The sequence below is a fragment of the Kribbella sp. NPDC000426 genome, assembly GCF_040300265.1.
Taxonomy (GTDB): domain Bacteria; phylum Actinomycetota; class Actinomycetes; order Propionibacteriales; family Kribbellaceae; genus Kribbella.
This window is the reverse complement of sequence record NZ_JBEPDK010000001.1, coordinates 1,183,981-1,240,495: the sequence shown is the minus strand read 5'-3', so window position 1 is coordinate 1,240,495 and position 56,515 is coordinate 1,183,981. Positions and strand designations below refer to the sequence as shown.

The following is a 56,515-nucleotide window of genomic DNA, read 5'->3' as shown; positions in this document are numbered from 1 at the left end:
CGCGGAAGAGCTACGAGTACAACGAGGGCCTACGGCGCGCTGGATACGAGCGCGCGATCGCATTCCTCAGCGCCAAACACCCACTGCGCGAAGGTCTGTCCAGCACTCGGGCGCGCGACGTTCTACTGGTTGTTCTCGGGCCGCAGCTCTACAGCCAGTTCACCCGGGATCTCGGCTGGACGCCGGAAGAGGTGGCCGGCTGGATGACAAGCGCCGTACTGGAGCAGTTGTTCGGGGTCAGTTCGGGATGATGAGGCCTAGCACGGCGATGGCTGCGGCGGTTAGTAGGAGGAACGTGGTGTCGAACATGCGGCTGCGGACGTGGAGCAGGCCGGCGGCTGTGTCGGTGAGGGCGGCGCGGAGGAGGCCGGCGAGGCCTACGGCGCCGGCGAAGATGAGTACGCCGTTCCGCCAGTCGTAGAACCAGAGCACGACCAGGCCGGTGAGGGCGGCCAGGAGTGACAACGCTAGCGGCCATTGGCTGCGCCGCTGGGCCTCTCCTGCCATCAGCACGTCACTCTCACCTTCAGCACAGGTACTACGGTCACTGGGCCAGACTCGCTTCCGCGGCCTCGACGACGTTGGTGAGGAGCATGGCCCGCGTCATCGGGCCGATACCGCCGGGCATCGGCGCGATCCAGGCGGCCTGTTCGCGGGCGGCGGGCTCGATGTCGCCGACGATCTTGCCCTCGGCGTTGCGGCTGGTGCCGACGTCGAGCAGTACGGCGCCGGGCTTCACCATGTCCGCGGTGATCAGACCGGCGGACCCGGCCGCGGCGATCACGATGTCGCCGGTGCGGACCACCGTGGCGAGGTCCTTGGTGCCGGTGTGGCACTGGGTCACGGTCGCGTTCTCGGACTTCCGCGTGAACAGCAGACCCATCGGCCGGCCCGCGGTCACGCCGCGGCCGACGACGACCACATGGGCGCCGGCGATCGGTACGTCGTACCGGCGCAGGATCTCCACGCAGCCCTTCGGCGTACACGGGAGCGGGCCGTCCTGGCCGAGGACGAGCTTGCCGAGGCTCATCGGGTGCAGGCCGTCGGCGTCCTTCACCGGGTCGATCAGCTCGAGGATCGCGTTGGTGTCGACGTGCTTCGGGAGCGGGAGCTGGACGATGAAGCCGGTGCACTCCGGGTTCTCGTTGAGCTCGCGGACCTTCGCGGCGATCTCGTCCTGGGTCGCGGTGTCGGGCAGCTCGACCTGGATCGAGGAGATCCCGACCGCGGCGCAGTCGCGGTGCTTGCCGGCGACGTACGCGCGGCTGCCCGGGTCGTCACCGACCAGAATCGTGCCGAGCCCGGGCACCACGCCCTGCTCGGCCAGCTTCGCGACCCGGACCTTCAGCTCGTCCTTGATCGCCGCCGCCGTCGCCTTGCCATCCAGAATCTGAGCTGTCACGCCACCAGAGTCTGCCATGCACCCACCGAACCCCGGACCTCCACCACTCCTCAACCCGGTTCCTGGGTGCCGGCGATGAGCGTGAACGCGGCCGAACGCCGGACCTCCACCACTCACCAACCCTGCTCCTGGGTCCGGCGGTTAGCGTGAACGCGGCCGACTGTGGAGGTTCTGGTGGGGTTGGTGAGTGGTGGAGGTGCGGATCGCCAGGCCATCACAATCGGTGCGGGGCCGCGGTGCCGCGTGGGGCTCGGGCGGCGCGGCGGATTGTGATGGCCTGGGTTCCTCAGGTGGTGAGCTTGTACACGGTGGTGCTCCCGACTGTGGTGGCCGTGTAGTTGGAGGTGACCCAGGACTGGATCTCGGAGGCTGCGGACGAGCTGCCGCCACCGCCCTGGCTGCCGGAGATGTAGTAGGCGATCTTTCCCTCGGCCACCCACTGCTTGAACTGCGCGAGAGTCGGGGCGTCGTCGGTCCCGCTGAACCCACCGATCGCGATCACAGCCTTCCCAGTCGCCAGCTCGATCGAAGCCGCCGACTGCGAGCCGCTCACGGCGGCTGCCCACGTGGTCGTCGTCTTCGCCAAGATCGCAGTCAGTTCACTACTAACCTCCCCACCCATCCCACCCCGCTGCCCGCCAGCACCAGAGGAGCCGGCGGCGCCACCCTGCCCGGAGGTGCCGGAGGTGCCGGAGGTGCCTGAGGTGGTGGAGCGGGTGGGTGGGGGTGCGCCTGGGGTGCCGGGGGTGGCGTCTGGCATGCCGGCTCCGCCTGCGCCGCCTAGGGCGGTGCTGGCGGGGCCTGAGGTGGGGATGGAGCCGTTGTGGGGTTGGGAGGCGGTGGAGGCGGCGTACGTTGTGGTGCCGAGGCCGAGTGAGAGTGCGAGGGCGAGGATGACGGCGGGGAGGGCTCGGCGGGTGCGGTGGGTGGCGAGGACTAGGGCGGCGCCGACTAGGCCGGCGGCGAGTACGACGTACTTTGCCCACGGTAGGAAGGTTGGTGTGCGGCCGAGGAGGACGTAGTCCCAGGCGCCTGTCGCCAGGACCATCGCGGCGAGTGTCGACCGCGCCGCGAGTGAGGAGCGCTGCTGCCACGCGACCCGCACGCCCATACCGACCAGGCCGGCGATCGCCGGGGCCAGCGCGACCGCGTAGTACGGATGCACCGTCCCGCTCATGAAGCTGAACACAATCGCGGTCACCAGCAACCACCCGCCCCACAGCACGAACCCGGCCCGAGCCAGGTCCGTCCGCGCCGCGCGCCGCGTCAGCCACAACCCGCCGACCAACGCGATCAATGCCGCAGGCAACAACCACGAGATCTCGGTCCCGAAGGCAGAGCCGAACATCCGGGTCAGACCAGTACTCCCACCAAACCCGGTGTTCCCGCCACCGCCACCACCACCGTTGCCCTGACCACCGAACAACCGCCCGAGCCCGTTGTACCCAAGCGCCAGCTCCAGCAACGAATTGTTGGTCGACCCACCGATATAAGGCCGACTCGACGCAGGCCACAGCTCAACCAGCGCCACATACCACCCAGCACTGACGACGACAGCACCCAACGCCACAACCAGATGCACGAGCCGCCGCCGCAACGACGTAGGCGCCGCGATCAGATACACCAGCCCGAACGCCGGCACCACCAGCAGCGCCTGCCCCATCTTCGTCAGGAACGCGAACCCGATCGCAACCCCGGCCAGCGCCAGCCACCGTGCCGAAGCCTTCTCCAGCGACCGTACGACGAAGTACGCCGCAGCCACCATCAACAGCACAAGCAACGCATCCGGGTTGTTGAACCGGAACATCAGTACGGCGACCGGCGTCAAAGCCAGCGCCGAACCGGCGATCAACCCCGCCCCAGGCCCAGCGAGCCGTCGAACCGTCAGATACAACAGCCCGACCGCAGCGATCCCCATGAACGCCTGCGGCGCCAGCACGGTGAAGCTGTTGAAGCCGAACACCCGCGCAAACGCCGTCGCCACCCACAGCGCGCCCGGCGGCTTGTCGACCGTGATCGCGTTCCCCGCGTCGAGCGACCCGAAGAGCCACGCCTTCCAACTCTGTGTCCCGGCGAGTTCCGCGGCGGCGTAGAAGCTGTTGCCGTAGCCCGAGGCCGTCAGGTTCCACAAGTACAGGAACGCGGTGCCGACGAGCATCGCGAGCGCGGCCGGCCGAACGTACGCCGCCTGCGCCGCCGGCCCGCGCACGATCCGCCGCAACCGGCCGGGCGCTGGTTCGGCGGGGCGTTGTTCCACTACGGGTCGGTCGAGCAGCGTCGTCATGATCGTCTCCAGGTCGCGGATGGGTTCCACTGACGACGGTGCCAACCCCGACTCCGGCCACCCTGGACACCGGCTGGGAGGTTCCTGTGAGCCGGGAATGCCGCCGCGCTTGCCGTGGTTCGGGCAGATAGTTTATTCTTGAACTACCGACCAGCGAGGAGCCACCATGCCCGCCGTGACCGTCAGCGACATCACCGTCCTGCCCCGCATCACCCAGCCGGACCCGGCGATCGCGCACGAGCGCGCGGTGAAGTCGGTGACGTCCGCGCCCAGCGGCTACGAGGGCGAGGGCTTCCCGGTACGGCGTGCGTTCGCCGGCGTGGACCTCCGCGACCTCGACCCGTTCATCCACATGGACCAGATGGGCGAGGTCGAGTACGCGCCGGGGGAGCCGAAGGGCACCCCCTGGCACCCGCACCGCGGCTTCGAGACCGTCACGTACATGCTCGACGGGATCATGGAGCACCAGGACTCCAACGGCGGTGGCGGCGTCATCTCGAACGGCGACACGCAGTGGATGACCGCGGGCTCGGGCCTGCTGCACATCGAGACCCCGCCGGAGCACCTGGTGCTGAGCGGCGGCCTGTTCCACGGCATCCAGCTCTGGGTGAACCTGCCGAAGGTCCAGAAGTGGGCCGCGCCGCGCTACCAGGACATCCGCGGCGGTGACGCTGCGCTGCTGTCCACGCAGGACGGCGGCGCGCTGATCCGCGTGATCGCCGGCTCGGTCGACGGCCACGAAGGGCCCGGCTCGACCCGCACCCCGATCACCCTCGTGCACGCGACCGTCAGCCCGGGCGCCGAGCTGGTCATGCCCTGGCAGCCGGACTACAACGCGCTCGTCTACGTCCTCGCCGGTCAGGGTACGGTCGGCGCCGAACGGCGTCCGTTCCGCAAGGGCCAGCTCGCGGTCTTCGGCCCCGGCGACACGATCCGGACCCAGGCCTCCCAGACCCAGCCGCAGGCCGAGCCGAACCTGGACATCCTCGTGATCGGCGGCCGTCCGATCCGCGAGCCGATCGCGATGGCCGGGCCGTTCGTGATGAACACCCGCGCCGAGGTCATCCAGGCCTTCGAGGACTTCCAGGCCGGCAAGCTCGGCAGCATCCCCGCGGTCCACGGCGCCCCGACCGAACTGCGGAGCACCGACTAACCCTCGGGATAGAACAAGAACAGCGTGCAGCCCTGAGCGGACTGCGGTACGTGCGACGACCCGGCCGGGGCGTGGATGAACGAACCGGCCGGGTAGTCGCGGATCCCGTCGTTGAACACGCCGTCGACGACGAACACCTCCTCCGGTCCCGGGTCGTGGACGTCGATGCCTTCCCAGCGTGATCCCGGATCCATCTGCAGGACAAAGGCTTTCGCGACCTCGCCGGACCAGAGCGGTCGCAGCGTGATGCCGGGGAAGAGCTCCCGGACCGGTGCGTCGTCGACCGACGCCCACTCGTAGTTCTGCATACCTCCGATCCTCCGCATTCCGAGGCCCGAGACCCAGTGTCTGGACAGTCCCGATCAGGTACTTTCTTGCCATGCACCGAGTCGTCGCTCTGGTCAGCCCGCCCCAGGCGAGCTTCGAACTCGGCTGTGCGGCGGCCGTGTTCCGCGAGGCGCCGTACCGCTTCAGCGTGTGCACAGAGCACCCCGGGCCGGTCCGCACGACCGAAGGTTTCGACCTGATGGTCACGTCCGGCCTGCGGGCGTTCGATCGGGCGGACACGATCGTCGTACCGGGTTGGCTGCCGATCAACCGCGAACCCACCCAACGCGTACTGTGGGCGCTCACCCGAGCACATCGGCGGGGAGCCCGCCTGGTCAGCATCTGCTCAGGAGCTTATGTACTGGCGGCGACCGGGCTCCTCGACGGACGCCGGGCGGCAACCCATTGGCGGTACGCCGACGAGCTGCAGCACCGATTCCCCGCGGTACAGGTGGATCCGGACGTGCTCTACATCGACCACGGCGACGTCGCGACCAGCGGCGGATCCGGGACCGGCATCGACCTCTGCCTCCAACTGGTCCGACGCGACCACGGCGCCGCTCACGCCGCGCGGGTCGCACGACGGATGGTCATGCCGCCACATCGCGAAGGCGGCCAGACGCAGTACCGCACCGAGGAGCAAGCGCCGGTGGCGTCGTTGGGTGACCTCCTCGACTGGGCGGCCGATCATCTGGCCGAGCCGCTCACGCTCGAGGACCTTGCCGGGCAGGCGAATGTCTCGCCGCGGACGCTCGCGCGGCGGTTCGCCGACCAGCTCGGGATGGCACCCGGCCAGTGGTTGCTCGCCCAGCGGATCGCCAGAACCCGCGTCCTGCTGGAGGAAACGGACCTCCCGGTCGAGACGATCGCCACCAAGGTCGGCCTGTCGTCGGCGACCAATCTGCGCAGGCGTTTCAAGACCGCGCTGCAGACAACCCCGAGCGCCTACCGCCGGGCGTATCAGGGCATGTAGTCGCCGCTGTCGTCGAGCGTGATGTATTGCTCGATGCGTGGGTCGTCCGGATCCCCGCCGTAGAGCTCGACGAACCGCCGCGCCGCCGGGAGACCCCCGTATTGCGGGTTCAGGCCGCGCAGGCTCTTGAACATCAGCGCGAGGTCCAGGTAGCGGTCGCCGGCGCCGAGACGTCCGAGGTCGAGGATGCCGCAGAAACGCAGGGTCTCTGGGTCGATGAAGACGTTGGGGGCACAGTAGTCCCCGTGCGTGACGGCGTCTCCGGCACCGGGGAACGGTGACGGGAAAGGGCAGCCCGAAAGCTCGTCCAGCGCGCGGAGACCGTCGGCCATCGCCGCGAGGACTGCGGGGCGGTCGGCCGTCGGCCAGTCGTCGGAAGCGTCGCGGCCGGCCAGCTCCGTGGTCAGCATCCAATTGTTGCCGCGGTCAACGAGCTGAGGGCACGGGAAGCCGGTCGAGCCGAGCCACGCGAGCCGGTCCGCCTCGAGATCGGCGCCGGCACCGGCCTTGTAGTAAAGGCGTTCCGACCCACGATCGAGCCGGACGACCGTCGCTCCGGAACAGCCGCCGACGACCGGTTCGGCGCTAGCTGCGCCGAACCGGTTCTGGAGAGTATTCAGATCCACTCAGCGAAGGTTACGGTGCAACGCCGAGATCAGCTCCCCATTTGAATCGCCGTCGAGGGACCAGATCATCGCGCCGCCGAGATCGCGGTGGTCGATGTAGCGCGCCTTGCGGGCCATCTCGACCGGGTCGTCCCAGGTCCAGAACGTCGTACCGTCGAACAGCCAGGCGAACCCGGCCCGGTTGTCGCGGTACACCGTGTAATCCGAAAGGTGAGCCTTGAGCAGGCGGTAGTCCTCGGTGCCTGCCTCGTACGTCGCGGGTGCCGGGCCGGTCGACGGCTGGAACAGGCCGTGGTTCGCGTTCGTCACGCCGGTCCAGCCGTGCGAGTAGAACGGCACGCCCATCACCAGTTGGTCGCGCGGTGCGCCGCGGGACAGGTACGCGTCGATCGTGACCTGCGAGCTGAACTCCGGTGTGGTCGGATCGCCCTTCGGTCCGTCGATCGCGGACTGCTGGTTGGTGAGCGTCTCCCACGGACCGTGGTAGTCGTAGCCCTGCGTCGTACCGAAGGTCAGGTCCTTGAACAGCTTGCGGACCTCGAACCCCTTGTCGATCATCGTCGGGTTCGCGGGCAGGAACGCGGTCAGGTCGTACTTACCGGGCCGGCCGGACAGCTTGTCCAGCTGCTTGCGGTACTCGTGCACCAGCGCGGTGAAGTTCTGCTTGTCCTCGGGCCGGATCACGTTGCCCGGGTTGCCTTCGCTGGCCGGCCACTCCCAGTCGAGGTCGACGCCGTCGAAGATGCCCTTCGCGGCGCCGGCGGGGAGGCCGGGCAGGTTGCCCTTGAGCCACATGTCCAGGCACGACTTCACGTGCGCGGCCCGAGAGGCCTGCGTGAGCGCGGCGTCGGAGAAGTGCGCCGAGCCGGTCCAGCCGCCGAGCGAGATGCTGATCCGGAGCTTCGGGTACTTCTTCTTCAGTTCTCTGAACTGGTTGAGGTTGCCGTTGAGCACCTGTCCGGGCTCGTCGGCCTTGCCGTTCACACTCTGCTCGGCGGTGAACGGTCGCTGGTAGTCGGCCCACGGATCGCTGCTGATGCAGTTCCCCTGGGCGTCGACGAAGCCGAACGCGTAGTTGATCTGGGTCAGCCGGGCCGCGGCCCCGGTCTTCACCAGGTCGCTGACCAGGTAGTTCCGGTCGTACCCGCTCCAGTTGGTGTAGTACCCCACCACTCGCTTGGTGTCACCGTGGGCCTCCGCAGGTACGGCAGCAATCGTTGGAACGACCATCGCCGCGGCCACCAGCAGCCCCACACTCCGACGCTTCATTGCACCCCCATCGGATGAGTTGATGCGCACACAGTAGGACCGCCTCCCGACTTACACAATGTCTCTGCAAAAACTCGTGATGCCCCGCCCGGAGTCGCGAGGTCGAGCGTGAGAGCAAGCTGGCCGATGTCCTGATCAGCGGCCGGACTCCCGGGCCGGAGCGTTCGGTCGGCGCCTTCCTGCTGTCGTTGCCGGTCCTGCTGGTGCCGCTGCCGGGTCTGCTCGGCGGTCTGGCTCTGCTCGTGTTCTACCGGCCGTTCCTCTTCGCCGCGCCGTTCGCGGCGATCCTCTTCGTCATCACCGCGATCTTCCGCCCACGCCTCAACCGCCTCCCTCGCAACGCCCGGGCCGTAACGCGACAACAAGCTCCCCAGCTGTACGACGTCCTCGACCGCCTCGCCGCACAGACCGGTACGCCGAAACTCGAGAGCGTCGTCGTCACCACCGGCACCCGGATCGCGATCGGTCGCATCGGCTGGCGCTACCGCCGCGTGCTGCTCCTCGGCCTCCCGGCCTGGGTCGCGCTCAACCCTCAGGAGCGGTACGCCGTCCTCGCACACGCCACGTACGACGACCAGCGCGGCACTCACGATCGCGTCCTCGGTGCGGCCGAGCACATCCTCGGCGAACTCGCCGCGGCCGTGCAGCCGGGGGCGCTCGACTCGGCCGGGGACGGGAAGCTCAAGTCGTCGGAGGGGGTGGTCGTCCTGGTCGGGCAGGGAAGTGACGACCAGGTCCTGCACAGCCGGCTCGTCCAGATCGCCAACGCGGTTCTCGGCCCGCCGATCCGCGGGTACCGCCGCCTGCTGCGACGGCTCGATCTGTCCGGTCGGCAACGCCGCGAGTACCGGATCGACCGCCGGGTCGCGGAGCTCGTCGGCTCGGAGCCGACTGCGCGTTCGCTGGAGCGCCTGCTGCTCGCCGGCGCCTGCTTCCGCGCGCTGGCACGCGCCGTCCGGTTCGAGCCGGGGTGCGATCCGCTCGACGTACTGCGGCGTACCGCCGCCGAGATCCCCGACCACGAGCTGGTCCGGCTGATCCGGGTGGATCAGGCGCAGAACGGCCGGACCGACGCCGACCACCCGCCGACCTGGCAGCGCACGCGTCTGCTCCGCGCGAACCCGACACCGACGACCAGCGTGTTCGCGCCGTCGAAGGACGACGAGCTCGCCGCGGCTGCCCGGGCGGCCGTCAGGGACTACGACTGACGGGATTCGTCAATCATCGGCCGGGTCGGGGGCGTGCGGCGGATAGGGTCGCGGGTATGACGACTGTGCAGGCGGACCTCGCGCCGACCGGTGTACTGCGGGCCTCCATCAACCTCGGGAACCCGGTGCTGGCGAACGGTACGCCGGACGCACCGGGCGGAGTCACGGTGGATATCGCGCGGGAGCTCGCGAAGCGTCTCGAGCTGCCCTTGGAGCTGGTCTGTTTCGACGCGGCGCGGAAGTCGTTCGAGGCGATGACGACCGGCCAGGCGGACATCTGCTTCCTCGCGATCGACCCGGCCCGGGCAGAGGAGGTCGCCTTCACCGCGCCGTACGTCGTGATCGAGGGCGTGTACGCCGTACCACGGGACTCGCGGCTCGCCACGGTCGCCGACGTCGACGCCGAGGGTGTGCGGATCGGGGTCAAACAAGGCTCGGCGTACGACCTCTACCTGACCAGAACGTTGCAGCAGGCAACGGTTGTGCGCGGTGCGGAAGGTGTCGACGTGTTCCGCGCCGAAGGCCTGGAGGCGGCGGCCGGGATCCGGCAGCCGATCACGGCGTACGTCGCCGAGCACCCGGACCTGCGCGTGATCGACGAGCGGTTCATGCAGATCCAGCAGGCCGTCGGCACCGCCAGGTCGAAGCAGGCAGACACCGTTGCCTACCTCCACGGCGTGATCGAGGACCTCAAGGCCTCCGGTTTCATCGCCGCCTCGCTCGCAGCCTCCGGCCAGGCGGACGCCATGGTCGCGCCGCCTGCCTGATCGACTTGCCCTTACGGGCAGTAGTGAGGCAGGAACCTGCCGTGGCAGGTGATACAGGCAACCTTTCGGTCCAGTCCGGACATCTACCGTTAAGTGGTCGCTCGACTCCGCTCCGTGAGGAGGCGTCGGGCGGCCCGATGTGAGGACAACGATCGGGAGGGACTCATCGTGGTATCCACACCACGATCGAGGCGCCGCGGTGCAGCCGCCGTCGCCTCGATCGCCGCTTTGAGCCTCGGGCTCTCCGCCCCGGGCCATGCATCAGCCGCTGCACCACAACCTCATCCACTGGCCGCGAAGACGGTCAAGCTGAAGGACCAGAGCGTCACCCTCATCACCGGCGACCGGATCACGCTGAAGGGCGGCGACCCGGCCAAGCCCGCCGTGCAACCCGGCGCAGGCCGGACCAAGGTCGCGTTCAGTTCGTACCGGCTGAAGGACCACCTGTACGTCGTACCGTCGGACGTCCGCGAGCAACTGTCGACAGGCAAACTCGATACCCGCCTGTTCGACGTCACCGGACTGATCAAGGCCGGGTACGACGACAAACTGCCGCTGATCGTCACGTACAGCGGGAAGACCCAGAAGCGAGCCGCGATCCCGGGTGCCAAGGTCTCGCGGCAACTGCCCGTCATCAACGGCGCCGCGTTGACAGCCACGAAGCCGGCCGGCGTGCTCAGCGCACCGGGGATCGACAAGATCTGGCTCGACGGCAAGCGCAAGGTCACGCTGGACCAGTCGGTCCCGCAGATCGGCGCGCCGACCGCGTGGCAGGCCGGGTACACCGGCAAGGGCATCCCGGTCGCCGTCCTCGACACCGGCATCGACAAGTCCCACCCGGACCTCGCGACCCAGGTGGTGGGGGAGAAGAACTTCACCGACGCACCGGACGGCGACCACTTCGGTCACGGCACCCACGTCGCCTCCACGATCGCCGGTACGGCGGCCGCGTCGAACGGCAAGTACAAGGGCGTGGCCCCGGACGCGAGGCTGTACGACGGCAAGGTCTGTGACGACTTCGGCAGCTGCCCGGACTCCGCGATCCTGGCCGGCATGGAGTGGGCCGCGACCGAGGTCAAGGCGAAGGTCGTGAACCTCAGCCTGGGCGGCACCGACACCCCGGGGATCGACCCGCTCGAGGAGGCCGTGAACCGGCTGACCGCCGAGACCGGCACGCTGTTCGTGATTGCCGCCGGCAACGACGGCCCGACCGAGCGCACCATTGGCTCGCCGGGCAGTGCGGACGCCGCGCTCACCGTCGGCGCCGTCGACAAGCAGAACGGCCTGGCCGACTTCTCCAGCCGCGGACCGCGTGTCGGCGACGGCGCCGTCAAGCCGGACATCACCGCACCCGGTGTGTCGATCGTCGCCGCCAAGGCGAAGGACTCGATCATCGGCGAGCCGGTCGGCGACGATTACCTGCGCCTCGACGGTACGTCGATGGCGACGCCGCACGTAGCGGGATCGGCCGCGATCCTGGCGCAGGAGCACCCGGACTGGAAGGCCGCCGAGCTCAAGGGCGCGCTGATGGGTTCGGCCAAGCCGTTCGACGACCAGACCGCGTTCGAGCAGGGCGCCGGCCGGGTAGATGTTGCCAAGGGCATCAAGCAGACCGTGATCGCGGAGCCCGGCAACGTCTCGTTCGGTACGGCGGTGTGGCCCCACGACGACGACACCCCGGTCACCAAGACCCTGACGTACCGCAACCTCGGCGACCAGGCGGTCACGCTCGACCTCACCGCGTCGCTCAACGGCCCGGACGGCAACCCCGCGCCGGCCGACGCACTGAAGCTGAGCGCAACCTCCGTCACCGTCCCGGCGGGCGGCACGGCGTCCGTGCAGGCCACCTCGAACACCAAGCACGACGGCCCGGACGGGCTGTACTCGGGCCGGATCACCGCGACCGGCGGCGACGTCAGCGTCACGAGCGCGATCGGCGTGGAGAAGGAGCAGGAAAGCTACACGCTGACCCTGAAGGCGATCGGCCCCGACGGCAAGCCGGCGCCGGTCGAAGGCGTCATCACGGCCCTGGAGCGGAGCTTCTTCCAGTTCCTCGGTGACGGCAACGACACGATCAGCCTACGGCTGCTGAAAGGCGAGTACCTGGTGCAGGCGAACCAGTTCGTCGAGCACCCGGACGGCAGCTTCACCAGCTACAGCCTGGTGCAGCCCTCGATCCAGCTCACCAAGGACACCACGGTGGTGTTCGACGCCCGCGCGACCAAGCAGGTCAAGGTGACCGTTCCGCAGGCCGATGCGAAGGTTGCGCTCGCCGACGTCGGCTTCGACCGGACGTCCGCCGACGGAAACTACGGATTCGGGTACTCCGGTCTGGCGTTCGACTTCGACGGCCTCTACAGCGCCCAACTCGGTCCCGCGTTGCCGCCGGACCAGCTGACCGGCCACGTTGCGTCGCAGTGGGCGAAGCCGGACGCGAACGGTTCGTTCAACGACTCGCCGTACCTCGTGGGTCAGCTGAACGCCTTCCCGGGCGTCTACCCGACCGGTTTCGTCCGGGCGGTCAAGGCGAAGGACCAGGCCGTCGTCAAGCAGGCCACCAACGCCGCGAGCGACCGCGCCGTCGAGCGGATCCTGATGGGCAACGGGCCCGGGATGAACGGCGGCTGGTCGCCGGTTCTCGACTACGGCAAGGCCCCGCTGACCACGACGCTGTACGCCGACGCCAAGCCGGCGACGTGGCAGCTGGAGACCGACGAGATCACCCCGGGCACGGACCCGAACGACCCGTTCCCGCAGACGATCACCCGGCTGGAGTCGCCGGTGAAGTCGTACCGGGCCGGCAAGTCGTACCACGAGCGCTTCAACGCCGCTGCCTTCACCACGGCGCCGGACCTCGCGGCCAGGGCCCAGAACGATCTGGCCATCTACGCGTACGGACTGGCCGACGCGGACGGGAGCAGCGGATTCAGCGCCACCGATGCGCAGTCCAGCAAGCTGATCCGGGACGGGAAGGTCGTCGCCGAATCGCCGTACTTCGGGTACGTCGAGGCGAGCGGTCTGCCCGCGGAGAAGTCGACGTACACGCTGGAATCGACGCAGACGCGGCAGTCGTTCAGCGCGTTCAGCACGCGGATGGATCTGCGGTGGACATTCTCGTCGGCAGCGACCGACGAGCAGCAACCGCTGCCGTTGCTCGGGATCCGCTACCGGCCGACCGTGAACAGCCACAACGTGGCCGAGCGCAAGCCGGTCACCGTGCTGCCTGTCGTGGTCGAGGCGCAGCCGGGTCAGCCGTTGCCCAAGATCCGGAAGCTGACGATCCAGGTCTCCGGTGATGACGGCAAGACGTGGCACGACGCCGCGGTCGCGCCAACCGGGCATGGCGGTTACAAGGCGATCTTCGTGACTCCGAAGACGGCCAAGGGCATCTCGCTCAAGTCCGAGCTGGTCGACGGTGCCCGAAACATTACGGAACTGACCGTTATCGGCGCATATCCGTTGGCCTGACCGTGCAACCCCGGAGACCGGTCGTCACGTTGTGAAGGCGCGCAGACAACCGATTTCTGGGGAGGCCCTGTGAAATTCACGCGCAGAGGAACGCCCGCGATCGCCGCACTGGCGGTCGCGGGCCTGGTCGCCGGTCTGGGCGGAACCGCTCATGCGGTCCCGTCCGGCCCGGCTGCCACCGCCCGTTCCGCGGGGGTGAAGGACGTCAGCGTCACGCTGATCACCGGCGACCGCGTCGTCCTGCCCGGCGGCGACCTGACCAAAGCGGCGATCATGCCGGGTGCGGGCCGGGAGCACGTCGGCTTCACGACGTACCGGACCAAGGACCACTCGTACGTGATCCCGGCCGACGTCACCAAGGCGGTCGGCGACGGGAAGATCGACCGCCGGCTGTTCGATGTGGCCGAGCTGGTCAAGGACAAGTTCGACGACGCGTCGACGAGCACGATCCCGGTGCTGACGACGTACGCCGGTACTGCGAAGCGAGCCGTGCCGGCCGGGACGAGGGTCACCCGCCAGTTGCCGTCGATCGGCGGCGCGGCGATGAAGGTGAACAAGTCGGACGCCAAGACGTTCATGAACTCCGGCGGATTCACCAAGCTGTGGCTGGACGGCAAACGCAAGGTGCTGCTCGACCAGTCGGTGCCGCAGATCGGCGGACCGGTCGCGTGGCAGGCCGGGTACACCGGCAAAGGTGTGTCGGTCGCCGTGCTCGACACCGGCATCGACGCGACCCATCCCGACCTCGCGACGCAGGTCGTGGGGGAGAAGAACTTCACCACCGAGTCCGCCGACGACCTGGTCGGTCACGGCACGCACGTCGCGTCGACGATCGCCGGCACCGGCGCCGCGTCGGACGGCAGGTACAAGGGCGTGGCGCCGGACGCGCGGATCTACGACGGCAAGGTCTGCGAGGTCTGGGGCTGCGACGAGTCCGCGATCCTGGCCGGTATGGACTGGGCCGCGAACGACGTCAAGGCGAAGATCGTGAACCTGAGCCTCGGCGGCACCGACACCCCGGACATCGATCCGCTCGAGGAGGCCGTCAACCGGCTGACCGCGCAGACCGGCACCCTGTTTGTAGTTGCCGCTGGCAACGAAGGGCCGGGCGACCGCACGATCGCCTCGCCGGGCAGTGCGGATGCGGCGCTGACCGTCGGGAACGTCACCAAGCAGGACCAGCTGAATCCGCTGTCGAGCCGCGGCCCGCGGATCGGTGACGGCGCCGTGAAGCCGGACGTCACCGCACCCGGCACGGACATCGTCGCGGCGAAGTCGAAGGACTCCACGATCGGCGAGCCGGTCGGCGACAAGTACCTGCGGCTCTCGGGTACGTCGATGGCGACACCGCACACCGCCGGCGCGGCCGCGATCCTGCTGCAGGAACACCCGTCCTGGACGCCGGCCGAGTTGAAGGCCGCGCTGATGGGTTCGGCGAAGGTCGCCGCAGACCAGACGTCGTTCCAGCAGGGCGCCGGACGGATCGACCTGACCACGGCGATCAAGGCGAGCGTGGTTTCCGAGCCGGGTAGCGTCTCGTTCGGCATAGCGTCGTACCCGCACACCGACGACGAGCCGGTCACCCGTGAGGTGACCTACCGCAACCTCGGCGACGCAGCCGTCACGCTGTCGCTGTCGTCGGCGCTGAACGGCCCCGACGGTACGGCGGCTCCCGCCGGCGCTCTGAAGCTCAGCGCCGACTCGGTGACTGTTCCGGCCGGCGGTACGGCGTCCGTGCAGGCGACGTCGGACACCAGCCTGGGCGGCGCAGACGGCTTGTACAGCGGCCGCATCACCGCGACCGGCGGCGGCCAGACGGTCGTCGTACCGGTGGGTGTGGACAAGGAAGTTCCGACGTACACGCTGACCGTCAAGCTGATCAAGCCGAACGGCGCCCCGGACCCGGACTACCCGGTGTCCGTCACGGGCGTCGACAACGACGAGAACGACACGATCGCGCCGGACGAGACCGGCACGGTGACGCTCCGGCTGGCGCAGGGCGAGTACATGCTCAACCAGTTCCAGGAGTTCGAGCGTGGGACGGACGACTGGATCTTCTTCACGCTGCTCGCGCCGAGCGTGAAGCTGACCAGTGACCAGACGGTCGTCCTCGACGCGCGGAAGGCGAAGCCGGTGACCACCTCGGTGCCGAACGCCGGCGCGGTGCAGGCCAACTCCGACATCGGCTTCGACCGAACGATCAAGGACGGCGTGTACACCTACGCCGCGTCCGGCTTCCGATCGGGTGAGATGTACACCTACAGCACCGGGCCGAAGCTGTCCGCGTCGGAGTTGACCGGGCATGTCATGTCCCAGTGGGGCGTGCCGGGTGCGGACGGGCTGTTCACGAACACGCCATACCTGTACGGGATCGCGAACTTCCAGCCCGGCGAATTCCCGACCGGGTTCGACCGCAAGGTGAAGCAGTCCGACCTTGCGACCGTGGACAGCACGGTCAACAAGACGACCGAGGGTCGCGTCTTCAAGATGCTGGCCGCGGTCGAGCCGAACGGTGACGGCGGGTGGGCGCGAGTCATCCGGCTCGACGTGCCGCGGACGATCCGGTACTACGTGGACCAGACGCCGTACGGCTGGTCCGGCACCACCCAGCAGGACTCCGACGGCTCGGACTTCCCGCTCGGGCAGTGGATGCTCGAAGGCGCCCCGGTGGTCTACAAGGCCGGGCGGTACTACCAGGAGCGGTGGAACGCGGCAGCGTTCGGGCCGTCGTTGTTCGCCTACACCGCCCGGCGCGCGGACCGGCTGGACCTCTATCTGAACAGCATGACCGACGCGGACGGCCATGGCGGCCACGTCGACATGACGTCCGCGAGTACGACGCTGTCCCGCGACGGGGCCGAGATCGGGTCCTCGGACGGGTTCGGTATCAGCATCGGCGGGCAGCCGGCGGACAAGGCGTCGTACAAGCTGGTCGCGACCCGCACGCAGGAGGTCTGGCCGTGGGCGACCCGGATCGATCTGGAGGCGACGTTCAGCTCGTCCGCGGACCAGCCGACGATCCCGATCCACACGGTTGCGTTCCAGCCGGACGTGGACGGCAACAACTCGGTGGTGCGCAAGCCGGTCACGGTTCTGCCGTTCACGGTCGAGGGCGTGAAGACGGTGAAGGTCCAGTACTCCGACGACGGCGGAGCCAGTTGGAAGCAGGCGCCGGTCGCTGGTAACAAGGCGATCTTCCCGACGCCGGCGGGTAACACCGTCTCGTTGCGCGCGACGGCGACGGACGCGGCCGGGAACAGCACGACCCAAACGGTGATCGCCGCCTACACGATGCGGTGAGAACAGCAGAACGCCCCGCCGGCGCGGCCGGCGGGGCGTTCTGTCGTGTTGGTGTCAGCCGATCAGGCCGAGCGCCTTCACCGCGTCGCGCTCCTCGCCGAGCTCGGCGACCGAGGCGTCGATCTTGCCGCGGGAGAAGTCGTTGATCTCCAGGCCCTGCACGATCTCCCAGTTGCCGTCCTTGACGGTCACCGGGAACGACGAGATCAGGCCCTCTGCGACGCCGTACGAGCCGTCGGAGACGACCGCCATCGACAGCCAGTCGCCGTCGGCCGAGCCGGCCAGCCAGTCGCGGGTGTGGTCGATGGTCGCGGCCGCGGCGGAGGCGGCCGAGGACGCGCCCCGCGCCTCGATGATCGCGGCGCCGCGCTTCTGCACGGTCGGGAGGAAGTCGTTCTCCAGCCAGGCCTGGTCGTTGACGACCTCGGCCGCGTTCTTGCCGGCCACCTCGGCGTGGAAGATGTCCGGGTACTGCGTCGCGGAGTGGTTGCCCCAGATCGTCAGCTTCTTCAGGTCGGTGACGTGCACGCCGGTCTTCTTGGCCAGCTGCGCCAGCGCCCGGTTGTGGTCGAGCCGGGTCAGCGCGGAGAACCGCTCGGCCGGGATGTCCGGCGCGTTGCTCTTCGCGATCAGCGCGTTGGTGTTCGCCGGGTTGCCGGTGACGGTGATCCGGACGTCGTCGGCGGCGTGGTCGTTCAGCGCCTTGCCCTGGACGGTGAAGATCGCGCCGTTCGCCTCGAGCAGGTCACCGCGCTCCATCCCCTTGGTCCGCGGCCGCGCACCCACCAGCAGCGCGACGTTGACCCCGTCGAAGACCACGTTCGGGTCGTCGCCGATCTCGATCCCGGCCAGCGCCGGGAAGGCGGAGTCCTCGAGCTCCATCACGACGCCCTCGAGGGCCTTCAGCGCCGGGGTGATCTCGAGCAGCCGCAGCTCCACCGGGGTGTCCGGCCCGAGCAGGGCCCCGCTCGCGATCCGGAACAGCAGGCTGTAACCGATATTCCCCGCGGCCCCGGTAACGGCCACCTTCACCGGTGTAGTGCTCACGACACGCTCCCTTTGTGTTTTGTGTGCTTCGGACGCTAGCAAGCCGGGTGTCGCAGCCCAACGCTGGGGGACCACCGACTAGCTCACATCCCGATGGATCGTTCACCGAGCGGTCATGCGGCGTACGTCGCGGGGCCGACGGTGTGTCCGAGGGTGACCTCAGTCCCTGACCTGTTAGGAGAACTTCATGAAGCTGCCCAGCCGGCTGGTGCCGGTTGCCGCCTCGGCCCTCGCGGTCGCTGCGGCCGTCGTCGTACCGTCCGCCGTCCCTTCGTCCGCGCCCGCCGCGCCGGCTGCTTCGGGCAAGCACGACGACTTCGTGATCGTCGGCCACCGGGGCGCGTCCGGCTACCGGCCCGAACACACGCTCGCGTCGTACGAGCTGGCCGCGCGGATGGGGGCCGACTACATCGAGCCCGACCTGGTCACCACCAAGGACCATGTGCTGGTCACCCGGCACGAGCCGGAGATCAGCGGTACGACGGACGTCGCGAACCACCCGGAGTTCAAGGACCGCAAGAAGACCAAGCTGCTCGACGGCGTCGCCACCACCGGTTGGTTCACCGAGGACTTCACGCTGGCCGAGCTGAAGACGCTGCGCGCGGTCGAGCGGATCCCCGCGGTGCGGCAGCACAACACGGTCTTCAACGGGCACTACCAGATCCCGACATTCCAGGAAGTGATCGACCTCAGCAAGCGCCTGTCCAAGGAGCTCGGCCGCCCGATCGGCATCTACCCCGAGACCAAGCACCCGACGTACTTCGGGCAGCAGGGGCTGCCGCTTGAGCCCGAGCTGATCAAGACCCTGAACCGCAACGGCCTGAACCGGCCGGACGCCAAGGTCTTCGTGCAGTCCTTCGAGGTGTCGAACCTGAAGGCGCTGGACAACCAGCTCCGGGTCCCGCTGGTGCAGCTGACCAGCTCGGCCGGTGCGCCGTACGACTTCGTGGTCTCCGGCGACAAGCGCACGTACGCCGACATCGTCAGCGCGAAGGGGCTGCGCGAGGTCGCGACGTACGCCGACGGCGTCGGGCCTTCGAAGGATCAGGTGATCCCACTCGACGCGACCGGGAAGCTCGGCAAGCCGACAAGCCTGGTCTCGGACGCGCACCGGGCCGGGCTCGTCGTGCACCCGTACACGTTCCGGGTCGAGAACACGTTCCTGCCGGCCGACTTCGACAGCTCGGCCAACCCGAACGACTCGGGCAACCTGTTCGGCGAGATCGCGGCATACCGCAAGACCGGGATCGACGGGCTGTTCACCGACAACACCGACATCGCGGTGGCCGAGGAGAAGGAAGCTCGCTGACTGGAATGATGGGCGGGTGGAACGACGGACCGCCTCCGGGCTGGCGAGTGTAGAGGCGCAGCACGACGGGACGTTCGTGCTGCGGATCGACGGATCGCCGCAGTCGCAGGTCGATCTGGCCGACCCCGCCCACCTGCCGTTCGAGTACATGCGCCGGATCGGCGACGTCGTGGACGCGATCGTGCCGCGACGTCAGCCGATCGCGGTCCTGCACGTCGGCGGGGCCGCGCTGAGCATCCCGCGGTACGTCGCCGTCACCCGGCCGCGGTCGCGGCAGATCGTGCTGGAGCCGGACGAGGACCTGACCGAGTTCGTCCGCGAGGCACTACCGCTGCCGAAGCGGACCGGTATCAAGGTGCGGCCGGTCACCGGCCGGGCCGGGATCGGCGAGGTGTACGACGACTCGATGGACGTGGTGATCCTCGACGCGTTCGAGCACGAGGCGGTGCCGGCGAATCTGGTGACGGCGGAGTTCTTCGGCGAGTGCGCCCGGGTGTTGCGGCCGACGGGCGTGCTGGTGGCGAATCTGATCGACGGGAAGGCCGGGTTGCCGTTCGTCCGGCGTACGGCGGCGACCGTGCGGGCCGCGATCGGGGGCGGGGTAGTGCTCGCGGAGCGGAAGATCCTGCGTGGCAAGGGATTCGGCAACGTGATCATGGTCGCGTCCCGGCAGCCCGTCCCCGACCTGACCGATGCCGGGCGCCGCGCCCAACCGCCGTACGACGTGATGCCGCTCGACGAGCTCGCGGGCAAAGCCGCCCCCCTCACAGACGCCGAAAACTACATCACACCCCAGGCACCGCCCTCGGTCTTCCGGAGCTGACGCCGGCACCGGCGCAGCGGCCGCCGCCGTTCAGGCGCTCTCGGCGAGGGGCGAGCGCTCCCGGGCCGAGCTGAGCCGTTTCGCGGCGCGCGCGACCGCGGCGCGCTCGGGCGCGGTCGCGCCGACTGCGCGGATGAGCAGGTCGAGCCTGTCGGGGCTGGGCAGGCGGGTGCCTTGGAGCCAGGCCTGGATGGTGGCGCGCGGGATGCCCGTGAGTTCGGCGAGCACTCGGAGCGATCGCGGCCGGGCGAGTGCTGCGACGGCAGCGCCGAGCTGTTCGAGCGTCTCCGCGTTGTCCAGCAACCCGACCACGTCGCGCGGATCGCGGCCGGCTTCTTCCCAGCGCCGGTGCCAGACCGGCATCAGGTCGGCCGGTACACCGCACCCGGTCAGGAACGCCCTGGCGACCTCCCAGGTCGGCAACTGTTTGCCGTTGGTCGCGCGGATCAGGTGTGGATGCGAGTAGTGCGCGCGCTCGGCCAGCCGCCGGTAGCTCAGCCCGGCATCGCGACGTACCCGCTGCAACGCATCCGCGAAGGCCTCCACGTGTTCAAACATAACTCAACACGTTTCAACAGATCAAGCGCCGGTTAGGCTTGACCCTGTGTCTGTCGCGAAGGTTGCCGCCCTGGCCTACTACCCGGTGAAAGGTCTCGCCGGGATCCCCGTCGAGTCCGCTGAGGTCGGCCCGACCGGCCTGCTCAACGACCGGCTGTTCATGCTCGTCGAGCCCGACGGCAGCTTCCTCAGCCAGCGCAAGCTCCCCGCGATGGCGACCCTGCACGCCGAAACCGCCGGCGACCGCCTCCGGCTGTCCGCCGCCGACGCCCCCGATCTCGAGCTCGCGATCCGGTACGACGGCAAGCGGCGCGACGTCAGTCTGTTCGGCAAATGGTTCGGCCAGGGCGTCGTCCAGGACGCGGCCGCGGACGAATGGTTCTCGGCCCGCCTCGGTACGCCGGCTGCGCTGGTCCGGGTCACGCCCGAGCACGAACGGCCCGGCTGGGGCGCCCATCGCGGCCTCACCGGGTACGGCGACGCACATGCGCTGATGATCACGTCGCTGTCGTCACTCGACGGGCTGAATGCGCGCATCGTCGAGCGCGGCGGCGAGGCGATCCCGATGAATCGCTTCCGGCCGAACCTCGTCGTGTCCGGCTGGTCCGAACCGCACACCGAGGACAAGGTGCTCCGGATGACGGCCGGCGCGGTCGAGATCGGTTATTCGGCGCGCGGTATCCGGTGTGCGGTTCCGACAGTGGACCAAGCGACCGGCGCCAAGTCCGGTCCGGAACCCACCCGCACACTGGCGACGTACCGGCGCGAACCGGCGTACGGCGGCGGCGTCAGCTTCGGCGTCAAGGCCGCAGTACTTGCCGGAGGCACCATTCGCGTCGGCGACGAGATCACCGTCCGGGACTGGATCCCGGACGGCACCGATCCCGCCCAGGACTAACAGCCGACTCGGTAGCGGCCGGTCACGGCCTTGTAGGTGCAGGTGTCGAAGGTCTTGCCGGCCGGGGTCTGGAAGTAGGCGGTGTCGCCGGTGTTGTTCCAGACGTACCAGCTCTGGTTCCAGTACAGCGTCAGCGCCCGGTTCCGGTTCTTGCCGGTGCGCACGATCACCGTCGACCGGCCCGGCAGTACATAGCCCTTCGGGAACACGAACACGTGCTTGGCGACGTCCGCGACCCGGAAGCCGGACAGGTTGATCGGCCGGCTGCTGATGTTGCGGACAGTGAAGAACTCGTTGTTGATCTGGGCGTTGGTACGGACGTCGGTGCCCGGCGGGTCGTACTGGATCCCGCTGAGTACGGCGGTGATCGCCGCATCGGCCGTCAGTGGCGCGAAGGCCGCCGTACCGGCCAGCACCACCGCGGCTGTCGCGGCGGAAAAGAGAGTGCGGAAGCGTCGTGCGAACACAGAAAATCCCCTTCGGCAGTGGGCCGATCTCCCCCCGGCCCGGTGAACTCAGGCTGCCGGTTCCCCCCGGCGGTCGCACACGCTAGTCGTTACGCTCTGTGCTCGTCAAGGGCTCAATCAACGGGTGTCGCGACCCCGTGCTCGAGCACCTTCACGCGCTCTTCCAGCCCGGCCTCACGGAACGCCGCGACGAACTGGTCAGGCCCCTCGGTGAAGTGCGCCCAGCCCTCGGTGTGCACCGGGACGATCGTCGCCGTACCGAGCAGTCGCGCGGCTTCGACCGCGTCCGCGGACGTCAGCGTGAGGTTGGCCCCGTCGAGCAACGCGGTCCGGGCGGCACCGGCGAACAGGACCGCGACGTCGATCGGCGCGAACCGGTCCGCGATCTCCTTCACCAGCCCGAGCGACGCATTGTCGCCGGCGACGTACACGGTCGGCAGACCTTCGCCCTGCAGGACGAACCCGGTGACGACACCGAGCACCTTCTCGGCACCCTCGGGACCGTGCAGCGCGGGTACGCCGGTCACCGTGACGACGCCGCCGTCCGGACGGGGCAGGTCGATCGACTCCCAGTTCTCCAGGCCGCGGACGCCTTCGATGCGGGTCGCTGCGCCCGGGGTCGACAGTACGGTCGGGATGGTCGCCAGCAGTGCGCGGCCGGCGTCGTCGAGGTTGTCCTTGTGCTCGTCGTGCGAGACGAGCGCGACGTCGATCGGGCCGAGCTCACCGGCCGGGATCGCCGGGCCGATCAGCTTGGTCATCACCCGTCCCGGCAGTTGGTAGTCGCGGGGTTCGTCGAAGGCGGGGTCGATCAGGAACGCCAGGCCGCCGAGGTTCAGGACGGCGGTCGGGCCGCCGATGTGCGTGATCTCCATGACCACGATCCTCCGTCGCCGCACGCCGTCCGGCCATTGGCCCGGGAGCCATAGTTGCCGAAGATCGGGCCATACTGTTGGTATGCGTACTGTCGCGGTCCTCGCGTACGACGGGATGAGCCCGTTCCACCTGTCCGTGCCGTGCCTGGTCCTCGGTGAACGGCGCGGCCGGACGACGGGGTACGACGTACTCGTCTGCGCGGAGTCGCCGGGATCGATGCGGACGAATGCGGGCTTCGGGATCAGCGTCGATCACGGGCTCGAGGTGATGGAGCGGGCCGATGTCGTCGTGCTGCCGAGCTGGGAGCCCGGCCGGCAGGCGTCCGACGTACTGCTGGATGCGATCCGGCGGGCGCATGCGCGCGGGGCGACCGTGGTCGGGTTGTGCATCGGGGCGTTCCTGGTGGCGGAGAGCGGGATCGCGGTCGGCCGCGAGGTGGTGACGCACTGGCGGTGGGCGGACGAGTTGCGCGATCAGCACCCGGAGTTGGAGGTGCGCGCGGACGTGCTGTGGTCGGACCTGGGAGACGTGATCACTTCGGCCGGTACGGCGGCGTCGCTCGACTGCTGCTTGCATCTGGTTCGGCTGCATCACGGTGTCGAGGAGGCGGAGAAGGTTGCCCGCGACATCGTGGTCGCGCCGCATCGCAGCGGGTCGCAGGCGCAGTACATCCCGGTGCCGGTGCCGCCGGATCCGGGCGACGACGTGATCGAGAAGGCGATGGTGTGGGCGCGGGCGCGGCTCGACCAGCCGGTGTCGCTGGACGAGTGGGCCGGGGCGGTGGCGTTGTCACGGCGTACGTTCACGCGGCAGTTCCGGGCGCGGACCGGGAGCTCGGGGCAGGCATGGTTGCTGCGGCAACGGCTGGACCGGGCGCGGCTGTTGCTGGAGACAACCGATCTGCCGGTCGAGCGGGTGGCGGCTTCGAGCGGGTTCGGGAGCAGTGATGCGTTGCGGCACCACTTCCACACGCTGCTGGGGACGACGCCGCAGCGGCATCGGCAGGAGTTCTACAGCAGTACGAGCAGGATGTAGATCACCGGCGCGGCGAACGTGACGAGCAGGATCCAGGCCATCATCCGGTGCCCGGTCTTGCCGCGGTCGAGCGACGAGGCGAAGTACAGCACGGCGCCTTCCTCGGTGTGCCGGCTCAGCCCCATCCGCTTGGCCTCCTCCGGCCGCGGATCGGGCCGCTCCTCGGCGAACGCGTCCGGGTGAATCCCGTAGTGCGCCGGCCCGGCCGAATCCACGTCGTCACGCTCGGAGAACATCCAGCCTCCCGCAGGTTGGTGGACCAGGTCGTCCAACCATGATCACACCAACCAGCAGGAATCGTGCCGCACTTCCTACGAGAAGTCCGCCACCCAGGCGTACCGCGTCGGCTTCGAGCCGATGCAGAGGCCGAGCAGGTCGATCGCCGTGCAGTGCGCGTACCCCTTGCGGCCGACTCCCAGGGTGGTCAGGCCGCAGTTCAGGATCGTGCCGCGGCTCTGAGCCATCATCTGGTCATAGGCCTGCTGCGCGGTCCAGTTGTCACCACCGGCGGTGGACTTCGAGGAGCCGAAGCTGTTCGTCGAACCGGACTTGGCGCGGCTGCTGGCGTCCGAGCGGGCGCTGCCGGTCAGGTCCGGGTCCTGCTCGAGCGGCTGACAGCCGTTGTTCTTGCGCGCGCTGTCGATCATGTCGAACAGTTGCGACTCGTCGGCGTCCATACCGCCGTCCCGCGCCGGCGGCGGTGGCGGCGGCGGGGTCGTCGTTTGCGTCGGGCGGCTGGTGGAGACCGTGCGGCCCGGGGTGGTCGGGGCGCTCGTCGCCTTCTCCGAGGTGGGGGAGTCGGTCGGCTCGGTCGTGCTCGGGGACTCCGACGGGACCGTGGTCGGGGAGGTGGAGTCGGTCGGGGTGTCGGTCGGGCTCGCGGTGGGCGTGTCCGTCGGGGTGACGGTCGGCGAGCTCGTCGGGGTCGCCGTCGGCGGGACCGTCGGACGTGTCGTCGGGGTGGCGACGGCGGCCTTGGTGGTCGGGGTGATGTACGTGTCGTCGGTCCGCGTGACGATCGGCACCGAGGCATCCGCGTCGTCGTTCTGCGGCTGGTGCAACAAGATCCACGAGATCGGCGTAATCACCAACACCACAGAAGCAACAGCAATAATCGACCGCCGCCCCCGCTTCTCACCCCCACCAGCCCGCCGGCGCCCCGGCCCACTTCCACCAGGCCCAGAACTCCCACGCCCCCCACCCCGCCCAGCAGCCTCGGCGGACTCCCCACGCGCCGACCTGAAGTCAGCACCAGCAGCCCCAAGCCGACTACCCCCGAGGGAGTCCCCAGCACCAGCCCCCGTACCAACTGACCGCAGCCCAGCAGCTCCGAAGCCCGCAGCATCAGTGTCCGCACCACTCGAGCGCAGCCCAGCTGCAGAACCAGCGGATCCGAAGTCGCCAGCACCAGCGCCAGCAGACCGAAGGTCTGCGGCACCAGCAGCTCCGAACCCGGCAGCACCCGCGCTGGCGGCGTCGCCGCGCGCCGACCTGTAGCCGGCAGCATCAGCATCCGCACCACTCGACCGCAGCCCAGCAGTAGAACCAGCGGAGCCAAAGTCGCCAGCACCAGCACCAGCGGATCCGAACCCGGCAGCGCCTGCACCTGCGGCGTCGGTGCGGGCCGACCTGTAGTCGGCCGCATCAGCATCTGCGCCAGTCGATCGCTGGCCGGCGGCGGCGCCGGCGGAGCCGAAGCTGGCTGCGGCTGTGCTGGTGGAGTCGCCACGCGGCGACCCGAAGCCGGCAGCGTCCGCGCCGGTTGACCGGGAGTCCGCAGCGCCGGTTGACCGGGAGTCGGCAGGTCCGGCTAAACCGGAGCCAGCGCCTGCGCTAGTGGACTCGGGGCGTGCGGATGCCCAGTCGGTGGAGGTGTTGGTGGTGCGCGGGGTTCCGGTGGTGCGGCCGGTGGTGGCTAGGGCGTCGGCTGCGGAGGCGGCGGGGGTGGGGGTGGGGCGCGCGGGGGTGTCCGGTGTGCTCGTGCTCAGGGAGGCCCAGTCGTCGGTGGCGCGGCGGATTGACCACGTGCCGGCGGTTTCGCCCAGGGGCGCGCGCTCGGTCGGCTCCGGGGTTTCCGGGCGGCGGGCGGCGCGGCGGGCGCGGGTGGGGGTTTCGGGTTCGGCGCCGGCGATCGGCTGCTCGACCCACGACGGAGTACCAGCAGGACGCCGTCCGGCAGTCAGCGAATCCGGGGACTCGGCAGGCGTCCGCATCGGCAGGCCGGAGTTCGCGTCCTCGGGTGCGGTGTAGCTGGGGAGGGCGCCGCGCGGGGCGTACTGCGGGGTCGCCGGGCGGGATTGGTTGCCTCCGGCCCAGAACGGGTTTTCGTTGGACGCACCAGCATTCTGCGCCGTGGCCCAGAACGGGGACTCGTCGCTCGAACGCGGTGCGTACCGCGGTGGTTCGGGTGGTGCGGGCGGGGTGGATTCCGCGGGCGGGGTGGACCGGTTGCCGGACCGCGACGAGCGTGACGCTGCTCGGGTCGCCTTCCTGCGTGGTTTGTACCGGCCGTTACCGGACTCGGACATTATTTCGTGGTTCCCTTCAAAGTCGCGCCCTGGAGGCGGTGACCGATCGTCCGGCGCCTACTGCGCGGCACTCGGCACGGCACCTCGCCGCACTGGAGGGAAGGCCACGATGCTCCGCATCGAGACCTCCCCTCCAGCACGCCGAGCCACCGCACCGAGCACCTGCTCGCTACGGCGCCGCACGATCGGTCACCGCCTAGACGTGCCTCATCAGCCGTCCCACCGGAGCCCCCCAGGTGCGTCCGGCGACATGACAAGGTCGGATCTACCCGCGGCGACCGGCCGTGAACCGGCCGGACATTGTGGGCCTGAGACAACGTCTCGGCCGCACTCGGTGATCTCCACACAATGACAACCACAACGACCCTCAGCTCCGGCCGAAGTCCTGGACCCAGCTGCCCGGTCCGTAGTTGGACTTGACCTGCCCGGGGTCGTATCCGATGCCGATCGTGGTGAACCGGCAGTTGAGGATGTTCTTGCGATGGCCGTCGCTCTGCATCCAGGCCGCGACCACCTTCTGCGCGGTGTCGTAGCCGGCCGCGATGTTCTCGCCCCACGTCGATCCGCGGTACCCGGCGGCGGCCATCCGGTCGCCGGGGTCCTGTCCGTCGGGGTTGGTGTGATCCATGTAGTGCCGCCGGACCATGTCCGACGCGTGCTTCCCAGCCGCCTCGACGAGCGCGCTGTCCAGCCGGAGCGGACCGCAGCCCTGCTGCTGGCGGATCTGGTTCGTGTAGTCGAGGACCTGCCGCTCCTGCGTACTGGTGCCGCCACCGCTCGGCGGCGGAGGAGTGTCCGTCGGCTCGGTGGTCCGCGTCTTGGTCGGCTTCGGCGTCGAGCTTGAGGTCGGGTAACTCGGCTTCGGCCGTCCGCCGCCGCTCGTCGTCCGCGTGCTGCCCGGCGAACTCGGTGGCACGGTCACCGTGGTCACGCCGACCGTCGGAGCAGTCGGCGTCGTGAGTACGTCGGTAGGCGTGTCACTCGGCGTACCGGGACTGGTCGGCGTCGCCGACGTGGACGACGAGGTCGCGCCCGGACCGAGCGCCGGCGTACCGACGACCGCCGTGGTCGTGCGACCGTTCGGCAACGTCTTGGTGATCGTGACGAGCGGCGTACCGGCGTTGTCGGCCGATCCGCCGTCGATGCGGGTGTCCTCGGAGACGTTCAGGACCTTGGCGGCGTCGCTCGTCCGCGAGTTGTCGTGGGACATCAGCCAGACGACCGGGCCGATCGCGAGCAGTACCGACAACGCGCTGACGACAGGGGCCACCAGGCCACGGCTCCGCCGGGGAGCACGTCTGTTGCCGCGGTGCCGCCGGGGGGTAGGCGAATCCGTCATGGGATGGGCGAATCCTCTTCGTTTTTTCGTCGTACCGAGTGTCGCGTCGTTCCCCGTTGGTCCAGCCAGGTCCCCCCTGGATACCGAACAGCGACCTTAACGGACCCGCGAGGTCATCGTTACAGGTCTGCGACGCCTCTTAACGATTCCCGAAGATTCCTCGGGCAACGATTAACGAACAGGGCCTGAACGGCCGGTCATCCGCCGAAGTCCTGCACCCAACTTCCGTTGCCCCAGTCGGGCTTCACCTGACCGCTGTCGTAGCCGATGCCGATCATCGTGTAGGTGCAGTTGAGGATGTTCGCGCGGTGGCCGGGGCTGTTCATCCAGCCGGTCACGACCGCGGACGGGCTTGAGTAGCCGACGGCAATGTTCTCGGCCATCGCACCGCCCTTGAACCCGGCCGCCTTCATCCGGTCGAACGGGCTGCGGCCGTCCAGGCTGTCGTGCGCGAAGTAGTGCTGGTCGACCATGTCGGAGGCGTGCGCCTGTGCTGCCTTGGTGAGGGCGCTGTTGGTGCGCAGCGGTCCGCAGCCGGCCTTGGCCCGCTCCTGGTTGGTGAGGGCAAGCACTTGTGCCGCGGACCCGCCACTGGGCTTGGAAGTCGTCGTGGGCTTCGGTGTCGCGGTGTGGCTGGGCTTCGGCGTCGGCTTGGACGTCGTCCTCGTGGGCCTCGGCGTCGGCGTACGCGAGCTGTCCCGGCTGGGGGCCGTGGTCGACCGGGTCGGCTTCGGGGTCGGCGTCTTCGTCGTGGCGCGGGTCGGCGTCGGGGACGGCGAGCTCGGTGTGTACGACGGGGTCGTCGGACGGCTGGGAGTGGCCTTGGGGGCGTCGTCGCTGGCGGGGGCGACGGACGTGATCGGGTTCTCCTGGCTGGTCGGTTTGCTGTTGCCGGTCTGACGTACGACGAACCACCCGACGCCGACCAGCAGGACCAGAGCCGACAGCGACGCGATGAGAGGACCGGCCACGCCGCCACCAAGCGACCGTTTGTGGTTCGTCATGCTGAGCACCTTTGCCCAGGCCGACGTCTGCCGACCCACTCAAGCCCTGCCCTTGACAAACCTTTGACTATCGCACCCGTTTCAAACGGTTGAGCGGGCTATGACTATGTCGGCGATTACTTTCCAGCCGAGGCTTCGGTAGAGGCGGAGGCCGTCTATGGAGGCTATGAGGATGCCGCGTTTGGCGCCCTTGGCGGCGGCTGCTTCTACCAGGGAGGCCATCACCGCGCTGCCGAGGCCGCGCCGGCGGTGGGCCGGGTCGGTTTCGATCCGGTCCGCGACCGCGTCCTCGCCGACGACCGCCATCCGACCGCTCGACACCACCCCGCCGTGCAGGGTGGCGCGGGTGATGATCAGGTCGTCCTCGAGTTCGGTGTGCAACGCATATCGCTCGTGCAGCTTCAACGCCGGCTGCTCCGAGAGCTGGATCGTCATCAGCCAGTCCTGGTCCTGCTGGACCTCGAGCCCGAGGTCCTCCAGCTGCTCGATCCGGGCTTCCTTATCGTCGGTGGCCAGGGTGATCCAGCCCGCGCCGCGCCCGCCGCCGTCGGCCGAGGCCAGCTGGGCGGCACGCTCGACACGTTCCGGTTTGTCGTCGGCATCCAGTACGACGTACTCCGTCGGCCGGCTCTCCTCACCCGCGCGGACGATCAAGATGCCGTCGTTGTCGTCCTCCACTGTGGTCCAGCCCCGCGAGACGGACCACCCGGCCTGCCAGCGGCGGACGAGTTCCTCACGATCTCTCACCCGTCGATTCAAGCAGCCCGCAACCGCCACGGCGAGGGGAACTGGTGTCGCTTGACACCAACTGGCCGTAAACCACTGCCTCCAGCCGGTCACCACTACGCCATGACCAGCTCAGGGGTCAACCCCTGAGCTGGCCCAAGCGGGAGATCAGCGGGCGGCGTACTCGTCGGCGAGCAGGTCGAAGATCAGGTCGTCGTCGTAGCCGCCGTCCCGGCGCGGGATCGCCGCGCGCTCGGTCCCGACGTGGGTGAATCCGTTGGCCTTGGCAACATGCGCGGAGGCGCTGTTGCCCTCAGCAGCTTTCACCACCAGCCGGCGCCGGCCCAGACCGCCTTCCGTGACAGGTGTGAACGCGTGCGGGATCAGTAGCTGGACCGCCGATGTCATCACCTTCCGGCCGCGCGCGTCCGGGTGCATCCAGTACCCGATCTCGCCCATGGTCCGGTCCAGCCGGCCATTCAGATGAAAGATGCTGACGTTCCCGAGCAGCTGATCGGTGGCTGCATCGGCAATTGCCCACGCGACCGCCTCGCCGATTGCCATCTGGTGCAGCCGGGTCTTGATGAACCCTTCGGCGTCCTCCAGCCGGTACGGCGACGGCATGCCGGACAGCCAGTGCTGCGTCCGCTCGTCACTGCATGCCTCTTGTACGCGCCGCGCGTCCGAGTCCCGCAGACCCCGCAGCCGGATCCCGCTGCCCTCGAGCTCCGGCACGGTCCACCAGTTGCCCTGCGGTTCGAGCTCGTCGTCGCGGCCTACCGATGCGACCCACTCGTCCTTGCGTACGCCGCGCGTCCGTCCACCGCCCGGGATCATCACCAGTCCGCGGAAGCCGGCCTTCCAGGCGACCCGGCGGCTCGCGTAGTTCCCGACGAACGCGCGCCAGATCACCCGCTCCCAGCCGAGACCGTCGAACGCGTACCGCACCGCGAGCTTCAGCGCCCGCGTCATCACCCCGTTGCCGCGGACCTCCGGCGACACCGCGAACCCGACCTCGCCGACCCCGCCCTCGCCGTCCCCGAGATCGATCGTGCCGGCGTACCGGCCGTCGTACTCGATCGCCCAGGCCCACATCGTGTTCGTGCGCCAGCCGTTCGGGATCACGTCGGTCAAGAAGCTGACCGCGTGCTCGTGCAGGTACGGGACCGGGATCGTGGTCCACTCCTGCATCACCGGGTCTTGGCACATCCGGTAGGCGGGCTCGACATCGTCGACGGTGTGGGCACGGAGCGTGACCACACCGTCGGTCAGAACCGGAACGTCCTCGGGGAATCGCATACCCCAGGGTGACGCGCTGCCACTGGCCGGGCAACGCATTTCCCTGACACGGAGAGCAATCGAGATTAGGCTGTGAGCTGTGAACGCAGCCGGAGCAGAGCCGCCACGCGGCCGGGGTGGGCAGCTGGCCGCTCAGCGACAGGCCACGATCGTTGCCGAGGTCAACAGTCGTGGCGCGATCACCGTGGCCGAGCTGGTCGACCGGTTCGGTGTCTCGGACATGACGATCCGGCGCGACCTCGACGCGCTGGACTCCAGCGGCCTGCTGCACAAGGTGCACGGCGGCGCGACGTCGGTCGGCCTGCGCAGTGCGCACGAGCCCGGGTTCGACGCCAAGCTGACGCAGGAGTCCGCGGCCAAGCAGGCGATCGCGGCCGAGGCGGCGACCAGGGTCCAGCCGGACAGCGCGATCGGCATCGGCGCCGGTACGACGACGTACGCGCTGGCCCGTCAGCTGTTGCGGGTCGAGAACCTGACCGTCGTGACGAACTCGGCACGGATCGCCGACGTGTTCCACGGCAACGGCCGCTCGGACCGCACCGTCGTACTGATCGGCGGCATCCGTACGCCGTCGGACGCGCTGGTCGGGCCGATCGCGACCGCGGCGCTGGCGTCGTTGCACCTCGACCTGTTGTTCCTCGGCGCCCACGGTGTCGACGCCGAGCACGGGCTGAGTACGCCGAACCTGATGGAGGCCGAGACCAACCGGTCGTTCATCGCCGCCAGCCGCGAGATCGTCGTGGTCGCCGACCACACCAAGTGGGGCACCGTCGGCCTGAGCACGTTCGCGACCTGGTCGGACCTGGACGTCATCGTCACCGACAACGGCCTGTCGACCGCCGCCCGCAAGGCCATGCGCGACACGGGCTGCGACCTGGTGATCGCTAGCTGATCCGGGACGCTCCCGCCGACGGAGCAGCGGCAAGGGCGCTCGGGGCGCTGAAACCGTGCTCTGCAAAGGCCTTCTCGATCGCTGCCAGCACCGAGTCGGACGCGTCCGCCTCGACCAGCGCGATGATGCAACCGCCGAAACCGCCGCCGGTCATCCGCGCGCCGAGTGCACCGGCCTCGAGCGCGGTGTCGACCGCGACGTCGAGCTCCGGCACGGTGATCTCGAAGTCGTCGCGCAACGACGCGTGCGATGCGGTGAACAGCGGGCCGACCTCGCGCAGCTTGCCGGCGTGCATCAACGCGACCGCGTCCTCCACCCGGCGGATCTCGGTCACCACGTGCCGCACCCGACGCCGTACGACGTCGTCCGACAACCGGGCCAGCGCATCGTCGAGGTCCTCGAACGCGATCGACCGCAGCGCCGGTACGCCGAGCTCGGCCGCCGCCTGCTCGCACATCTGCCGACGCGCGGCGTACTCGCCGTCGACGTGCCGGTGCGGTGCCTTCACGTCGACGACCAGGAGAGCGAGGTCGTCTGCCGCCGGGTTGAACGGGATCTGCTCGGTCGACATCGCGCGGATGTCGAAGTACAGCGCGTGGCCCTCGGTGCAGCACATCGAGGCCATCTGGTCCATCAGCCCGACCGGCGCCCCGACGTACTTGTTCTCGGCCTTCTGGGCGAGCCGGGCGACCTCGGCGGGGTCGACCTCGATCTCGCGGAGACCGAGCAGGGCGACCAGCGTCGCGCAGAGCAGGGCCGCGGAGGAGGACAGACCGGCGCCGGAGGGGATGTCCGACTCGAACCGCAGGTTCGCACCGCCGATCGGGTAGCCGGACTCGCGCAGGATCCACGCCGCACCGGCCGGGTACGCCGCCCAGTCGCCGACCGATCCCGGGGCGAGCTCATCGATCGTGAACTCGGTGACGCCCTTGTGCCCGGCCGACGCGACCGCGATCCGGCCGTCGTCGCGCTTCGAGGCGGTGACGACGATCCGGTTCGGCAGGGCGATCGGCAGGACCAGCCCGTCGTTGTAGTCGGTGTGCTCGCCGATCAGGTTGACTCGGCCCGGCGCGCGCCAGCTGCCGTCCGGCGTCGTACCGAAGACGTTGTCGAAGGAGCTCACGAACCGGCCTTTCGCAGAGTCTCGGCCACGTCCTCGGGCCGGGTGTCGCTGATGAACGCGCCCATGCCGGACTCCGAGCCGGCCAGGTACTTGATCTTGTCCTTCGCCCGGCGGATCGACAACACCTCCAGGTGCAGGTAGCCGAGCTCGCGGTCGATCCGCACCGGCGCCTGGTGCCACGCGGCGATGTAGGGCAGCGGTTCGCCGTACAGGCCGTCCAGCCGCTGCAGTACGTCGAGGTACAGCTCGGCGAAGTCGTCGCGCTCGCCGACCGACAGCTCGTCGATGCCGAACACCTGGCGGTGCGGGTAGAGGTGCACCTCGACAGGCCAGCGGGCCGCCTCGGGCACGAACGCGGTCCAGTTGCCGTTCTCGGCGACGACCCGCGTGCCCTCCTTGCGCTCGGCCGCCAGGACATCGGCGAACAAGTTGCTGCCGGCAACTTCCTGGTGCTCGCGGGCGCGCGCCATCAGCGTCCGCATCCGCGGCGGCAGGAACGGGTACGCGTAGATCTGGCCGTGCGGGTGGCTGAGGGTGACGCCGATCTCACGGCCGCGGTTCTCGAACGGGAAGACCAGTTCGACGTCGTCGCGGGCGCCGAGCTCGGCCGTCCGGTCCGCCCAGGCGTCGACGACCAGGCGGGCCTGGCCCTGGGACAGGTCGGTGAACGACTTGTTGTGGTCGCTGGTGAAGCAGACCACCTCGGTCCGGCCCGGGCCGGCGAACGACGGGAACCGGTTCTCGAACACGGCGACGTTGTAGTCGTGGTCCGGGATCTCGGTCGGTTTGCCCGGCCGGCTCGCGTCCAGCGGGCACTCGTCGGCCGGCGGCAGGTAGGTCCGGGTGTTGCGGTGGGTCGCGTACGTGATCACGTCGCCGGTGAGCGGGTCGGTGCGCAGGTCGACCTGCGGCTGCGGGGCGGGCAGGCCACGGGTGTCCTCGAGCGGCACTCGCACCGGCGTGTCGGCGGGGTCGTAGTAGATCAGCTCGCGTCCGTCCGACAGTTTGGTGTCGGTACGGCGGACGCCGCGCGGTGTTTTCATCGTGTGACCCTCCCGGCCGTACGACGCGTCCGGCCAGGAATCATCGTAAACCAACAAACTCGAACACGCACGGAGGATCCCTGCCCCGGTAGGCTTGGTAGATGGACGACTACGCCCAACGCCCGCCCTCTCGTGGACTGACGAGAGGGCGCTAGGACACCCGACCGATGAACGCCACCCTGCTCAACATCATTCTGATCCTGGTTTTCGTGCTGATCGGTGGGGTCTTCGCCGCGGCCGAGATGGCCCTGGTGTCACTCCGGGAGAGCCAGCTCAAATCCCTGGCACACCGCGGCCGGCGCGGCGAGACCGTCGCCAAGGTCGCCGCGAACCCGAACCGGTTCCTGTCCGCCGTCCAGATCGGCGTGACCCTGATGGGCTTCCTGTCGGCCGCGTTCGGCGGCGCGACACTGGCCGACGGCCTCTCGCCGCACCTGCAGAAGCTCGGGCTGCCCGAGGGCCTGGCCGACACCGTTGCCCTCGTCCTGATCACGATCCTGATCTCGTACGTGTCGATCGTGATCGGCGAGCTCGCCGCCAAGCGGCTCGCGCTGCAGCGGGCCGAGACCTTCGCGCTCGGCCTGGCCCCGCTGGTCGACCGGATCGCCTCCGGCGCCCGGCCGGTGATCTGGCTGCTGTCGAAGTCGACCGACGTGGTGGTCCGGACGCTCGGCGGCGACCCGAACGCGAACCGCGAGGTGATGACCGACGAGGAGCTCCGCGACCTGGTCTCGGCACACGAGTCGCTCGGCGAGGAGGAGCGCAAGATCGTCGACGACGTCTTCGAGGCCGGCAGCCGGCAGCTGCGTGAGGTGATGCTGCCGCGGACCGAGGTGGACTTCGTCGACGGCGACATGCCGGCGTACAAGGCGGTCAAGTTCGCCGCCGAGCGGCCGCACTCGCGGTACCCGGTGACGAACGGCTCGGCCGACGACATCGTCGGCTTCGTGCACGTCCGTGACCTGTTCGACCCGGCGGTCGCTTCGCGCTCGGTGCGGGTCCGGGACCTCGCCCGCGACGTACTCATGCTGCCGGACACCGCGAAGCTGCTGCCGACGCTGACCGAGATGCGCCGCCGCAGCACCCACCTCGCGATCGTCCTCGACGAGTACGGCGGTACGGCCGGCATCGTCACGCTCGAGGACCTGGTCGAGGAGCTGATCGGCGACATCAAGGACGAGTACGACGAGGAGGCGGCCGAGACCACCCGCCTGGGCGGCGGCGATATCGTCGTCGACGGCCTGCTGAATCTCGACGACTTCGCCGACGCCACCACGATCGAGCTGCCCGACGGCCCCTACGAAACCGTCGGCGGTTTCCTCGCCGCCCAGCTCGGGAAGGTCCCGTCGACCGGCGACGAGGTCCGCCTCGACGCCTACACGATGACGGTCACCGAGATGGACGGCCGCCGGGTCGCCCGGGTCCGCCTGCACCGGATCAAGCCGGAAGCCGAACCGGCCGAGACGCCAGCACCCGCTGCCGACTGAGTACAACGAGTCCGCCGACGACGTACCCGAGGCCCTGGAAGACCAGGACCGGGATGATGCCGACGGCGTCGCCGAGGAAGCCGGCCGCGGTGATGCCGATCAGCACCGCGACGCTCTCGGCGGCGCCGACCGCGCCGTAGATGCGGCCGCGGGTGCCGTCGACGGTGAGGTTCTGGAAGACGGTCATCATCCCGGCGATCGTTAGCGCGCCGGGCAGTCCGACGACGACCATGCAGACGAACGCGGGGATCACGCTGTCCGACGCCAGCGGATAGAGGAACAGCGTGCAGTCGATCAGGCCGAACGCGAACGCGCCGATGCCCCACAGTCTCGCCGCCGGCCAGCGCGAGCCGATCGCGGCGGCGACCAGGCCGCCGACGATCCCGCCGACCGCTTGGGACGAGACGATCAGGCCGTACACCTTCCCGTCGCCGCCGATCTGGGAGCTGACGAACGGCGCGAATAGCGTGCTCATGATGCCTTCGCCGACGCCGGTGACCATGCAGAACACGAAGAACAGCCGGATCGCCGGGCCCGCGACGCACAGCCGCAGTCCTTCGGTCCACTCCTCTTTCAGGCGCTTGATCGCGCCGCCGGCGGTCTGCTCCGGGTTCTCCGGGCGGATCTGACGATGGCGCATCCGTGCGACCAGCACGACAGCGATCAGGAACGTCGCGGCATCGCCGAGCGCGAGCAGCGTGAGGCCGCCGGCGGCCGCGAGGACACCGCCGAGCGCCGCGCCGATGAGCCGGGCCAGGTCGCGGATCTGGCTGTTGAGCGCGTTCGCCGTCACGAGTTGCTCGTCGTTCACCAGCACAGGAACGAGGGATTGCTCGGCAGGCTGGAAGAACTGCTGCAGACAGCTCTGCGCCAGCACGACGCCGTACACGATCCAGATGCTGCTCTTGTCATGTACTGCGATCAGCGGCAGCAGCACCACCGCGTTGAGGATGTTCGTCACGATCATCGTGGTCCGCTGGTTCCAGCGGTCGACGAAGACGCCGGCCAGCGAGCCGAGTACGACGGCCGGCAGGAACGACGCCAGCAGCAGTCCGCCGCTCGCCAGCGTGGAGCCGGTCAGCACATACACCTGGAACGCGAGACCGGTCCGGAGCAGCCAGTCGCCGATCAACGAGATCAGGCCGGCGCTCAACATCAGGCGGTAGTCGCGCTGGCGGGCAAGGACGCCCCACAAGTCCTTCATCTTCTATTCCTCCGGTGAGATCGTCACGATCTGGGTGAACGAGACGTGCCGGCTGCCGGGCGGCCGGGTGGACTTGTCGTCGATCGGCCGCTCGTCGACCCACCGCTGCAGCAGGGCGTCCACCTGGCCGACGAGCTCGACGAGCTCGTCGGCGGTCAGATAGAAGCCGCTCTGACCGATACCTGAGTTCTGCTGCCAGACCTCGTCTTCGGACTTCCGCTGCTGCTGCCACTCGCTCAGCCGGTCGAGGGCTCGCTCGGCCAGCAACTGCTCGAGTACGTCGGCCGCTGCGGCGCCTTCCGGGGTCTGCGCGGCGTCACGCCACGACTGGGAGGTCGAGACCAGCCGCCACGGGCGTTCGCGGTTGTCCTTCCCCGGTGCCGGCTCGACGAAGTCGTACTTCGCCAGCTGCCGCAGGTGGTGCGACGCCAGCGCCTGACTGATCCCGAGCCGCCGCGCCGCATCGGCCGCGGTCATCGGCCCCTCCCGCCCGAGCAGAGACTGCAGGTCCAGCCGGACCGGGTGCGCCATCGCCCGGATCGCCAACGGGTCGGCCAGCAACCGGGACCGCCGCGGATCCTTCTCCAAAGACATGCTTGGAATATGCGCTGCACCGAATCAGATGTCAAGCTGTTGCTTGGAATGTGCCGATGAGGGGCGGCCGTACGATGCCCCATGACCGTTGCAGCATCGTCGCCGTCGTCTGCGTGGGCTCCGCTGCGGCGGCCTGTGTTCCGTGCTCTGTGGATCGCGCAACTCGGCTCGAACGTCGGCACCTGGATGCAGTCCGTGGGCGCGCAGTGGACGGTCGTCCATCAGCCCAACGCGGCGGCGCTGGCGTCGATCGTCCAGGCGGCGAGCCTGCTGCCCGTGCTGTTCGTCTCGCTGCCCGCGGGTGTGCTGGCCGATGTACTCGATCGTCGCCGGCTGATCGCGATAGCGACGTTGGCGATGGCGGTCGTGGCCGGCGGGTTGGCCGTCCTGAGCGCCGAAGGTCTGCTGACCCCGACCGCGCTGATCGCGATCACGTTCGTCCTCGGTGCCTGCCAAGCGCTGACCAGTCCGGCCTGGCAGGCGATCCAGCCGGAGCTGGTACCGCGGGAGGAACTGCCGGAGGCCGCGGCGCTCAACAGCCTCAACGTGAACATCGCCCGCGCGATCGGTCCCGCGCTGGCCGGGTTCCTGCTCGGCCTGAGCAGCCCGGCCGTCGTGTTCGCGGTCAACGCAGTGTCGTACCTCGCGATCCTGGTCGCGCTCCTGCGCTGGCACCGGACGACCGCGGTGGCCGCGGCGGGCGAGCCGATGCTGCCCGCCCTGCGCGCCGGTCTCCGGTACGTCGCCTATGCGCCCGGCGTACGGCGGATCCTGCTGCGGGCGATGCTGTTCGTCCTGCCGGCTTCGGCGTTGTGGGGACTGCTGCCGGTGGCCGCGGTCCATCGCCTCGGTCTCGGCTCCACCGGGTACGGCGTACTGCTCGCGGCGCTCGGACTCGGGGCCGTGGGCGGCGCTGCGCTGCTCAAGCCGATCCGTGCCAGGATCGGCCGCAACACCTTGCTCGGATGCGCGACGGTCGCCTATGCCATCGGCGTACTCGCCGTCGCTTTGTTGCACAACGCAACAGTCGTGGCGGCGGTCCTGGTTCTCGCCGGGGCCGGCTGGCTCGGTGCGTTGTCGACGCTCAACACCACGCTGCAGCTGGCGTTGCCGGCCTGGGTCCGGGCGCGGGCGCTGGCTGTTTACCTGATGGTGTTCCTCGGCGGACAGGGCGTCGGCGCGCTGATCTGGGGTCTGCTCGCCGCCCCGCTCGGCGCTTCGACGACCCTGCTGGTCGCGGGTGTGCTGCTGTTGCTCGGCGCCGCCTCGCTGGCGATGTTCCCGTTGCACGAGCGGACGGGGCACCTGGACCGGACCGTGGTCCAGCCGTGGCCCGACCCTGAGATCGGCATCCTCACCGACGAAGAGCCGGAGATCGATCCGCGGTCAGGTCCGGTGCTGGTCGAGGTCTCGTACCACGTGCCGTCGGAGAACGCCGAGCAGTTCAGGACCGTGCTGGCGCGGGTCGGCCTGTCGCGCCAGCGGACCGGAGCGCGCCGCTGGGCGGCGTACCGCGATGTCAGTACGCCGGACCTGTACGTCGAGGTGTTCGAGCTCGCGAGCTGGTCCGAGCATCTGCGCCAGCACAACGAGCGGATCACCGGGCAGGACGCGGACCTGTACCAGCAGGCCGCCGATCTGGCGCTCGAACCGCCGCGGGCCCGGCACCTGTTGTCGGCGGGGTGATCAGCCGGTCTGCTCGCGGATCCACTCGAGGGCGGGCTCGGCATGGGTCAGGACGGAGACGTGGCCGAGGTCCCGGTGGAGCTCGAACTCGGCGGTCGGCAGATTCGCGGACAGCCATTTGCCGTGTGAGCAGGGGATGATGCCGTCGGCAGTGCCGTGGACGAGCAGGGTCGGCGCGGAGATCGTGGTCGGGTCGCAGCCCCAGTCGAGGACGTACGAGCAGTCGTCGTCGATCACGCCGTCCGGGCCGTCGGGCATGGCGTTGGCGCCGGCGATCGATCCGAGCCAGCCCCACGGGCCGTCGAACATCGCGATGTCGCTGGCGGTGAACTCGGGGTCGTATTCAACGCCTGACGTCTCGTGCCGCACCTTGGCGTCCCGCCCGGCGGCCGCGGCGTGCAGCGACGCGAGTCCGGACGCGACCATCCCGTCGTACCAGTCCAGGCCTTCGGCGTCGTACGGCGCGATCGCGGCGAACGTGGCGACGGCCTCGACCCGTTCGCGGAGGATCGCGGCCGAGGCGAGCGCGAACGAGCCGCCGCCGGAGTACCCCATCAGTGCGAACGTGCCGATCCCGAGCGTGTCCAGGACCGTGGTCAGATCGGCCGCCACCGACGCCATCGTGCGTCCAGGCGCCGCGGTCGACCCGCCGTACCCGGGCCGGTCGAACGAGATCCACCGGATGCCGAGCCACTCGCCCGCCTCGAACAACGGCGCCGGCGGGACGCCCAGGTTCGGCGTGCCGTGATGCCAGACCACGGCGAGGCGCGCGTCGTCACCCGGGGCGCTGTCGTACCCGTGCAGGATCCGCCCGTCGGCCAGCCGGAAGTCGATCTCGTCCATGCCGTTCACCATAAAACGCCGAAATGTCGAGTGCTGCCGATCGTGTCCGACCTCTGCTGCGAAGATCCCCTTCAGATCCCGAAAGGATGCCCGATCATGAAGTACCTGCTGCTGATTCACAGCAACCCGATCACCTGGGGCCACCCGTCGTTCCTCAACACCGAGGAAGGCAAGAAGCTCCCGAAGAAGGCGCGCGACGCCCTCGCCGACCAGCTCAACAACCTCCTCACGGAGATCCACGAGTCCGGCGAACTGATCAACGCCGTCCCGCTCGACCCACCGGCGAAGACCCGCGTGGTCCGGGTCCGCGAAGGCGTCCGGGCCACCACGGACGGCCCGTACTCCGAGGCGAAGGAGCAACTGGCCGGCGTCTTCCTCATCGACGTCAAAACCCCCGAACGAGCCGAGGAAATCGCCGCAACAATCCCCGAGTCGCAGTTCGTCGCGGTAGAAGTCCGCCCGGTCTCAGTCTTCGACTGACGTACTGCGGTCAGCCCCACGCGAGTGCACCGTGTGGGGCCGACCGGTCACCCCATCGCGGTGCTACGCGCGCCTCCTTCGTCGCCGTGCTACGCGCCGCCCCACCCACCCCCGGGCTCATCGCCCGTCCATCCCTCCCGGCTATCGCCGGGTTCTCCGGCTGTCGCCGGACTTGCGGGCTGCCGCCCGTACCCGTGCGCGCTGCCGCGCGTGCGACCGCCCGTGGTGGGCTGGTCCGTTGCTGCCCGAGGTGGCTGCGTTCAGCCGAACGCACGGCTCGTTCTTCACCGACCGCAAGACGAGTGGGCTTGGGGACGCAACGTCGCTGCCGGTACTGCTGTCTGCTGTGTGGTTTGCATGCGAGCGTGGTCCAGCCGCCACGACCCGGTCTGGCGAGACGACGAACATCCGGGCCGGCTGTAATCGAACGCGTGCGCGGGGTTCCGCGCTGACGCGGCCCGCCGGCCTCGGCACGCGTGTGCCGCGGTCGTTTGACGGATGCGGCCGGCGGAAACCAGCAGGCGGTCGCACGCGCGGCAGCGCGCACGGGTGCGGGCGGCAGCCCGCAGATCCCGGCGACAGCCGGAAAGGATGCTCCGGGCGATGAGCCCGGGGGAGGGCGGGGCGGCGCGTAGCACGGCGACGGAGGAGCCGCGCGTAGCACCGCGAGGGGATTTTCAGCTGACCAGGCGGGAGTGGTTTTTGTGGGTGGCTAGGGCGGGGTCCAGGGCGCCTAGGGCCAGCCAGGTGGCGCCGCCTACGCCGTCTCGGGCGGTGAGGACTTCGCCGGCGAAGTGTTGGCGGATTAGTTGGCCGACGGGGGAGGATTCGCCGGCGACGCTGCCGGCGAGGACCATCGGGCCTTCGTCCGAGGTGGTCTTCAGGCGGGCGACTGTTTCTGTGAGCAGTTCGGCTGCGCGTTTCACCAGGGCGCGCGCGGTTTGGTCGTCCTGGGTGTACGCCGCGATGACGGCCGGCGCGAGCTCGGCGAGCAGGACCGGCGGGCGGCTGTTGACCGTCCTCACCAGATCGTCGCGGAGTGCGTCGTACCCTTCACGGTGTGCAACGGATTGCTGGTCGCGATCAGGGAGGACCGTCTGTACGACGGTCTGCTCGAGCAGCCCCAGCGGCTCACGAAGGTCCAGAGCTTGGAGCACGCTGCGGACAGCCTCCCGGCCGAGCCAGAATCCGGACCCCTCGTCGCCGAGCAGCCAGCCGTGACCACCGACGGTGCGCACGAGCTGGTGATCGCGGACCAGCCCGACGTTGCTGCCGGTCCCCGCGATCAGCACGATTCCGCTGGGCTGCGGCGTACCTGAGGCGAACGCGACCTCGAGATCGCCGATGTAGTCGGGCGCCACGGTGAGGCCCGCGCCGGTCCAGGCGGCGTCGAACCGGGCTGCCACGTCGGGCCGCCCGAGGGCCGAGCCGCCGGCCATGCCGACCACGGCGGCCTTGACCTGGGATGCGTCCAGTCCGGCGAGGGCGGCGTGCAGCGCCTCGCCGAAGTTCGCCGCTGCGCTGGCGGGATGACTCGTCGGGTTTCCGCCCGCGGCTGCGCCGCGACCGACTACGTTGCCTTCGGGGTCCGCGATGACGATCCGGGTGGAGGTGCCACCGAGGTCACCGCCCAGGACCAGCGGTCCGGCCGGCAGGGGGCGTTCGACCGACATACGCAATGCTCCAAACTGCTCAAAAGAGCCTATTTACAAGCACAAAGAAATCACGCGACGGTCCCGATCCGGGGAGATCACTGGGATGAGCCTTGACTTTAGCTGCCAGTTGAGAAAAGTTCTGTCCAGCAAACCGCAAACTTGCGCACTTGTCGGCACCCGGAGTGTCGTAGCCAGCAGATTAGTCGAGGGGTGGGCCGCTGATGGCCAGCAGTAAGCACGGGGGATCCGGGGAATCGAGCGGCGTGAGCGCGCAGTCCTATGTGCACACGCTGACCCCGATCCTGGCCGCTGTGACCGAGCAGATCGACGGCCCGATCCAGCAGGCCGCCGACCTGATGACCGAGTCCCTGCGCGCCGACGGCGTGATCCAGGCGTTCGGCTCCGGGCACTCCGAGGCGCTCGCGATGGAGATCGCCGGTCGCGCCGGCGGCCTGATCGCGACCAACCGGATCGCGCTACGCGACCTCGTCCTGCTCGGCGGCGAACCGCGGGAGCTGCTGCGCAGCGCCGAGCTCGAGCGCGACCCGAAGTACTCCCGGAAGCTCTACGAGCTGTCCGCGGCCCGCGAGGGCGATCTGTTCATCATTGCCTCCAACTCCGGCGTGAACGGCTCGATCGTCGAGCTCGCGAGCGTGGTGAAGGAGAAGGGCCACCCGCTGATCGCGATCACCTCGCTGCAGCACACCGGGGGGATGGAGTCCCGGCACCCGTCCGGCAAGAAGCTGATCGACTTCGCGGACGTGGTGCTCGACAACCACGCGCCGTACGGCGACTCGGTGCTCGACCTGCCCGACGGCGGCGGCAAGGTCTGCGCGGTCTCGTCGATCACCGCCGCGCTGATCGCGCAGATGCTGGTGGCCGAGGTCTTGCGCCGGATGACCGATGCCGGCGAGACCCCGCCGGTCTACCTGTCCGCGAACATCCCCGGCGGCGACGAGCACAACCACGCTCTCGAGGCGCGCTACGCCGGCCGCATCCGCCGCACCGCCTGAAGCCACCCCGAAGTACTAGCCTGCCGGGGTGCTGACACGGCGGATGTTGCTGCAGGGGGCGCTGGCCGGTGCGGTCCTGAGTGGGTGCTCCTCGGGTCGGCCGGCCCCGGTCGTGTCGCCCGGGAACCCCTTCGACGTCGACGGGAACGCCGCGCTCGAGGTAGTGATCACCGAGGACTTCGGCGGGTTCGCGGCGGCGGCGTACCGGGACAAGCATGCGGGTGCCAGTGTGGCGCCGAAGGGCGCCGGGCAGTTGTCGGCGGAGCTGCTGCCCCGGTTCGCCGCGGGCAATCCGCCGGATGTGGTGCTGAGCACCGGCGACAACGAACTGGAGCTCGGCCGGCTGGTCAAGGACGGCCAGCTCACCGACCTGCAGCAGTTGCTCGAGGCGCCTTCCTGGGACAACCAGGCCGCCAAGGTCATGGACACGCTGCTGCCGAACCTGATCGACGCCGGCCGGTACGACGGGACGCAGCGCACGCTCAACTACATCGCGACCGTCTACGGGCTGTGGTATTCGGCCAGCCTCTTCCAGAGCAACGGCTGGGACGTGCCGCACACCTGGCCGGATTTACTTGCCCTGGGCACCGATATGAAGGCGGCCGGCCTCGGCCCGTTCATCTACGCCGGCGCGCATCCGTACTACGTCCTCGAGCTGGTCCTCACGCTGGCCGCCAAGACCGGCGGGGCGGACGTGCTGAAGCGGATCGACAACCTCGACGCCGGCGCCTGGAAGGACGAGAGCGTCACCCGGGCGATCATCGCCGTCGGCGAGCTGACCAAGCGCGGTCTGATGGCCCCCGGGAGCGTGCAGTACGACCATTTCAGATCGCAGGAGCGGTTCTTCCTGTCGAAGGCCGGGATGTTGCCGTGCGGGAGCTGGCTCGGGAACGAGATGAAGACGCTGGTGCCGCCGAACTTCGCGCTGACGATGTTCGCCGTACCGCCGCTGGATGCCTCGCCGGCGCTCGCGAGCGGACTGCATGTCGCCGCGACCGCGCCGTTCCTGGTGCCGGAGAAGGCGAAGAACAAGGCCGGCGGGCTCGAATACCTGCGTGCGCTGCTGTCCCAGGACGTCGCGGCGCAGGTGAGCTCGGAGTCCAATCAGCTCACGATCGTCCGCGGCGCGGCCGATGGCCTGGAGATGGGTACGGCGCTCCGCTCGGCCCGCGACCTGCTGACCGCAGCCGGCGATCAGGTCATCACCTGGTACTTCGACAGCTGGTACCCGGACTTCGCGAACGTGGCCGCCGCCGCGACCGGGCAGTTCCTGGCCGGCGGGCTGCAGCAGTCCGAGTGGACCGCGCGGATCCAGGCTGCCGCCGACAAGCTCAAGCAGGACAACGCGGTGACGAAGTACCACCGGGACTGACGACAAGCCGGAGGCCGCGGGTCCGGTGGCGACGACCGAGTGGTTCGGGGACAAGCCGGGCGCGCTGTTCCCCTGGGCGAAGGCGAAGCTCGGGGACGGCGCCGTACCGCAGGTGCTGAGCGATCAGGACGGGATCGAGTTCGAGAAGATCGCCGCGCTGCGGCCGGACCTGATCATCGGGCTGTACGCCGGGATCACGGCCTACGACTCCAAGAAGCTGACCGCGATCGCACCGACCGTGGCGCAGCCCGCCGGTGTACCGGACTACGGGGTGTCGTGGCAGGTCGTGGCGCGGACGGTCGGTCGGGCGGTGGGCAAGCCGTCGGAGGCGGACGAGCTGGACCCCCGGTCGCGGCTGCTGACCGACTTCGGGTTCTCGCTGCCGAGCGGGCTGGACGCCGCGATCGGGGACAAGTTCGGCGGCAACATCAGCGCCGAACGGGTCTCGATGCTCGACCAGCAGGCCCTTGGTCTGGTTCCCGACCAAGGGCGGTACGGACCCGCTCTACAAGAACCTCAAGGTCCGGACCGAGGGACGCGACGTGTTCGTCGAGGAGAACTACGACGACCAGCTGTACGGCGCGACCAGCTTCGTCTCCGTGCTGAGCCTGCCGATCGTCCTGACCGAGCTGGTCCCGAAGCTGGCGGCCGCCGTGGACGGCAACCCGGCTACGAACGGGTAATTCCTATCGCCGTCCGGCGCTGCTCGCCGTACTCTCTAGCTGAGGAGTGGCGACATGGCATGGCTCGGAGCAGCGGTTCTGTTCTTGATGCTCTGCGCCCTGCTCAACCTCCTGCTCCCGAACCCGCCGCCGGGCCGCTGGCGGCGCCGGCTGCAGCGTCTGACGGCGCGGGCCCACGGTCGTTTCCGTCGGCGTCCGGTTCCGCTGCCGGATCCGTTCGACACGCTCCGGCTGCAGACCAGGCTCGGCACGTTGTCCACCAAGATCCGCCGGGTGGAGTCCACGCCCCACGTGTACGCGAAGGCTCACCGGCTGATGGCGCTCGAGGCGGCGTACGACGACCTCCTGGACGAGGCCTGCCGCCTGGCCGGCGTACCCGACCCCGACTCCAACCACCCCGAAGAGAAGCGCTGGCAGGAAGAACAAGAGCTGGCAAGCCGAGGCTGGAGCTGGTAGCCGGGGGTCCTTACCTGCCCGGGTGTGGCGGTGACTCAGCGCGCTGGCAGAATCGACCCTATGTCCCAAGCTGCGTCTGACCCCTCCGCAGCCGGTTCCCAGCGGCGCCCTCGGGTGCTTTCCGGGATCCAGCCGACGGCGGACTCCTTCCACTTCGGCAACTACCTCGGCGCGGTGCGGCAGTGGGTGGCTCTGCAGGAGGACCACGAGGCGTTCTACTGCGTCGTCGACCTGCACGCGATCACCGTGGAGTACGAGCCGAAGGCACTCCGCGAGCGCACCCGCCGGTCGGCGGCACAGCTGCTCGCGGCCGGTATCGACCCGGAGCGGTCCACCCTGTTCGTCCAGTCGCAGGTCCCCGAGCACGCGCAGCTGAGCTGGGTGCTCGGCTGTATCACGGGCTTCGGCGAGGCCAGCCGGATGACGCAGTTCAAGGACAAGTCCGCCAAGGGCGGCGCCGACCGCGCCACCGTTGGCCTGTTCACGTACCCGATCCTGCAGGCCGCGGACATCCTGATCTACCAGGCCGACCGCGTCCCGGTCGGTGAGGACCAGCGCCAGCACCTCGAGCTGACCCGCGACCTGGCCCAGCGGTTCAACCACCGTTTCGGCAAGACGTTCCGGCTGCCCGAGCCGTACATCGTCAAGGAGACCGCGAAGATCTCCGACCTGCAGGACCCGGCGGCGAAGATGAGCAAGTCCAGCTCGTCCCCGGCCGGCATCATCGACCTGCTCGACGACCCGAAGGTCAGCGCGAAGAAGATCCGCTCCGCGGTCACCGACTCCGGCCGGGACGTGATCTTCGACCAGGAGAACAAGCCCGGCGTGGCGAACCTGCTGACGATCTACTCGGCGCTCACCGGCCGCAAGATCAGCGAGCTCGAGGACGAGTACGCCGGCCGCGGGTACGGCGACTTCAAGAAGGACCTGGCCGACGTCGTGGTCGAGTTCGTCACGCCGTTCCGGGAGAAGACGCTGGCCTACCTGGACGACAAGGCCCAGCTGGACGCGATCCTGGCGGCCGGCGCCGAGCGGGCCCGTGCGGTCACCGAGCCGACCCTGGCCCGGGTCTACGACCGGCTCGGGTTCGTCGCCGGCCCGCCGCAGGGCCGGTAGGCGCCCGATGACGACTATCGGTGTCGCGATCCCGATCGCGGAGCCGTACGGCTCGGAGCTGCAGAAGTTCCGGGCCGAGTTCGGCGATCCGATGGCCGCGTCGATCCCGACCCACGTCACGCTGCTGCCGCCGACCGAGATCGAGGCGGCGGACCTCGACGTGATCGACGCGCACCTGCTCGAGGTCGCGGCCCGGTTCCCGAGGTTCCGGATCCGGCTGCGCGGTACGGCGACGTTCCGGCCGATCTCGCCGGTGGTGTTCGTACCGCTGGCCGAGGGCATCTCGTCGTGCGAGGTCCTGCAGTCGCAGGTGCGGTCCGGTCCGCTGCAGGTCGACCTGCGGTTCCCGTACCACCCGCACGTCACGGTCGCGCACGACCTCGACAAGGACGCCCTCGACCGCGCGTACGACGCCCTGGCGGAGTACGACTGCGCCTTCGACGTCGAGTACTTCAGCCGTTACGAACACGGTGCCGACGGCGTGTGGCGGCCGCAGCGGTCGTTCCCGCTGGCAGGCTGAGCTCCGCACTCTTCGGGTACAGGAGTCTCATGGGGACGATCAAGCGCGTCTGGGCGCGATTCAGCCAGACACAGTTGTGGCGGGCCTGGCAGCGGTACGGCAACCAGCGCGGTAACCGGCTGGCCGGCGCGACCAGCTTCTTCGGGTTCCTGTCGCTGTTCCCCTTGATCGTGCTGGCGGCGGCGATCATCGGACCGCTGCTCGGCGACGACGCGATCGAGACGCTGAAGAAGTCCCTGGAACAGAACCTGCCGGGGGTCGGCAACAACATCGACATCGACGCGCTGATCGCCCACGCGGGCACGATCGGGCTGATCTCCGGAATCGGTCTGCTGCTCACGGGCCTGGGCTGGATCGACGCGATGCGGGCCTCGATCCGGCTGATGCACGAGCTCGACGACCAGCCGGGGAACGCGGTCCAGCAGAAGCTCGCCGACCTCGGTGCGCTGATCGGCCTCGGGCTGATCGGGCTGATCGCTACCGGTGCCTCGTCGGTCCTCACCGGCCTGTCCAAGCGGATCGTCGACGCGAGCAACCTGGACGGCACCTGGCTGGCCGACTGGGGTCTCCAGCTGATCAGCATCGTGATCGGCATCGCCGCCGGGGCGCTCCTGTTCGGATACCTGCTGACGGCGCTGCCGCGGATCGTGCTGCCGCCGAAGGTCCTGCTGATCGGCGCGCTGGCCGGCGGCATCGTGTTCTACCTGGCCCAGCGGCTCGGCAACCTGTACGTGAGCCACGTGATCGGCGCGAATGCGGCGTACGGCGCGCTGGCGTTGCCGCTGGCGCTGCTGGTGTGGATCTACCTGATGACCCGGGTGATCATGCTGGTCGCGGCGTGGACGAAGGAAGCGACCGTCGTCGTACCTGAGGCCGCTGCCGAGCCGGAGGTCGTCGAGGAAGAGGAAGAGCCGCTGCTGCTCGGTCCGCCCGGCAAGCGGTACAAGGTGGTTCCGATTCCGGAGCGGAAGGCCGACACGGTCGCGGTGGCGGCCGGTGCGGTGATCGGCGCGACACTCACCACGGTGGCGGTCCAGTTCGTCCGGGCGGTTCGCTCGGTACGTCGTTAGTGCCGGCGCCGGCGGAGTGTGCGCGGCCGGCGCAGGAAGAGGCCGAGGAGCAGGACGGGCGGTCCGGCGTACGCCCAGACCGGGACCCGGAAGGCCAGGGACTGGACGGCCTGACCGGGGCTCAGGACGGTCCGGCTGCGCTGCGGCCGCGCGGTGCCCGAGGCGGGCTTGTCGGCCGGCTTGCCTTGCGTCGTGGTCTTCGGCGGAGCCTGTTCCTTGACCAGCGTGCCGACCGGCTTGAGCTTGCCGTAGTTGGTGAATGTCCAGGTCAGCAGGTTGCTGGCGTCCTCGGTGATGCCGTGCGGTGCGTTCATCATCGTGACGACCAGCGTGTGGCCGTTGCGCCGGGCGGCGCCGACGAACGTGTTCCGGGCCAGCGTCGTGTAGCCGGTCTTGACGCCGAGCGCGCCGTCGTAGTTGAACAGCAGCTTGTTCTGGTTCGCGACCTGGTACGTGCCCTTGTTGCCGGCGTTCGGGAAGTTCGTGTACTTCGTCGATGCGTACTTCGCGAAGTCCTGCCGGGCCAGCCCCGCCTGTGCGAACAGGGCCAGGTCGTACGCGCTGGAGTACTGCCCGTCGGCGTCCAGGCCGGTCGGGTCGGTCACGTGCGTGTCGAGCGCGCCGATCTCCTTGGCCTTCGCGTTCATCCGCTCGATGGTCGCGGGGATGCCGCCCTGGTCATGGGCGCAGAGCGCGTGGACGGCGTCGTTCCCGGAGGCCAGGAACATGCCCTGGAAGAGCAGGTCGACGGTGTAGTGCAGGCCCGGGTACACGCCGACCTTGCTGCCGATGATCCCGGCGTCGGCGTCCGAACCGATCACCGGATCGGTCTTCTTCAGCCTCGGCAGCAGGACCAGGGCGGTCAGCGTCTTGAGCGTGCTGGCCGGGCGGAGCTTCGCGTGCGGGGCCTTCGCCGCCAGCACCTGACCGGTGTCGAGATCGGCCACGACGTACGCCGACGCCTGGACAGCCGGCGGTGCCGCCCCGTCGGCGATCACCGTCGGCTTCGCCGTCAGCAGGACGCCGCCGACCGGGCCTTGTGGGCCCTGATCGGCGGCGGTCGCTGTCAGAGGTCCGGCAACCGCCAGTGCGGTGGTCGCGCAGGCCGTCAGAAGCAAACGCATCGCGGGCACTCTAGTTGCCCGACGGTGCAGATGTCACAGTCGGGTCTCTGTCCTTGATCAGGCGCGGTAGGCCGTCCACATGTTGCTCATGCGGGTTGACTGGCCGGGCGTGAACTGGTTGTAGCAGGAGTCGTAGGAGTAATCCATGTAGTTGTGGATCGGGTCCAGCCCGGACAGCGAGCAGGAGTCCCGGCCGGTCGGGCAGCCGCTGGAGGGGCTGCTCTGGGCTGGCGTGTCGGCCACCGAGTCATTCGTGCTCGTGCAGCCGCCCTGGAACGTGTGGTAGAGCCCGAACCAGTGGCCGGCCTCGTGGGACGCGGTCTTGCCGAGGTTGTAGTTGGTCGCCGAGCCGCCGGGCAGCGAGCTGTACTGCACCCGGATACCGTCGATGCTCGGGTTGCTCGCGTAGTCCCACGGGAACGTCGCGATGCCGAGGTACGAGAAGTCGACCAGCCAGATGTTCAGGGCGTTCTTACCACCCATGCGCGTTTGTGACCGGTACTGCGTGCTCTGGCGGTCCTGGTGCCAGTTGTTGTTCTTGAACCGGTCGGTGCCGGCCAGGTAGAACGTGAAGCCGGTGTTCGCGGCCTGCGACGACTCCTGACCCGCGTAGTCCTGGTTCAGCTCGGCGATCTGCTGGTTGATCTGGGTCGAGGTGACGTCGCCGGCGCCGGAGGTGCTGAGCATGACGTGCACGTACACCGGCACGCTGGCCGCGGCGAGTTTGCCGGCCGTCGGCGCGAGTCCACGGGCCTGCTTGGCCTTCAGGATCGCCGCCGTCTTGGCGTCGATGGACTTCTGCTCGGCCGCCGACAGTTCGCGGTGGTCGGCACCGAAGCCGCCACGTGCGGCGGCTCCGTCCTCCGGCGTGAAACAGGCCGGGTTCCCGGTCTGGTTGGCAGGCAACTGAGCTGTCGCCTGCCCCGCCAGCGGGCTGAATGCAAGCGCCGTACCAGCCAACAGAACGGCCAAGGCGCGGGGACGGGTAACGAAAGATCGCATAGCGGTCCTCCAGAATCGGGCCGCTTGGGCGGTGCGGCCGAATCCGCCGATTTTCCCCACCACCCCGCCAACTGCCAACCCATTCCCTGACCCCCCAGTGCCACGGCACCACAGCGCCGACGGGGGCGGCGGATCACGATGCCAACCGCGAGCAGTTGACCCGGCCCGCTCGCCGAGTCGTGGAGAGTGGTTGAGAAAATCTGCCGGGATCCACGACTCGGCGTTCGGGATCGGAGCCGTTCGCCACGACTCGGCGAAGTTGTGGATGATGCAGGCCAGCCTGAGATGGAAATCCTGGTATGGCCGTCGGGCTCGCGTCGCACAGCCAAACCTCCGGCTGACCGGCGAAGGCAGCCACCACTCCAAATCTCGCTTGAAGACCTGCCTGGGACTTCTCTCTTCTTCTGTTCTTTCCTCAACCTTTCCTTACAAGCCACCACGGGACATCTGCCGGTCCCGGGGTGCTTACTCCAGGAAGGCTCGGAGGAGGGCTTCGGTGCCGGCTAGGTGTTCTTGCATCGCCTGGCGGGCGGCGTTCGGGTGGCCGGTGAGGATTGCGTGGACGATCGCTGCGTGTTGTTCGTTGGAGTGGTGGATGTTGCGTTCGAGGAGGGGGATTGCGTCGAGGAGTTCGTTCAGGCGCATGCGGACGTCGGCCATCGCGGACGTGAGTGACGGGGAGCCGGTTACCTCGGCGATCGCGAGGTGGAGGCGGGAGTCGAGGCGGCGGTAGTCGGCTAGCCGGGCGGCCGACGTGTCGGCGAGACAACGCTCGAGATGGTCGCGTTCGGCGTCGCTCAGGGCGCGGGTCGCGGCGGCCTCCGCGGCGCCGGTCTCCAGCACGAGCCGCAGCGTGAGGGCGTCGTCGAGGCTGTCGGCGAGGTCGCGGGCGAGCCGTCTGGCCGACGTACGACGGGGTTTCGGCAACTGCTCGTTGACGAAGGTGCCGCCGTACCGGCCGCGGCGGGACTCGACGTACCCGGCCTCGGTGAGCGCGTGGATCGCCTCCCGGAGCGTGACCCGGCTGACGTTCAGCCGGGCCGCGAGCTCGCGCTCCGGCGGCAACCGGTCGCCGGGCACGACGACGCCGAGCTTGATTGCCTGCAGCAACCGCTCGACCGTCTCCTCGAACGGGTTCCCGGCCCGGACCGGCCGGAACACCGCCTCGTCTGCCTGAACGACCATGCCCCCAGACTAGTGCCCCGCGTCAGAGGTTCTTCGGCGCTTGCGGCGCCCAGGCACGCACCTCGCGGCACCGGAGGAACAGCCACGATGGAAAAGCATCGAGGCTGCCCCTCCGGCACCACGATGCACGCACCTGGACACCGCAATCACTCGAACAACCTCCGACGCGGGGCACTAGACGGGCGTCACATAGGCGCCGGAGATCCCGCCGTCGACGAGGAACGTGTTGGCGGTGATGAACGACGAGTCGTCGCTGGCCAGGAAGGCGACCGCGGCGGCGATCTCGTCGGGTTCGCCGAAGCGGCCCATCGGGACGTGGACGAGCCGGCGCTGGGCCCGCTCGGGGTCCTTGGCGAACAGCTCGGTGAGCAGCGGCGTGTTCACCGGGCCCGGGCAGAGCGCGTTCACCCGGATCCCCTGCCGGGCGAACTCCACGCCGAGCTCACGGCTCATCGCGAGCACGCCGCCCTTCGACGCGGAGTACGAGATCTGCGAGGTGGCGGCGCCCATCACCGCGACGAACGAGGCGGTGTTGATGATCGAGCCCTTGCCCTGCCGTTGCATATAAGGGATCGCGGCCTTGCAGCACAGGTACACCGAGGTCAGGTTGACCTCCTGGACCTTGCGCCACGCCTCCAGACCGGTGTCCAGGATCGACGCGTCGTCGGGCGGCGAGATCCCCGCGTTGTTGAACGCGATGTCGACGCTTCCGTAGGTGTCGAAGGCCTGCTTGAACAGGTTCTCGACGGCGGCGGCATCGGTGACGTCGGTCGCGACGAACAGCCCGCCGACCTCGTCTGCGGCGGCCTTGCCCGCGGACGGATCGAGGTCGCCGATCACGACGTGTGCGCCCTCCGCGGCGAGCCGCCGTACCGTGGCCAGGCCGATCCCGCTCGCCCCGCCGGTCACGACTGCGACCCGGCCTTCCAACCGGTGAGCGTTGACGTCCATATCAGTCCTCCGTGGAAATGAAGATGTTCTTGGTCTCGGTGAACGCGTTCAGCGCGTCCGGTCCGAGCTCCCGGCCGAGGCCGGACTGCTTGTAGCCGCCGAACGGCGTCGAGTACCGCACCGACGAGTTCGAGTTGATCGAGAGGTTGCCGGCCTCGACGCCGCGTCCGACCCGGATCGCACGCCCGACATCGCGGGTCCAGATCGAGCCGGACAGCCCGTACTCGCTGTCGTTCGCGATCCGCAGCGCGTCGGCCTCGTCCTCGAACGGAATCACCGCGACGACCGGCCCGAAGATCTCCTCCTTGATCGCGCGGTCGGCAGCAGGCGCGAGCACCGTCGGCGGGAACCAGAACCCGGGCCCGCTCGGCGCGGTCCCCTGGAACGCCGGGTTCTCGACGTACGACGCGACCTGGTCTCGTTGCCCGGCAGAGATCAGCGGACCCATCTCCGTCGCCGGATCACCCGGATCACCGACCTTGAAGTTCTTCACCGCGGGCTCGAGCAGTTCCATGAAGCGGTCGTACGCCGTCCGCTCGACCAGGATCCGCGACCGCGCGCAACAGTCCTGCCCCGCGTTGTCGAACACGCCGTACGGCGCCTGTGCGGCCGCCTTCTCCAGATCCGCGTCCGCGAAGACGACGTTCGCGGACTTGCCGCCGAGCTCGAGCGTCACCCGCTTCACCTGGTCGGCGCACCCGGCCATGATCTGCTTGCCGACCGTGGTCGACCCGGTGAAGACGATCTTGCGGACGGCCGGGTGGGTGACGAACCGCTGCCCGACCGTCTTCCCGGGCCCGGGAACGACCTCGAACACGCCCGGCGGCAGGCCCGCTTCGAGAGCGAGCTCGCCGAGGCGGATCGCGGTCAGCGGGGTGAGCTCGGCCGGCTTGAGTACGACGGTGTTGCCGGCGGCAAGCGCCGGCGCGAAACCCCAGCCGGCAATGGGCATCGGGAAGTTCCACGGGACGATCACGCCGACCACGCCGAGCGGCTCCTGGAAGGTCACATCGATGCCGCCGGCAACGGGAATCTGCTTGCCGAACAGGCGTTCCGGCGCGGCCGCGTAGTACGTCAGGACGTCGCGGACGTTGCCCGCCTCCCAGCGGGCGTTGCCGATCGTGTGGCCGGCGTTCTCGACCTCCAGCGCGGCCAGGTTCTCCAGATCCGCGTCGACTGCGTCGGCGAACCTGCGCAGCAGCCTGCCGCGATCGGCCGGGGTCACATCCCGCCAGGTCTCGAAAGCCTTTGCGGCACGAGCGATCGCCGCATCCACTTCCGCCTCACCGGCGAGCTCTATGGTCCGGATCACCTTCTCGGTGGCCGGATTGACTACGTCGTACGTCATTGCGTGCTCCTGATCAGCGCGGTGAACAGCCGCAGGTCTTCGGGGGTCTCTTCCGGGTGCCACTGCACGCCGAGTGCGAAGTCGTGGCCGTCCACCTCGGCCGCCTCGATCGTCCCGTCACCGGAGCGCGCGGTGACCCTCAAGCCGGGTGCGACGACATCGAGCGCCTGATGGTGGTAGCAGCTTCCGGTCGCGCGGTCGCCGAGGATCCGGCCGGCCAGCGAGTCGGGCTCGACCTTGATCTCGGTGCTCGCGAAGACGCCCGGACCGCCCCGGTGGTCGTCGCCGGCGATGACGTCGGGCAGGTGCTGGTGAAGCGTGCCGCCCAGCGTGACATTGAGCATCTGCAAACCCCGGCAGACGGCCAGCAGCGGCAGGTCCCGCTCCAGCGCACCGTGGATCAGCACCCGTTCGTGCTCGTCACGCCCGGGCCGCGTGTCGACGGTCTCGGGGTGCGCATCCTCGCCGTACGCCGCCGGGTCGACATCGCAGCCGCCGGACACGACCAGCCCGTCGAGGACGTCGAGGACCGTGACATCGGTCCCGACCGGCGGCAACAGGATCGGCGTACCGCCCGCAGCGGCGACGGCGTCGAGGTAGACCCGCGGCAGGATGGCCGCCTCGCGCTGCCAGATCCCCCAGGTGGTCGGCTCGAGGTACGTCGTGATGCCGATGCGCGGCCTAGAGTCGTTCGAAACCACGGACCCGCTCCCAGTCGGTGACGGCGGCGTCGTACGCGTCGAGCTCGACCCGCGCCGCGTTGGTGTAGTGGTCGACCATCTCGTCGCCGAACGCCTCGCGCGCCAGCTTCGAGCCGGTGAACAGGGCCGCGGCCTCGCGCAGGGTGGACGGCACGTGGTCCTTGTCGGACTCGTACGCGTTGCCTTCGAGTAGGGGCTCGAGCTCCAGCTCGTTCTCGATGCCGTGCAGGCCGGAGGCGATGATCGCGGCGACCGCGAGGTACGGATTCACGTCGCCGCCGGGGAGACGGTTCTCGACCCGGAGCGAGTCACCGTGGCCGACCACGCGGAGCGAGCAGGTGCGGTTGTCGAGACCCCACGCGACCGCCGTCGGGGCGAAGCTGCCGCGGACGAATCGCTTGTAGGAGTTGATGTTCGGCGCCAGCAGGTAGGTGAACTCCGACAGGCAGGCGAGCTGTCCGGCGATGTAATGCTCCATCAGCCGCGAGAAGCCGTGGTCGCGATCACCGGCGAGGACGGGATCGCCGTCGGTCGAGCGGAAGCTCAGGTGGATGTGGCAGGAGTTGCCTTCGCGTTCGTCGTACTTCGCCATGAACGTGAGGCTCTTGCCGTGCTTGGCGGCGATCTCCTTCGCACCGGTCTTGTAGATCGAGTGGTTGTCGCAGGTGGTGAGCGCTTCGTCGTACCGGAAGGCGATCTCGTGCTGGCCGAGGCTGCACTCGCCCTTCGCGGACTCGACGTACAGGCCTGCGCCGGTCATGCCGTTGCGGATGTCGCGCAGCAGTGGCTCGATCCGGGAAGTGCCGACGAGGGAGTAGTCGACGTTGTACTGGTTCGCGGGAGTGAGGCCGGCGTAGCCCTTGTTCCAGGCGGTTTCGAACGTGTCGTCGAAGACGATGAACTCGAGCTCGGTCCCGACGTACGCCACGAGGTTCTTCTCCGCCAGCCGGTCGAGCTGCTTGCGCAGCACCTGCCGCGGCGAGGCGACGACAGGCTGACCGTCGAGCCACTGCACGTCGCACAGCACCATCGCCGTACCTTCGAGCCACGGGACCAGCCGGAGTGTGTCCAGGTCGGGCGCCATCACCATGTCGCCGTACCCACGTTCCCACGAGGACATCGCGTAGCCGTCCACGGTGTTCATGTCCACGTCGACGGCCAGCAGGTAGTTGCACCCTTCGGTCCCGTGCTTCAGCACCTCCTCCAGGAAGTACCGAGCGCCGCACCGCTTGCCCTGCAAGCGCCCCTGCATATCGGTGATCGCGACCAGCACCGTGTCGACCTCACCGGCCTCGACCAGCCCGCGCAGCTCCTCCACACCCAACACGGCCACTCCCGGAGTCTATTGGTCTATCTCCAGTCCATTGACTCAATGCTAACCGGAGCTGTCAACGCCGGGCGCCGCTGTATCGCCCGACTGCTTGACACTCGCCGGACCGGGTGCCTCAATTGCGTAAAGGTCTGGGGGAAGACCATTGAGGCGCTGTGTCTGGCTGGGTCTAGGAGGCTCAATGACTGACGACGAGGATCGCCTGCATCAACTGGGTTACGCACAGGAGCTGAACCGGACGATGTCCGGGTTCTCGAACTTCGCGGTGTCGTTCACGATCATCTCGATCCTGTCCGGCTGCCTGACGCTGTACGGGTTCGGGATGAACACCGGCGGCCCGGTGATGATCGTCTGGGGCTGGCCGATCGTCGGGCTGATGACGCTGTTCGTCGGCCTCGCGATGGCGGAGGTGTGCTCCAGCTACCCGACCGCCGGCGGTCTGTACTACTGGTCCGCGAAACTCGCGCCGTCGAACGGCGCGGCCTGGTCCTGGTTCACCGGGTGGTTCAACTTCCTCGGCCAGGTCGCGGTGACGGCCGGCATCGACTTCGGCGCGGCCTTCTTCCTGAACGCGTTCCTCGATCTGCAGTTCGGGTTCAGTGCGACACCGGGCCACACGATCCTGCTGTTCGGGCTGATCCTGCTGCTGCACGGCCTGCTGAACTCGTTCGGGGTGAAGCTGGTCGCCCGGCTGAACGACATCAGCGTCTGGTGGCACATCGTCGGCGTGCTGTTCATCGTCGGCGCGCTGGTCTTCGTGCCGGACAAGCACCAGTCCGCGTCGTTCGTGTTCGGCCACTTCGTGAACAACACCGGCTGGGGTTCGACCTTCTACGTCGCGCTGCTCGGCCTGCTGCTGGCGCAGTACACCTTCACCGGGTACGACGCCTCGGCGCACATGACCGAGGAGACGCACGACGCGGCACGCTCCGGGCCGCGTGGAATCGTGAT

General features: G+C 69.1%; 54 protein-coding genes and 1 pseudogene (2 of these 55 running past the window's edge). 25 read left to right on the top strand and 30 right to left on the bottom strand.

The window, feature by feature from the left end:
- Positions 1-251, top strand: the final stretch of a protein-coding gene (locus ABT313_RS06015; RefSeq protein ID WP_350849166.1) for a TetR/AcrR family transcriptional regulator. 370 nt of this gene lie to the left of the window's left edge; 251 of the gene's 621 nt are visible here — the last part of the coding sequence; its start codon lies beyond the left edge, outside the window; the stop codon is at positions 249-251.
- Here ABT313_RS06015 and ABT313_RS06010 read toward each other — a convergent pair.
- The 3 genes from ABT313_RS06010 to ABT313_RS06000 all read right to left on the bottom strand — a co-directional run bounded on the left by ABT313_RS06010 (position 238) and on the right by ABT313_RS06000 (position 3,716).
- Entirely contained in the window at positions 238-507 is a 270-nt protein-coding gene (locus tag ABT313_RS06010; protein ID WP_134106630.1) for a DUF3017 domain-containing protein, read from the bottom strand. The genes ABT313_RS06015 and ABT313_RS06010 overlap by 14 nt on opposite strands.
- Before the next feature lie 37 nt (positions 508-544).
- Positions 545-1,402 (bottom strand): bifunctional methylenetetrahydrofolate dehydrogenase/methenyltetrahydrofolate cyclohydrolase, encoded by an 858-nt coding sequence (locus ABT313_RS06005; protein WP_350849162.1) that lies wholly within the window; start codon positions 1,400-1,402, stop codon positions 545-547.
- Between the two features lie 286 nt (positions 1,403-1,688).
- Entirely contained in the window at positions 1,689-3,716 is a 2,028-nt protein-coding gene (locus ABT313_RS06000) for an ArnT family glycosyltransferase (RefSeq protein ID WP_350849160.1), read from the bottom strand.
- A gap of 136 nt (positions 3,717-3,852) precedes the next feature.
- Between ABT313_RS06000 and ABT313_RS05995 the strand changes: the two genes are divergently transcribed.
- Positions 3,853-4,839 carry a pirin family protein gene (locus ABT313_RS05995; protein ID WP_350849158.1) on the top strand — a complete coding sequence of 329 codons (987 nt, stop codon included), beginning with the start codon at positions 3,853-3,855 and terminating at the stop codon, positions 4,837-4,839.
- Here the strand turns inward: ABT313_RS05995 and ABT313_RS05990 are convergent.
- On the bottom strand, positions 4,836-5,147 hold the full coding sequence (locus ABT313_RS05990; RefSeq protein WP_350849156.1) for a cupin domain-containing protein: 312 nt from the start codon (positions 5,145-5,147) through the stop codon (positions 4,836-4,838). The two genes, ABT313_RS05995 and ABT313_RS05990, sit on opposite strands and share 4 nt — an antisense overlap.
- 71 nt (positions 5,148-5,218) lie before the next feature.
- Here ABT313_RS05990 and ABT313_RS05985 point away from each other — a divergent pair, with 71 nt between their 5' ends.
- Positions 5,219-6,139, top strand: coding sequence for a helix-turn-helix domain-containing protein (locus tag ABT313_RS05985; protein WP_350849154.1), 921 nt, complete (start codon positions 5,219-5,221; stop codon positions 6,137-6,139).
- Here the strand turns inward: ABT313_RS05985 and ABT313_RS05980 are convergent.
- Positions 6,127-6,765: a phosphotransferase gene (locus tag ABT313_RS05980; RefSeq protein WP_350849153.1), complete on the bottom strand. Its 639-nt coding sequence runs from the start codon at positions 6,763-6,765 to the stop codon at positions 6,127-6,129. The two genes, ABT313_RS05985 and ABT313_RS05980, sit on opposite strands and share 13 nt — an antisense overlap.
- Positions 6,766-8,034: a glycoside hydrolase family 18 protein gene (locus tag ABT313_RS05975; RefSeq protein ID WP_350849152.1), complete on the bottom strand. Its 1,269-nt coding sequence runs from the start codon at positions 8,032-8,034 to the stop codon at positions 6,766-6,768.
- A 188-nt stretch (positions 8,035-8,222) separates the two neighbouring features.
- On the opposite strand from ABT313_RS05975, the gene ABT313_RS05970 reads away from it, so the two are divergent.
- The 4 genes from ABT313_RS05970 to ABT313_RS05955 all read left to right on the top strand — a co-directional run bounded on the left by ABT313_RS05970 (position 8,223) and on the right by ABT313_RS05955 (position 16,777).
- Positions 8,223-9,242, top strand: coding sequence for a M48 family metallopeptidase (locus tag ABT313_RS05970; RefSeq protein WP_350849150.1), 1,020 nt, complete (start codon positions 8,223-8,225; stop codon positions 9,240-9,242).
- A 56-nt stretch (positions 9,243-9,298) separates the two neighbouring features.
- Positions 9,299-10,009: a transporter substrate-binding domain-containing protein gene (locus ABT313_RS05965; protein WP_350849148.1), complete on the top strand. Its 711-nt coding sequence runs from the start codon at positions 9,299-9,301 to the stop codon at positions 10,007-10,009.
- 228 nt (positions 10,010-10,237) lie between these two features.
- Positions 10,238-13,477, top strand: a complete 3,240-nt coding sequence (locus ABT313_RS05960) for a S8 family serine peptidase (protein WP_350849146.1) — start codon at positions 10,238-10,240, stop codon at positions 13,475-13,477.
- Positions 13,478-13,546: 69 nt separating this feature from the next.
- Entirely contained in the window at positions 13,547-16,777 is a 3,231-nt protein-coding gene (locus ABT313_RS05955) for a S8 family peptidase (protein WP_350849144.1), read from the top strand.
- A 54-nt stretch (positions 16,778-16,831) separates the two neighbouring features.
- Here ABT313_RS05955 and ABT313_RS05950 read toward each other — a convergent pair whose 3' ends face one another.
- Complete coding sequence (locus ABT313_RS05950) at positions 16,832-17,824, bottom strand: malate dehydrogenase (protein WP_134105369.1); 993 nt, start codon at positions 17,822-17,824, stop codon at positions 16,832-16,834.
- Between the two features lie 187 nt (positions 17,825-18,011).
- Here ABT313_RS05950 and ABT313_RS05945 point away from each other — a divergent pair, with 187 nt between their 5' ends.
- Both ABT313_RS05945 and ABT313_RS05940 read left to right on the top strand, forming a co-directional pair.
- Complete coding sequence (locus ABT313_RS05945; protein ID WP_350849141.1) at positions 18,012-19,133, top strand: glycerophosphodiester phosphodiesterase; 1,122 nt, start codon at positions 18,012-18,014, stop codon at positions 19,131-19,133.
- Between the two features lie 16 nt (positions 19,134-19,149).
- A complete protein-coding gene (locus ABT313_RS05940) occupies positions 19,150-19,956 on the top strand; it encodes a spermidine synthase (protein WP_350849139.1) in 807 nt (268 codons plus the stop codon).
- Between the two features lie 30 nt (positions 19,957-19,986).
- On the opposite strand, the gene ABT313_RS05935 is transcribed toward ABT313_RS05940, so the two are convergent.
- The gene (locus ABT313_RS05935) at positions 19,987-20,514 is read right to left on the bottom strand and encodes a helix-turn-helix transcriptional regulator (protein ID WP_350849138.1); all 528 of its coding nucleotides are present in this window, start codon (positions 20,512-20,514) and stop codon (positions 19,987-19,989) included.
- Between the two features lie 46 nt (positions 20,515-20,560).
- On the opposite strand from ABT313_RS05935, the gene ABT313_RS05930 reads away from it, so the two are divergent.
- The gene (locus ABT313_RS05930) at positions 20,561-21,412 is read left to right on the top strand and encodes an MOSC domain-containing protein (protein WP_350849137.1); all 852 of its coding nucleotides are present in this window, start codon (positions 20,561-20,563) and stop codon (positions 21,410-21,412) included.
- Here ABT313_RS05930 and ABT313_RS05925 read toward each other — a convergent pair.
- Both ABT313_RS05925 and ABT313_RS05920 read right to left on the bottom strand, forming a co-directional pair.
- Positions 21,409-21,879 (bottom strand): lamin tail domain-containing protein, encoded by a 471-nt coding sequence (locus tag ABT313_RS05925; protein ID WP_350849135.1) that lies wholly within the window; start codon positions 21,877-21,879, stop codon positions 21,409-21,411. The genes ABT313_RS05930 and ABT313_RS05925 overlap by 4 nt on opposite strands.
- Before the next feature lie 113 nt (positions 21,880-21,992).
- Entirely contained in the window at positions 21,993-22,754 is a 762-nt protein-coding gene (locus tag ABT313_RS05920) for an MBL fold metallo-hydrolase (protein WP_350849133.1), read from the bottom strand.
- 82 nt (positions 22,755-22,836) lie between these two features.
- Here ABT313_RS05920 and ABT313_RS05915 point away from each other — a divergent pair, with 82 nt between their 5' ends.
- Positions 22,837-23,790, top strand: a complete 954-nt coding sequence (locus ABT313_RS05915) for a GlxA family transcriptional regulator (protein ID WP_350849131.1) — start codon at positions 22,837-22,839, stop codon at positions 23,788-23,790.
- Here the strand turns inward: ABT313_RS05915 and ABT313_RS05910 are convergent.
- The 5 genes from ABT313_RS05910 to ABT313_RS05890 form a co-directional block, all read right to left on the bottom strand.
- Positions 23,766-24,026 (bottom strand): hypothetical protein, encoded by a 261-nt coding sequence (locus tag ABT313_RS05910; RefSeq protein WP_130444050.1) that lies wholly within the window; start codon positions 24,024-24,026, stop codon positions 23,766-23,768. The genes ABT313_RS05915 and ABT313_RS05910 overlap by 25 nt on opposite strands.
- 75 nt (positions 24,027-24,101) lie before the next feature.
- Entirely contained in the window at positions 24,102-24,878 is a 777-nt protein-coding gene (locus tag ABT313_RS05905; RefSeq protein ID WP_350849128.1) for a CAP domain-containing protein, read from the bottom strand.
- On the bottom strand, positions 24,875-25,441 hold the full coding sequence (locus tag ABT313_RS05900; protein ID WP_350849126.1) for a hypothetical protein: 567 nt from the start codon (positions 25,439-25,441) through the stop codon (positions 24,875-24,877). Before ABT313_RS05900 ends, ABT313_RS05905 begins: the two co-directional genes overlap by 4 nt.
- 1,244 nt (positions 25,442-26,685) lie before the next feature.
- Positions 26,686-27,588, bottom strand: coding sequence for a CAP domain-containing protein (locus ABT313_RS05895; RefSeq protein WP_350849124.1), 903 nt, complete (start codon positions 27,586-27,588; stop codon positions 26,686-26,688).
- A 266-nt stretch (positions 27,589-27,854) separates the two neighbouring features.
- Entirely contained in the window at positions 27,855-28,229 is a 375-nt protein-coding gene (locus ABT313_RS05890) for a CAP domain-containing protein (protein WP_350849123.1), read from the bottom strand.
- Between the two features lie 37 nt (positions 28,230-28,266).
- Here ABT313_RS05890 and ABT313_RS05885 point away from each other — a divergent pair, with 37 nt between their 5' ends.
- Complete coding sequence (locus ABT313_RS05885; protein ID WP_350849121.1) at positions 28,267-28,557, top strand: hypothetical protein; 291 nt, start codon at positions 28,267-28,269, stop codon at positions 28,555-28,557.
- Between the two features lie 185 nt (positions 28,558-28,742).
- Here the strand turns inward: ABT313_RS05885 and ABT313_RS05880 are convergent, their stop codons facing one another.
- Both ABT313_RS05880 and ABT313_RS05875 read right to left on the bottom strand, forming a co-directional pair.
- A complete protein-coding gene (locus ABT313_RS05880) occupies positions 28,743-29,408 on the bottom strand; it encodes a GNAT family N-acetyltransferase (protein WP_134105359.1) in 666 nt (221 codons plus the stop codon).
- Between the two features lie 147 nt (positions 29,409-29,555).
- Positions 29,556-30,686: a GNAT family N-acetyltransferase gene (locus ABT313_RS05875; protein WP_350849118.1), complete on the bottom strand. Its 1,131-nt coding sequence runs from the start codon at positions 30,684-30,686 to the stop codon at positions 29,556-29,558.
- Positions 30,687-30,765: 79 nt separating this feature from the next.
- Here ABT313_RS05875 and ABT313_RS05870 point away from each other — a divergent pair, with 79 nt between their 5' ends.
- Positions 30,766-31,578 (top strand): DeoR/GlpR family DNA-binding transcription regulator, encoded by an 813-nt coding sequence (locus ABT313_RS05870; RefSeq protein WP_329005919.1) that lies wholly within the window; start codon positions 30,766-30,768, stop codon positions 31,576-31,578.
- On the opposite strand, the gene galK is transcribed toward ABT313_RS05870, so the two are convergent.
- Both galK and galT read right to left on the bottom strand, forming a co-directional pair.
- The gene (gene galK, locus ABT313_RS05865) at positions 31,571-32,701 is read right to left on the bottom strand and encodes a galactokinase (RefSeq protein WP_350849116.1); all 1,131 of its coding nucleotides are present in this window, start codon (positions 32,699-32,701) and stop codon (positions 31,571-31,573) included. The genes ABT313_RS05870 and galK overlap by 8 nt on opposite strands.
- Complete coding sequence (galT, locus tag ABT313_RS05860; RefSeq protein ID WP_350849114.1) at positions 32,698-33,744, bottom strand: galactose-1-phosphate uridylyltransferase; 1,047 nt, start codon at positions 33,742-33,744, stop codon at positions 32,698-32,700. The genes galK and galT overlap by 4 nt, the downstream gene beginning before the upstream one ends.
- Before the next feature lie 167 nt (positions 33,745-33,911).
- Between galT and ABT313_RS05855 the strand changes: the two genes are divergently transcribed.
- Positions 33,912-35,231 carry a hemolysin family protein gene (locus ABT313_RS05855; protein ID WP_350849112.1) on the top strand — a complete coding sequence of 440 codons (1,320 nt, stop codon included), beginning with the start codon at positions 33,912-33,914 and terminating at the stop codon, positions 35,229-35,231.
- Here the strand turns inward: ABT313_RS05855 and ABT313_RS05850 are convergent.
- Entirely contained in the window at positions 35,182-36,435 is a 1,254-nt protein-coding gene (locus tag ABT313_RS05850) for an MFS transporter (protein ID WP_350849110.1), read from the bottom strand. The genes ABT313_RS05855 and ABT313_RS05850 overlap by 50 nt on opposite strands.
- A gap of 3 nt (positions 36,436-36,438) precedes the next feature.
- Positions 36,439-37,029, bottom strand: coding sequence for a helix-turn-helix domain-containing protein (locus tag ABT313_RS05845; RefSeq protein ID WP_350849108.1), 591 nt, complete (start codon positions 37,027-37,029; stop codon positions 36,439-36,441).
- 81 nt (positions 37,030-37,110) lie between these two features.
- Between ABT313_RS05845 and ABT313_RS05840 the strand changes: the two genes are divergently transcribed.
- A complete protein-coding gene (locus tag ABT313_RS05840; RefSeq protein WP_350849106.1) occupies positions 37,111-38,715 on the top strand; it encodes an MFS transporter in 1,605 nt (534 codons plus the stop codon).
- Here the strand turns inward: ABT313_RS05840 and ABT313_RS05835 are convergent, their stop codons facing one another.
- Positions 38,716-39,558 (bottom strand): alpha/beta fold hydrolase, encoded by an 843-nt coding sequence (locus ABT313_RS05835; RefSeq protein WP_350849104.1) that lies wholly within the window; start codon positions 39,556-39,558, stop codon positions 38,716-38,718.
- A gap of 96 nt (positions 39,559-39,654) precedes the next feature.
- Here ABT313_RS05835 and ABT313_RS05830 point away from each other — a divergent pair, with 96 nt between their 5' ends.
- Entirely contained in the window at positions 39,655-40,038 is a 384-nt protein-coding gene (locus ABT313_RS05830; RefSeq protein ID WP_350849101.1) for a YciI family protein, read from the top strand.
- 677 nt (positions 40,039-40,715) lie between these two features.
- Here ABT313_RS05830 and ABT313_RS05825 read toward each other — a convergent pair.
- Positions 40,716-41,711: an N-acetylglucosamine kinase gene (locus tag ABT313_RS05825; RefSeq protein ID WP_350849099.1), complete on the bottom strand. Its 996-nt coding sequence runs from the start codon at positions 41,709-41,711 to the stop codon at positions 40,716-40,718.
- Between the two features lie 203 nt (positions 41,712-41,914).
- Here ABT313_RS05825 and ABT313_RS05820 point away from each other — a divergent pair, with 203 nt between their 5' ends.
- The 8 genes and pseudogenes from ABT313_RS05820 (at position 41,915) to ABT313_RS05785 (ending at position 47,923) form a co-directional block, all read left to right on the top strand.
- Positions 41,915-42,706, top strand: a complete 792-nt coding sequence (locus ABT313_RS05820) for a sugar isomerase domain-containing protein (RefSeq protein WP_350849097.1) — start codon at positions 41,915-41,917, stop codon at positions 42,704-42,706.
- A 28-nt stretch (positions 42,707-42,734) separates the two neighbouring features.
- Positions 42,735-44,078: an N-acetylglucosamine/diacetylchitobiose ABC transporter substrate-binding protein gene (ngcE, locus tag ABT313_RS05815; RefSeq protein WP_350849095.1), complete on the top strand. Its 1,344-nt coding sequence runs from the start codon at positions 42,735-42,737 to the stop codon at positions 44,076-44,078.
- 25 nt (positions 44,079-44,103) lie between these two features.
- Positions 44,104-44,358: pseudogene (locus tag ABT313_RS05810) on the top strand (ABC transporter substrate-binding protein); the annotation flags it as partial.
- Positions 44,359-44,545: 187 nt separating this feature from the next.
- Complete coding sequence (locus ABT313_RS05805; protein WP_350849885.1) at positions 44,546-44,761, top strand: hypothetical protein; 216 nt, start codon at positions 44,546-44,548, stop codon at positions 44,759-44,761.
- Between the two features lie 54 nt (positions 44,762-44,815).
- Positions 44,816-45,217 (top strand): hypothetical protein, encoded by a 402-nt coding sequence (locus tag ABT313_RS05800; RefSeq protein WP_350849883.1) that lies wholly within the window; start codon positions 44,816-44,818, stop codon positions 45,215-45,217.
- Between the two features lie 60 nt (positions 45,218-45,277).
- Positions 45,278-46,333: a tryptophan--tRNA ligase gene (gene trpS / locus ABT313_RS05795; protein ID WP_350849093.1), complete on the top strand. Its 1,056-nt coding sequence runs from the start codon at positions 45,278-45,280 to the stop codon at positions 46,331-46,333.
- A 7-nt stretch (positions 46,334-46,340) separates the two neighbouring features.
- Positions 46,341-46,853, top strand: coding sequence for a 2'-5' RNA ligase family protein (locus ABT313_RS05790; protein ID WP_350849091.1), 513 nt, complete (start codon positions 46,341-46,343; stop codon positions 46,851-46,853).
- Positions 46,854-46,882: 29 nt separating this feature from the next.
- Positions 46,883-47,923, top strand: a complete 1,041-nt coding sequence (locus ABT313_RS05785) for a YihY/virulence factor BrkB family protein (RefSeq protein WP_350849089.1) — start codon at positions 46,883-46,885, stop codon at positions 47,921-47,923.
- On the opposite strand, the gene ABT313_RS05780 is transcribed toward ABT313_RS05785, so the two are convergent.
- From ABT313_RS05780 to ABT313_RS05750, 7 genes are all read right to left on the bottom strand, one after another.
- Positions 47,920-49,047 (bottom strand): D-alanyl-D-alanine carboxypeptidase family protein, encoded by a 1,128-nt coding sequence (locus ABT313_RS05780; protein WP_350849087.1) that lies wholly within the window; start codon positions 49,045-49,047, stop codon positions 47,920-47,922. The two genes, ABT313_RS05785 and ABT313_RS05780, sit on opposite strands and share 4 nt — an antisense overlap.
- A 57-nt stretch (positions 49,048-49,104) precedes the next feature.
- Positions 49,105-50,049, bottom strand: coding sequence for a zinc metalloprotease (locus ABT313_RS05775; RefSeq protein ID WP_350849085.1), 945 nt, complete (start codon positions 50,047-50,049; stop codon positions 49,105-49,107).
- 465 nt (positions 50,050-50,514) lie between these two features.
- Positions 50,515-51,234 carry a FadR/GntR family transcriptional regulator gene (locus ABT313_RS05770; protein ID WP_350849082.1) on the bottom strand — a complete coding sequence of 240 codons (720 nt, stop codon included), beginning with the start codon at positions 51,232-51,234 and terminating at the stop codon, positions 50,515-50,517.
- A gap of 174 nt (positions 51,235-51,408) precedes the next feature.
- Entirely contained in the window at positions 51,409-52,185 is a 777-nt protein-coding gene (locus ABT313_RS05765; RefSeq protein ID WP_350849080.1) for a 3-oxoacyl-ACP reductase, read from the bottom strand.
- Position 52,186: 1 nt separating this feature from the next.
- A complete protein-coding gene (locus ABT313_RS05760; protein WP_350849078.1) occupies positions 52,187-53,533 on the bottom strand; it encodes an aldehyde dehydrogenase family protein in 1,347 nt (448 codons plus the stop codon).
- Positions 53,530-54,234 carry a gamma-glutamyl-gamma-aminobutyrate hydrolase family protein gene (locus ABT313_RS05755; protein WP_350849076.1) on the bottom strand — a complete coding sequence of 235 codons (705 nt, stop codon included), beginning with the start codon at positions 54,232-54,234 and terminating at the stop codon, positions 53,530-53,532. The genes ABT313_RS05760 and ABT313_RS05755 overlap by 4 nt, the downstream gene beginning before the upstream one ends.
- The gene (locus ABT313_RS05750; protein WP_350849074.1) at positions 54,215-55,567 is read right to left on the bottom strand and encodes a glutamine synthetase family protein; all 1,353 of its coding nucleotides are present in this window, start codon (positions 55,565-55,567) and stop codon (positions 54,215-54,217) included. The genes ABT313_RS05755 and ABT313_RS05750 overlap by 20 nt, the downstream gene beginning before the upstream one ends.
- 178 nt (positions 55,568-55,745) lie before the next feature.
- Between ABT313_RS05750 and ABT313_RS05745 the strand changes: the two genes are divergently transcribed.
- Positions 55,746-56,515, top strand: the 5' portion of a protein-coding gene (locus tag ABT313_RS05745; RefSeq protein WP_350849072.1) for an amino acid permease. 733 nt of this gene lie beyond the right edge of the window; only the first 770 of its 1,503 coding nucleotides appear in the window; the start codon lies at positions 55,746-55,748; its stop codon lies off the right edge, out of view.

What these genes read in the sequence shown, in the direction of transcription:
- ABT313_RS05985 (WP_350849154.1), top strand. Translation starts at nt 5,219, where the DNA reads ATGCACCGAGTCGTCGCTCTGGTCAGCCCGCCCCAGGCGAGCTTCGAA.
- ABT313_RS05845 (WP_350849108.1), bottom strand. Translation starts at nt 37,029, where the DNA reads ATGTCTTTGGAGAAGGATCCGCGGCGGTCCCGGTTGCTGGCCGACCCG.
- ABT313_RS05965 (WP_350849148.1), top strand. Translation starts at nt 9,299, where the DNA reads ATGACGACTGTGCAGGCGGACCTCGCGCCGACCGGTGTACTGCGGGCC.
- ABT313_RS05975 (WP_350849152.1), bottom strand. Translation starts at nt 8,034, where the DNA reads ATGAAGCGTCGGAGTGTGGGGCTGCTGGTGGCCGCGGCGATGGTCGTT.
- ABT313_RS05920 (WP_350849133.1), bottom strand. Translation starts at nt 22,754, where the DNA reads ATGGAGATCACGCACATCGGCGGCCCGACCGCCGTCCTGAACCTCGGC.
- ABT313_RS05900 (WP_350849126.1), bottom strand. Translation starts at nt 25,441, where the DNA reads ATGCTGATGCGGCCGACTACAGGTCGGCCCGCACCGACGCCGCAGGTG.
- trpS (WP_350849093.1), top strand. Translation starts at nt 45,278, where the DNA reads ATGTCCCAAGCTGCGTCTGACCCCTCCGCAGCCGGTTCCCAGCGGCGC.
- ABT313_RS05910 (WP_130444050.1), bottom strand. Translation starts at nt 24,026, where the DNA reads ATGTTCTCCGAGCGTGACGACGTGGATTCGGCCGGGCCGGCGCACTAC.
- ABT313_RS05915 (WP_350849131.1), top strand. Translation starts at nt 22,837, where the DNA reads ATGCGTACTGTCGCGGTCCTCGCGTACGACGGGATGAGCCCGTTCCAC.
- ABT313_RS05785 (WP_350849089.1), top strand. Translation starts at nt 46,883, where the DNA reads ATGGGGACGATCAAGCGCGTCTGGGCGCGATTCAGCCAGACACAGTTG.
- ABT313_RS05850 (WP_350849110.1), bottom strand. Translation starts at nt 36,435, where the DNA reads ATGAAGGACTTGTGGGGCGTCCTTGCCCGCCAGCGCGACTACCGCCTG.
- ABT313_RS05790 (WP_350849091.1), top strand. Translation starts at nt 46,341, where the DNA reads ATGACGACTATCGGTGTCGCGATCCCGATCGCGGAGCCGTACGGCTCG.
- ABT313_RS05990 (WP_350849156.1), bottom strand. Translation starts at nt 5,147, where the DNA reads ATGCAGAACTACGAGTGGGCGTCGGTCGACGACGCACCGGTCCGGGAG.
- ABT313_RS05825 (WP_350849099.1), bottom strand. Translation starts at nt 41,711, where the DNA reads ATGTCGGTCGAACGCCCCCTGCCGGCCGGACCGCTGGTCCTGGGCGGT.
- ABT313_RS05855 (WP_350849112.1), top strand. Translation starts at nt 33,912, where the DNA reads ATGAACGCCACCCTGCTCAACATCATTCTGATCCTGGTTTTCGTGCTG.
- ABT313_RS05800 (WP_350849883.1), top strand. Translation starts at nt 44,816, where the DNA reads ATGGCATGGCTCGGAGCAGCGGTTCTGTTCTTGATGCTCTGCGCCCTG.
- ABT313_RS05760 (WP_350849078.1), bottom strand. Translation starts at nt 53,533, where the DNA reads ATGACGTACGACGTAGTCAATCCGGCCACCGAGAAGGTGATCCGGACC.
- galT (WP_350849114.1), bottom strand. Translation starts at nt 33,744, where the DNA reads ATGAAAACACCGCGCGGCGTCCGCCGTACCGACACCAAACTGTCGGAC.
- ABT313_RS05935 (WP_350849138.1), bottom strand. Translation starts at nt 20,514, where the DNA reads ATGTTTGAACACGTGGAGGCCTTCGCGGATGCGTTGCAGCGGGTACGT.
- ABT313_RS05875 (WP_350849118.1), bottom strand. Translation starts at nt 30,686, where the DNA reads ATGCGATTCCCCGAGGACGTTCCGGTTCTGACCGACGGTGTGGTCACG.
- ABT313_RS05820 (WP_350849097.1), top strand. Translation starts at nt 41,915, where the DNA reads ATGGCCAGCAGTAAGCACGGGGGATCCGGGGAATCGAGCGGCGTGAGC.
- ABT313_RS05945 (WP_350849141.1), top strand. Translation starts at nt 18,012, where the DNA reads ATGAAGCTGCCCAGCCGGCTGGTGCCGGTTGCCGCCTCGGCCCTCGCG.
- ABT313_RS05995 (WP_350849158.1), top strand. Translation starts at nt 3,853, where the DNA reads ATGCCCGCCGTGACCGTCAGCGACATCACCGTCCTGCCCCGCATCACC.
- ABT313_RS05775 (WP_350849085.1), bottom strand. Translation starts at nt 50,049, where the DNA reads ATGCGATCTTTCGTTACCCGTCCCCGCGCCTTGGCCGTTCTGTTGGCT.
- ABT313_RS06010 (WP_134106630.1), bottom strand. Translation starts at nt 507, where the DNA reads ATGGCAGGAGAGGCCCAGCGGCGCAGCCAATGGCCGCTAGCGTTGTCA.
- ABT313_RS05830 (WP_350849101.1), top strand. Translation starts at nt 39,655, where the DNA reads ATGAAGTACCTGCTGCTGATTCACAGCAACCCGATCACCTGGGGCCAC.
- ABT313_RS05840 (WP_350849106.1), top strand. Translation starts at nt 37,111, where the DNA reads ATGACCGTTGCAGCATCGTCGCCGTCGTCTGCGTGGGCTCCGCTGCGG.
- ABT313_RS05780 (WP_350849087.1), bottom strand. Translation starts at nt 49,047, where the DNA reads ATGCGTTTGCTTCTGACGGCCTGCGCGACCACCGCACTGGCGGTTGCC.
- ABT313_RS05770 (WP_350849082.1), bottom strand. Translation starts at nt 51,234, where the DNA reads ATGGTCGTTCAGGCAGACGAGGCGGTGTTCCGGCCGGTCCGGGCCGGG.
- ABT313_RS05835 (WP_350849104.1), bottom strand. Translation starts at nt 39,558, where the DNA reads ATGGACGAGATCGACTTCCGGCTGGCCGACGGGCGGATCCTGCACGGG.
- ABT313_RS05765 (WP_350849080.1), bottom strand. Translation starts at nt 52,185, where the DNA reads ATGGACGTCAACGCTCACCGGTTGGAAGGCCGGGTCGCAGTCGTGACC.